We start from the raw sequence: 57103 nt of genomic DNA on the forward strand, positions 1-57103 counted from the left end.
TCCCGTCGCCACCATATTCAGGGGCGAGGACGCGCTGTTTCCGTACTCCGTCGTAATAGGTATATGGCCACCCCATATCCGTGGACGGAGCAATTCGAAACATCTCGTCCGGAATGGCGTTGTCATCCGCTTCGCTGACCAAATCCGGGAATGCTGCATGCGTCGCATCGCGACCGTGCATTGCGCCGTAGAGGGTGTCGCCGTTGCGCCAATCCAGAGCGCTCATCGTGCGAATACCTGTGGCGAAGTGTTCACCGTCGCTGAATTTCTGGTTGAGTTTCGAGTCATCAAACTTCCACACACCAGCTCTTGCTTCCAAGGCTGGACACGGCTTCTGCCCTACAGGCTTTTCGCCCTTGGGCGCTCCGGGAGTCCCGCAGATATTCATACCGGCGTCGAGGGAGACGAAGAGGTTTCCTTTGCCATCAAACGCCAGCGAATGGCCAGAGGGAGCAAGCCCCTCAACGACCGTCTGCGGAGCCGCTGTGGGAACAAGCGCGTTGCCCTCAAACGGGAAGCGATAGACGGCGGTGTTGGAAGAGGCGTAGAGCGCGCCCTTGTAGATGCGGATGCCGGTGCCTTGATCAACCGTGCTGAAGTGTTCGATCTGTGTTGCCTTGTGATCGGGCCCTAGCCGCAGCGCAAGGATGCCGAGTGTCTGCGTCTTGGTGCGGCGTGTGGAGACGTAGATGTCTCCGTTGTCGCGGATTGCCATGTGGCGAATGGAACCCAAATCCTGAGCCACAACGCTCGCGTGAAAGCCACGAGGAAGCGTGAGGCCATCTGGCTCAGAGGCGGAAAGATTTCCGGCAGCAATACCCAACGCCAAAATGGCGAGTGCGAACTTTTTCATGCGAATCAAATTTCTCCGCGCCCGTGCGGAGGCATGGGCAGCAGTATGTGTTGTGTGTGGTGGATAGAAGTGTACGTCGCGACACATACAGTCGTGAAGAAATCGCTTTGCCATATTGCGTACAGGGCAGGAAAGCTCTGTGAACGCCGCAGGGGCGAGCCATATGGCTCGCCCCTGCGGTACTGCTTGTTGTGTTGTTCCGATTTACTTGACGATTTCGGAGATGGCACCGGCGCCTACGGTACGTCCACCCTCACGGATGGCGAAGCGCAGACCCTTTTCCATAGCAACCGGTGTGTGCAGCGTGATCTCGAGAGCCACGTTGTCGCCCGGCATCACCATCTCGGTGCCTTCCGGCAGCTTCGCCGAACCTGTTACGTCCGTCGTACGGAAGTAGAACTGGGGACGGTAGCCGTTGAAGAACGGGGTGTGACGACCGCCTTCTTCCTTCGACAGAACGTACACTTCGCCCTTGAACACGGTGTGCGGCGTGATCGATCCCGGCTTCGCCAGAACCATGCCGCGCTCCACGTCGTCCTTCGCCGTACCACGCAGCAACAGACCTGCGTTGTCACCAGCAAGACCCTCGTCTAGCTGCTTCTTGAACATTTCAACGCCGGTCACGGTCGTCGCCTGCGTATCGCGGAAGCCCACGATCTGTGCCGGCTCGCCAACCTTGATGCGACCACGCTCGATACGGCCCGTCACTACAGTTCCACGGCCCGAGATCGAGAAGATGTCTTCGATCGGCATCAGGAACGGCAGGTCGACCAGACGGTCAGGCTGGGGAACGTTGTCGTCCACGGCCTGCATCAGCTCGTCGATCTTCTGCTCCCACTGAGCTTCGCCGTTCAGCGCGCCCAGAGCCGAGCCACGGATCACAGGAACGTCATCGCCAGGGAACTCATACTTGCTGAGCAGCTCACGAACTTCCATCTCGACCAGGTCGATCAGTTCGGGATCTTCCACGGCATCGCACTTGTTCAGGAACACAACGATGTACGGCACGCCAACCTGGCGAGCGAGCAGAACGTGCTCCTTCGTCTGGGGCATCGGGCCGTCGGTCGCTGCAACCACCAGGATCGCGCCGTCCATCTGCGCTGCGCCCGTGATCATGTTCTTGATGTAGTCGGCGTGGCCCGGGCAGTCAACGTGAGCATAGTGACGGTTCGCCGTCTCGTACTCCACGTGAGAGGTCGAGATCGTGATACCACGCTCGCGCTCTTCCGGTGCGTTATCAATCGTGTCGAACGAACGGAAGCTGTTCTTCGGGTTGTGCTTCGACAGAACCTTCGTGATCGCCGCAGTCAACGTCGTCTTGCCGTGATCGATGTGACCAATCGTGCCTACGTTTACGTGCGGTTTACTACGATCAAATTTTTCCTTCGCCATTGCTCTCTTGCTCCTGAGTTGTAAGCCGTTTGCCAGGCGGCTCCAAAGATGGTTTCAGAACGTGGTGCGGGCTGCCGCACGGTGCGGCTCCAAGCCCAGGGAAACTTTTAAGGGGAGGTCCGTTCGCCTCAGTAGTAGGCGTAGACCTTCAGGTACTTCTGGCGATAGGCCGGATCCACCTTCTCCAGTGTGGAGAGGTAGTGCTCGCGGATCATGCCCTGGTCGCCGTTGTTCAGGCTGTTGTATGCCTGCTCAGAACCGGAACCCAGCTTGCCTGCGCGGAGGACATCTTCGAACTCACGGATGCGCAGCTTCGAGCGATCGAGCGACTTGAGGAAGTCCGATACCTTTGCCGAAGAGAAAGAGTTGTCGATGGCCGATTTGACGGCGTCGAATGCCTGCTGGTTCTCGACTGCGATGGTTGCTTGCTCGTACATGATGTGCCTGCGGAACTCCTACCTTGAAACTCTGGAGCGGGAGACCGGGATCGAACCGGCGACCAACAGCTTGGAAGGCTGTGACTCTACCACTGAGTTACTCCCGCCCTTGAAGCGAATCGGCAGGTCAGCGAGTCAGCAAGCGAACTTGCCTGTCGCGGATCAGCAAACCCGCCTTTGAAACCTGGAGCTGATGGAGGGGATTGAACCCTCGACCTCTCCCTTACCAAGGGAGTGCTCTGCCACTGAGCTACATCAGCCCTGCTTCGTTGAAGGCCGTTCGTTGCGCCCTCTTCGAACCGCGCTTTGCCTGCCCAAGAGCACGCGAAACGCGAAAAACCCTAACAACACCCACGCAAGGCTCCGGTATTTCCCGGGTTCCATGGTGAGACTAACTCCGATGGCGGCTGTTGCGATCAAGACCAGCGCGACGTACATTCGCTGCTGTGATCCCGGTCCGTCCATCTTCATCTTCCGAGGTTCTCATACATCTGAGATCCCCTTAAATCTTATGGTGCACAGGGAAGGATTCGAACCTTCGTAACGCGTTGCGTGGCAGATTTACAGTCTGCTGCCATTAACCACTCGGCCACCTGTGCACTTTTGCCTGTTGTGTTGCCTGGGAATCGGGATGCTGGAGCTGACGAAGGGATTTGAACCCCCGACCCTCTGATTACAAATCAGATGCTCTACCGGCTGAGCTACGCCAGCCCATCTCTGCCGCCAGCCCACTCTAAGTGCACCGGCCCAAAACAAACGCACGCACAACAAACAACGCTGCCATGACCTGCGCAGCGCTGTCTTTGACTTTAGCACAAATTCCCGGGGTGGGGCGAGGGCGCGACTGGAAGGTTTCTGGGAGGCAAAACACGTCAAACGTCAGGCGTCTCGGGGATGATTTTCACCTTGTTGTGAGCGACATTTGTTTCCTTCGCGAAGTATTATTCCGCTGCTTCCCTGAAACCCATTTTGACGAGGATGAACCGCCCAATGAAATCCGTTGCTCTCTTGTCCGTACTAATGTTTGGTGCTACTGCGCTTCACGCCCAGCAGCCGGCCGCCCCTGCGGCACGTCCCGCACCAGCGCCGTTGCAGGTGCCGAATCCACACTATGTTTCCATCCCCATGCATATTGATGTGAATGCACCGGTGGATAAGGTTTGGGCGCGCATTGGCAAGTATTGCGATATTGGCGAATGGGGTATCCCGAACTGCAAGATTTTGTCCGGCGAAGGAGATTTCGGCACGGTACGGTCGATTGGCAACGAGATCCTGGTGGCCAAGACCCAGTACAGCTACACCTATACGCAGCCGGTGCGCGACGGCGTGACGTACAACCTGTACCACGGCACGCTGGAGGCTCGGGCGTTGACCCCAACGACCACACGTATCTTCTACACACTGCTGTTCGACAACAGCATGTTGGCCGACGATGCGGCGCGCGAGAAGGACATTGCGAATCGCACGGCGCGGTTCACCAAGATGTTGGGGAATATGAAGATTCTTTGCGAGGGCGGAACGCTGCCTCCTGGATCATTGGCTGCGCCGCCGGTGATTCCTTCGGCAACCCGGTAATCCATTAAGCAGAACGCAGCGCTCACCGTGAGCGCTGCGTTCTTATTTCTAGCCGAAGATATTGCGATCCAGGTAAGCGTTGCGGAACTTGCCGGTTGGGTCCATCTCTTTGGTGAAAGCGCGGAAGTGGTTGAGTTCCGTGTATTGCTTGTGGAGATACGCGGGGTCAGTGGTGAAGACCTTGCCCCAGTGAGGGCGTGCGCCAAACGGCTCAAGCGCCTTTTGTATGTCGGGCAGTACGTTCAGTACAGCTTCGGGCTCGGGTTTCCAGGTGAAGTGGATCGCGAGCGAATCACGCTGGTAGGCCATGCTCATCGGTAAGTCGTCTGCGGCGATCGAGCGCAGTTCTGTAATGAAAAGATGCGGCGTGATGCGGTCGCGCAGTTTTTCTACGGCGCGGATGGCTTTGTAGCCATCGCTGCGAGCGACGAAGTATTCCGTTTGAATCTCTTCGCCGCTTGAGGGTGTGAATTCCATCTTGAAATGCGGCAGGCGCAGATACCACGGGCCGATGGTGCCCATCTGTTCGGTGCAGGCGTCGGCGGGGTGGTCGTCGATGGGGTGCATCTTGCGCTTCTGCAGCGTGGCTCCGTAGAACATGGGCGGCATCTCTTTTTGCGCCGTTGCCTTGTCTTTGATCCATACCTGGTTCACGCGGTTCTTCTGCCAGTCCGTGAAGAGCGACACGGAGTAGCCGGAAGCCATGATGGTTTCGAGATTGTGCTCCAGTTCATTGAATGACAGGTTCTGGTAAACGACCTGCGACATGTCGTAACGCGGGACGATGTCGAGCGTGACCTTAGTGACGACACCGATGGCTCCGAGGTGGACGACAGCGTTGCGGAACCGGTCGCCGTCGTGGTCGCGGGAGAGATGCACGATGCTGCCGTCGGCTTTGACGATTTCCAATGCACGGACGGCGGAGGAGAGGTTCTTATTGTGCACACCGGAGCCGTGGGTCGCCGTGGCGATGGTGCCTCCGACGGAAATGTGTGGCAGCGAGGCGAGGTTCGCAAGTGCGAATCCTGCCTTGTCGAGTGTGGGGGCGAGTTCTCCGTAGGCGATGCCCGCACCCACGGTGACGGTCTTGGCAGCGGCATCGATGAAGATGCCTTTCACTTCGCGCATGGAAATCTGCGCGGCGGTAGAGTCGGCGATGTTATTGAAACAGTGGCGCGAACCGAGGCCTTTGAGCTTTGCGTTGGCCTTGACGATCTCCGGCACCTGCGCGGCGTCGGTAGGTGCATAGACGCGGTTGGTGCTGTAATGCAGGTTCTTTGCCCAGTTGGTTCGTGGTACGAAAGCGTGATCGTTCATGGGACTCCCCTGTCCAATCATCCACCGTGTGGTGCCACCTGTGGCAAGCACTATGGCTCCTGTCTGCAACAGTTCGCGTCGATTCATGCTCAATGCTCCTTCGCGAAAACTGTATACACGGGTTGTTCACCTTCCGTCGAATTGACGGTAGGCGGCCGTACGCGAATGGTTAGGGCAAAGCGTCTATATCTATGTCATTCTGCTTTGCGGAGCCTTTCATCCCCATGCGTCGCTTTCTGATTTCCGCTTTGTTTGTTGCCACCCCTCTTCTGCATGCGCAGAGCGGCGTTGAGGGCCCGTTGCCGCAGTTGTCTGATAGTGGAAAGGTCGCGGGCAAGCAACATGGCTCTGAACTGAACAATGACGCCATTGTGAAGATGACGAAGGCGGGGCTTGAGGACAGCATCCTGTTGCAGACGGTGCGGTCGCAGCCTGGGGAATACAAGACAGGTCCGGATGATCTGGTTGCGTTGAAGGAAGCCGGTGTTTCACAGGCCGTGATCTCCGCGATGCTTGCGAAGAACAGCGGGCTCGACACGCATCCTGTTGCGCCAGTGGAAGTGACTCCGCTATCAGTGAATAGCGACGACCCAGGGTTGTATTTCAAGAATCAACAGAACCAATGGGAAGCCGTTGGGCCGGAGCTTGTGAAGTATCGCGATGGTGGCGCACTTAAGAGCGTTTTAACGCGCGACATCGTTAAGAAAGATGAGAACGGTGTGGTCAGCGGGCCGAAGTCGCACCTGAAGATCTCACCCGGTACGGAGATGTTGATTCTGGCACCAAGCATTCAGGTGGATGCGGTGGAGTACGTGATCCTGCGCTTTCATGAGAAGAGTGATCGTCGCGAGTTTCGTGTGAAGACTGGAAATGTCTTCCACTCAGAAACAGGTGCGGACCGCGATACGGTGGACATTCCCGTTCACAAGGTGAGTTCGCGGTTGTTTGGATTCACCGTACCGCGCGATCTCCAGAAGGGCGAGTATGGTGTACTCGCTCCCGGTTCTGCGGGTGCTCCCGGTATTGCGCATGCCGGAAAGATTTATACCTTTTCCATTTCAGAGTAAGTTGCAGTATCTATCTTCTGGTTGTGCTCTTACTGAATAGGTAGATCGTCTTATCTTGCGTTGGTGAATGCATGTTAGATAAGACTGAATATGTTCTCCGGTTAGCGGTAGATCATGATGATACTCCCGATCCGCATGAGTGGCTCCCACAGTTAGATCGTCGCGCCGCACTTCGTTTGTTAGGTATGACAGCCGTAGCTGGGCTGGCGGGATGCGGTAGCGGCACTGGCGTCGCCACCGCTGCATCTGATACTTCTTCCACATCGACAGGAAGCTCCTCCTCATGCGCTTCACAAACGCTGGAAGGTGAAGAAGGGCCTTACTTTGTGGATGACAGCGCTTCGGGATATATGCGCAGTAACATCCTCTCCAATCTGGATGGGAGCAATACCCAGAAGGGCGTTGCATTCACACTTACTTTGTACGTGTATGACGCGAAGAATAGCTGCGCTGTCATGCAAGGTGTGCAGGTAGATATCTGGCATTGCAATGCCAGTGGTGTGTATTCCGCCGAGACTTCAGAGGGGACCAGCACGCAGAGCTGGCTGCGTGGATACCAGCTCACGGATTCCTACGGCAAGATACAGTTTGTGACCATCATTCCGGGTTGGTATTCGGGACGCACTACGCATATTCATCTGCGGCTTCGTTCCACCTATGACACGTCCAGCACCGGTGGCACGAATACCATGCAGCTGTTCTTCCCGCAGACACTGGTGGATACGCTGGATACTTCGGTCTCGCCCTACTCGAGCGAAGGAAAGAATCCCACCACGAATGCGTCTGACCGCGTGTACAGCAACCAGGAAGAGGGAACAACACTCATGACGTTGTCAGGCAATACGACCGATGGCTATACCGCGACGGCCAACGTCTATCTTCCAATTGCATAAGCTTTTCGCGCTTTCCACCGGGGAGGAATCGAGAAGGTAATCTATGCCGCGAAGCAGTAGCAGCATAGGCTGAAGTTGCTCTGGCGCTGCTTCGCGGCTGCCTCCACATGACATCGAACGCCTCAATCGTCCGTCTGCATGGACTGGACACGCTGCGCGCTTTTGCGGTGCTGGTGGTGGTGCTGTATCACCTGACCATCTTCGGCGAACTGCCACAAACTCTGTTGCCGGTGACGTACTACGGCTTCATGGGCGTCGATCTGTTCTTTGTGTTGAGCGGGTTCCTCATCGGGCGGCAGTTGTTGAAGCCGTATCTGTGCGGGAAGAGACCATCAATTCGCGAGTTCTATCTACGGCGTGCCTATCGCATTCTGCCTGCATACTTCGTTGTGGTGGCGCTGTACTTTCTGGTGCCTGCGTGGCGTGATTATCCTCAATTGCCGCCACTATGGAAGTTCCTTACGTTCACCATGAACTTTGGATTCACATTCAGCACGCGTGCGTTTTCGCATGCGTGGTCGCTGTGTGTGGAAGAGCATTTTTATCTGGTGCTGCCGTGGCTGGTGTTGTTGATGATGCGCAAGCCGTCCATGGCTAAAACAATTGCGTTGATTGCATGTGTTGTAACCGGTGGCATCGCTCTGCGGTGGTGGCTGGTGTTGCAGTATCCCGACGCGGTCTATGAGCGCGTGTATTACCCAACGTATGCACGGCTGGATGGATTGTTAGTTGGTGTATGTCTCGCATCGGTACATGCGTTTCGGCCTGTGTGGTGGAAGGCGTGGATGCGACGTGGCCACCTGCTGTTTGCTGCCGGTGTGGCGTGTATCGCGGCCGTTGTGTGTATGTTCCGTGGATTGGATCTGGGCAGTGATACCGGACCTGCGAAGTGGGGCGTAATTGTTGGATTCCCGCTGCTGTCACTGGGGTTGGGCATGGTGACTGCATCTGCCATGAGTGACAACGGGTGGCTTGCACGTATACGTGTGCCCGGTGTGGAGATGTTGGCTACGCTGGCGTTTTCGCTGTATCTGACGCATAAACCTGTGGGGCATTTTGTGATGCTGCATGCGCCGCGGATTGCGGAGCCGCACGGGCCCGCATCGTGGTTGATGTACGCAGTGGCTTGCCTGGGGGCGGCATTGGTGTTGCATGTTGCGGTGGAGCGGCCCGCGCTATGGTTGCGTGACCGTGCGCTGCAAAAACAGCCAAGAGAGCTGGATGCGGAGATGCGTGTTGATCCGGCGCTCTAACTGCACTTTTCGGAGAAGACACTCTTGAGATATAGCGATAGCACCGTCTTGAACTCGGCGACAACACGCGAACGATCTACTGCGTTGCTATCGACGTAAAGCGTAACCATTCCCTTGGTGATCTGCAGTACGGTGTTTGCGCAAAGGTAGGCTCGTGCGTCGTCGAGCTGCGGGGCGCAACGTTGCAGAGCTTTTTGCAACACCACGCGGAAGGCATGGCGCGTTGCAGGATCGCGGCGAAAGCGGATGGGCGCGGCTTGCAGTTGCCAATAGGCGGGCTGCTTCGTGGTGAATTCGAGGAAGTTGTCGAGGAAGCTCTCCGCGAATTTCTTTGCGGAAGCACCGTCAAGTTGCTCAAACTCCGGTGTCCAGTAAGCCGCAAGAGCGTCTGCGTATTGCGAGGCTAAAGCCCTAGCCAATGCGACTTTATCGGGAAAGTAGCTGTACAGTGCACCGATGGAAGAACCGGCTCGCTCTGCCACGGCGGTCATGGTGGTGCCTTCGTATCCCTGCTCTACAAAGAGCGATTCGGCAGCGCCAAGAAACGCCTCAACGCGCTTTGTGGCGCGATCTTGCTGCGGGGCGCGGCGTACCGGGATTGACGAAGTTGAGGGCACCCTCATATTCTAGCAATATTGAAATATGAGGGTGTCCTCATATTTCGTGAACAGGAGATGACAGGCATGGCGGATAAGACACTTTCACTGGACGCGAAAAAGACAGCGCTGGTTCTGATTGATTTGCAATACGCCATTGTGGGGCGGGATGTGCAGCCCCATGCGGCGAAGGATGTGGTGGAGCGCTCGCGGCGCATGGCCGATGCACTGCGCGCGAAGGGCGGCGCGGTGGTGTATGTGCATGTGAATCTGCAGGACTTCATGCAGTTGCCGTCCGATGAGCCGACGCAACTCCCGAAGGACATTCCTGCAATGGCAAGCGAGATTGTGCCGGAGGCTGGGAAGCAGGATGGCGACCTGGTGATTGCGAAGCGGCACTGGGGCGCATTTGCGCAGACGAACCTTGAGGCCGAGCTTCGCGCACGCGGCGTGGAGACGATTGTGCTGGCGGGAATTGCAACGAACATCGGCGTGGAATCAACGTTCCGGCAGGGAACTGGTTTGGGCTTTACGTTTGTGGTGGTTGAGGATGCGTGCGCCACGTTCAGCAAGGAGATGCAGGACTTTGCGTTTAAGAACATCTTTCCGCGTGCGGGGCTGGTGCGTTCTACGGATGAGGTGATTGCAGCCATTGTCTAGCGTCGCTACAGAACGCGCGGATACAGCGTTGATCTGGAAGGTGGGAGCGGTCGCCGTTATGGGATCGTTCCTGTCGCAGATGGATGCGACGGTGGTGAATGTTTCGCTGCCTACGCTGGTGCGCGATCTGCATAGCAATCTTTCCGTGATGCAGTGGGTGACCAGCGGCTATCTGTTGGCGTTGGCATTCATGCTGCCGATGAATGGATGGCTGGTGGATCGCATCGGTGCGCGGCGTTTGTACATGATTTGCCTGTCGACGTTCACCGTGTCGTCGGCGTTGTGCGCGGCCGCGTCATCCGCAGAGATGCTGGTGGCGTTTCGCGTGTTGCAGGGATTGAGCGGCGGCCTGTTGGCGCCAATGGCGCAGTTGATGATGGCGCGTGTGGCGGGCAAGAATATGGCCCGGGTGATGGGCTATGCGACGTTGCCGATTTTGTTAGGGCCGTTGGTGGGGCCTGTGATTGCAGGCGCAATCCTGCAACATGCCTCGTGGCATTGGCTGTTTCTTATTAATGTCCCGGTGGGAATTATCGCCGTGTTGTGTGCGATGTTCCTGTTGCCGAACGATGAGGCCGAACGCAATCCGCGATCTTTGGACCTGACGGGATTGGCGATTCTTTCGCCAGGCATGGTTCTGTTTCTGTATGGTGCGGACCATGTGCGCGAGCGCATAGGGATGGTGCTGCTATCAATAGCGGCATTGTGCCTAGTGTTCTTTGTGCGCCATGCGCGGCTTCGTGGTGACGATGCGCTGGTGGATCTTAAGCTATTTCACGGAACGTTTCGTGTGGCTGCGATGACTCAGTTTCTATCGAACGGTGCGGTGTATTCGTTTCAGCTGATGCTGCCGTATCTGTTGGTGCGACAGATGGGTTTCTCGCCCGCGAAGGTGGGATGGTTGTTGATGCCGCTGGGGCTGGGAATGCTGTTGGTGTATCCATCGAACGGCTGGCTGCAGGAGCGGTTCGGGATTCGCAGGCTGGCTGTGGTCGGGGCGTCGATTGTTGCGTTGACAACGGTTCCATTTGTGCTGATGTCGATGCGAGGCTTGAGTCTTCCTGTGCTGGTGATTGCGCTATTTCTGCGCGGCATGGGGCAGGGTGCGATTGGCCTGCCTTCGATTACCTCTGCGTATCTTTCAGTGCCTCGCAGAGAGCTGCCGATGGCGACGACTTCCATGAACATCGTGCAGCGCTTGGGCGGGCCTACTCTTACGACACTGTGCGCGACGCTGCTGGCGTGGGGCATGGAGCAGGGAACGCAGCCTGCCGCGTTTGCCTGGGTCTTCGGATTTCTTTGCTTGATAAATCTCGCGGTGGTGGCGGCCACGTTGCGCCTTCCGTTGCGTGCCTCGCAGGCGCACGCATAGAAAAACGGCGGAAAGCTGCCGGTCGCGCTATTCTGCTGTGGAGTGGAACCGCGACGAAAACGCCGGCTGTATTCCCTGGGTATTCCCATTGCGCTGATTGTGGTGCTGATTGTGGCGCTAGTGCTGCGCTTTCATGCCCCGCCTGAGGTGGCACGTCTGCTGCCGGAATCTGATGCCATTCTCTACATGAGTCTGAAGCCGGTGCGAACCACGACGCACTTTGATGAGAAGCCGGTTAAGCCTTCGCCTGAATACGCGAAGTTTCTGGACGGCACTGGATTCCACTGGGAACGCGATCTGGACCGCATCGCCGTTTCGGTGCATCGCATGCCTGACCCAACTGGGCCGAACGGCGTGGTGGCGTATACGGGCGTGATGGAAGGGCGCTTCGATTCACGCAAGCTGACAGAGTATCTGCAACACAACAGCGTTGCGACCGAAAATTACGCTGGACATACGGTGTATACCGTTCCCGGCAGTGAAGGCCGCGTGATGCGTGTGAGCGCGTTGGGATATGACATGGTTGTGGCGAGCAACATGCCCACGCCAGAACAGATTCATTCCGTAATTGATCGTTACGCGGCGGGGGCTTCGCCGTTTTCGGGATCGTCGTTGTTGTCGTTGCGGTATCGCGAGGTGCCTTACTTCGCGTTGGCGTGGGGCATTGGTCATGTGGGTTTGCCGTTTAGCGATCGCGGCAATATCCAGATGTTCGGTGTGACCTTGCCGATGAGTGAAGATACGGACTTCATCGCGTCGATTGCGTTCCGTGGCAGCCTGCAATTGCGGGTGGAGGAGCTTGCCCCTTCTGAAACGGATGCGATGCAGACGGCCGCGAATCTGGCGACCATTCTCCAAATTGTTCGCGGATTTTCGCAAGGCACAGCAACGCCGCAGGATGCTGCACTGCACCAGGCGTTTGCTTCGCTTTCGGTGGAGCAGAAGAAGAGTCGCGTGGTGATTTCGGGTGATGTTTCGCGTTCGCTGCTGAGTCAAGCGGTGGGCGGGAAGTAACGCTACGGAATTCGATGAGTGCTCGATTTCATATTCGTACTGCGACGTTGGATGACATTCCTCAATTGCATCGGCTGATTGAGGCTTCCGTGCGGCAGTTGCAAACGAACGAGTACACCGCAGAGCAGAGGGATGGTGCGCTGGGGCACGTGTTCGGCGTGGATACGCAACTGATTCAGGATGAAACGTACTTTGTCGCGTGTCCTGCAGAACAACCGGAAGTAATTGTCGGATGTGGTGGATGGAGTTTTCGCAAGACGCTGTTTGGAAGCGATCATGGGCCGGGAAGAGTTCCAGAAGTGCTCGATCCAGCGGTTGATGCCGCGAAGATTCGCGCGATCTTTATCCATCCGGAATGGGCGCGTCAGGGCATCGGGTCGATGATTCTGGAACACTGCGAAATTGCAGCGCAGAGCGCGCGGTTTCGGCGGTTTGAGATGGGATCGACGCTGACTGGCGTGGCGCTCTACGCGCTGAAAGGCTACCGGGAGCGCGAACGTGTGGAGGTGCCTCTGCCGAACGGAAGTCGGCTTCCAATCGTCCACATGGTGAAGTTGGCGGAGGGTGTCGAAACGGCATCCTGAACGGCCGATTCATGGCGTTCGATTGCAGTTGCAAAATGCGTGCGCTGGGCATTTCATTTGGGCATGGACAACTTCCGTCGCACCGCCGTTTTTTGTTCTGCTGTTCTGCTTGCCTCCACGCTTGCCGCCCAGGTGAAGACAGGCCAGGCCGCCTTTGAAGATGCCGTGGATGAAAAGCCGGGCAACCGCATTCACATCACGCTTGCCGATGTGCCACCGCCTCATCCGGACGAAACGGTGGCGAATGGGCCGCAGCTTGTTCCTCGAAACGGCGCGATTCCCATTGCGAAGCCTGGGTATCGGGTGGAACTGTATGCCGAGGGCGGGTTCAAGATTCCCCGCCTGATTCGAACGGCTCCCAACGGCGATTTGTTTCTGGCGGATTCGGGTGCGGGATCGGTGATTGTGCTGCGCGGTGTGGGGGCAAATGGCAGGGCAGCGCAACGTGAGGTGTTTGCGACGGGACTGAACAAGCCTTTTGGCATCAACTTCTGGCCCGCGGACAACCCGCAGTATGTATATGTGGCGAATACGGATTCCGTAGTTCGTTTTCCATATAAGAACGGCGACTTGAAGGCCACCGGTGCGGCGGAGACGATCGTAACCGGTATTCCCGGAGGTGGTGGCCACTGGACGCGTGATCTGGTGTTTTCCAAGGACGGACAGCGAATGTTTGTATCCGTGGGGTCGGGGTCAAATGTGGATGATCCGGACACGCATCCTGCGGAAAATCATCGCGCGGATGTCCTGGAGTACAAACCTAATGGCACTTTTGTGAAGGTGTTTGCCTACGGTATTCGCAACTGCGTGGGCGAGGCCGTTCAGCCAGAAACTGGTGAGTTATGGTGCAGCGTGAATGAGCGTGATCTGCTGGGTAATCACCTGGTGCCCGACTACATCACGCATGTGCAGGACGGTGGATTCTACGGCTGGCCGTGGTGGTACATGGGCGGCAAGCAGGATCCTCGTCACGCAGGAAAGCATCCGGAATTGCAGGCAAAGGTGATCACGCCGGACGTGTTGATGCAGCCGCATAATGGCTCGCTGCAGATGACGTTTTACGAAGGAAAGGGGCTTCCGGGCGTGGCGAAGGGCGACATCTTTGCGGCGGAACATGGTTCCTGGAATCGCAAAGAACGCACTGGCTATGAAGTGGCTCATATCCCGATGAAAAACGGCAAGTCATTCGGCGAATACGAGGACTTTCTTACAGGCTTTACGACGCCGGATGGAAAGGTGTGGGGACGGCCTGTGGGAGTTACCGTGGCGAAAGACAATTCCATCATCGTGGTCGAAGATGGGGCGAACACCGTCTGGCGTGTGACCAAGGGTGAGAAGCAGAACTGATATCTGTCGGAAACCGAACAAATAGAAAGAAATGGGATGGAAGCAAAGTCTTTCGTCCCATTTTCGTTTTTATGGCGTTTACCTGTGAAAAAGAATGCTTCCGTGTGGAACTGAATCGCAACTTCTTGCGTACTGCATTCCATGGGTACGCTGTCCATTGCGATGACGCCGACGATTCCCGGGATGATGGGCTGGAAGATGCCATCTGCGCCCCGTTCGGCAAAGGTTTTGCCACCACGGCCTGCGATGGTTGCGGCTCCGGTGGCTTCCGCTGAGGAGCAGAAAACGCCGCGGCGCGGTAAGAAGGCTGCTGAGCCGAATATTGTCAGCCTTCGTGGGCGTGATCTGCCGGTGATCCGGGATCGCCGTGGCGTGTTAACGGATGTGCCTCTGGAGGCATCGGCAGCGGGCGACGCGCAAGGTACACTGTCGCAACTGGCAGAGGGACAGAGTTTGCAGCGTACACCAGAGGAAAGTCGGAATCTGGAGCCGTGGAACGCGGCAGCGCCATCTGCGCCCATCATGGATGCGGCCAAGGCGCAGGAATTGGAGACGTTGCACCGGCTGGTGTATGCGTGCCTGCGCGGCGATTCGTCCGCATGGCAGCAGTTGGTTGTTGCCCAGCATCGCCGGGTATATGGAATCTGCTATCGCTTTACGGGATCGCCCACGGATGCCGAAGACCTGACGCAGGATGTGTTCCTGAAGGTCTACAAGAATCTGCCGGGATTTGATCCGGAAAAGGGTGCGTTCACCACGTGGCTGACCACGCTGACGCGCAACATGCTGGTGGACCACTTCCGCCGCACGCGTCTGGATCGCGCGACCGATTCGCTGGACGAAAACCTGCACGACGAAGACGGCCCCACCATGGCGGAACGTTTGGCTGACACGAGGCCGAACCAGATGGAGCAGGTGGCGCGGCAGGAGATGCGTGTTCGCATTCAGCATGCGTTGAAACAGCTTTCGCCGGAGTTGCGCGAGGCTGTGATCCTGCGCGATCTGCAGGACATGGATTACCGAGAGATTGCCACGGTTCTGCGTGTGCCGGAAGGCACTGTAAAGAGCCGAATAAGCCGGGGCCGCGCCGAGTTGGCGCGCATGCTCGGACGCACAGAGAGGAAGGTGATGTAGGTGAGTGATGAGACGACCAATTCGACAGAGGGAGGAAAGAAGCGCATGAGCCGGCTCACCTGCACGCAGTGCGAGACGATGCTGCTTGACGCCGCGGACGGCGTTCTGCTGGCTGAAGACGATACGCATTTCCGCCTGCATCTGGCCGAATGCCCGTCGTGCGAAAAGCTCTTCGAAGAGATTCGCAAGGGCGACGCATGGATGGACATGCTGAAGGAGGAAGAGCCTGTTCCGCCAGAGAACCTGGTGGCGCGCATCCTGATGCGGACCAGTGGCAATGAAGGTCTGGCCAGCGCGATGGCGGCGCAGGTGGCGCATTCGGGTTCTTTGTTCGGGAATAGCCAAGGTGCAAAGGTGCTGCCTTTCCGCGCACCGGAACCCAAGAATGCATGGGCGCGCATGGTGCATACGGTGATGCAGCCGCGCTTTGCCATGACAGCGGCGATGGCATTCTTCTCCATTGCGCTGACCCTGAATCTGTTTGGCGTTCACGTTGGTGCATTACGTGCCAGTGACCTGAAGCCTTCCAGCATTCGCCGCAGCTTCTGGAGCATGAACAGCCAGGTGGTGCGGTATTACGACAACCTTCGCGTGGTGTACGAGTTGGAATCGCGTGTGCGTGAGATGCAGCGTGATACCGACAGCGGAACGCAACGCGGTATTACCAACCAACCGGAGAAGAAGGACGATTCGGAACAGCGTCCCGTACCCTCCGGACAGCCTCGCAGCAGTTCGCCCTTTCCCAAACACGAACTGCACGGCGATTGGCACCACCCGCACTTCCAGGAAGTGCAGAGCAGCAGAGAGACTTCCGCAGTGGATCGTCGCGGAAAAGGAGAGCAAGCATGAGCATCCAGGACAACAGCAATCAGCAGGGTTACACTGCGCCGGGTGCTTCCGCGGGTTACGACCCGCAGATGGGTACGCACGGTACGAACTATGACCCGGCAGGGGCAGTTCCTCCGCCTCCGCCACCACCCTATGCTTATCCTCCGCCGCCGGGAACACATATTCCCAACCCCATGCTGGCGGGCTTGCTGGGCTTTATTCCCGGTGTAGGTGCGATGTACAACGGCCAGTTTGCAAAGGGTCTGGCGCACCTTGCTATCTTCGCCATCTTTGTTTCTCTCAGCAGTCATGTTGCCGACATCTTTGGGATTTTTGTGGCGGGCTGGGTGATCTACATGGCGTTTGAGGCTTACCAGACGGCGCTGGCGCGTCGCGATGGTAGCCCACTGCCTGACCCCTTTGGCCTGAACAACATTGGCGAACGCTTTGGCTTTCAGGCGCACGCGCACCCTGATCTGAACCGCACCTGGTCGCAGACCGTGGGCCGCATGCCCGGAGCTGCACCTGCGATGGAAGAGACGCGTTACGACGCGGCGACGGGAGCCAGCTATTACTCGCGTACTGATGCTGCTGGAAACACGAGCAGCTATCAGGTGGATCCCGCGGGCAACGTGTATTCGCAGAGCTCGACGACGACCGTGCCACCTGCTGGCTACGCGCCTCCACCCGCAGGGTATGCGCCGCCATATGATCCGGCAGCATATGGTGTGCCGCCTGTGCCTCCTTCGGCTTATGGCATGCCCCCGGTGCCTCCTGTACCGCCTATGCCTCCCGTGCCTCCGGCAAAGCAGATTCCTGCAGGCGCGTTCTGGCTCATTGGACTTGGAATCTTTGCTCTGCTGGGTTCTTTGCGCCCGTTCTCTGGCCTGGAAGGGGAAGCGACTGGTGGCCTGTTCCTGATGGGACTGGGTGCATTCCTGATCTATCGCCGCCATACGGCACTGCGGTACCTGTATGCCGAAGGATCGCCCGAATTGGAATTCAGCAATGTCCGGGCCTATCGCGGAGCAGCCATTGTGTTGGTCGTCGGATTACTGGTCTTCCTTCAGGGGCTGCACGTGCTGCATGGCGAGATGTTTGGCGCCGTGTTCCTGATTGCCCTGGGTGGACTGCTGCTGGCGGAACGTGTGACGCAGAACCGTGCGATGCCTGGTTATCCCAGTTATCCGAACTATCCCGGATATCCGGGACAGCCGGTTCCTCCCGCAGCGGAGACGCCAGTTGCATCAAAGGATGAGCCTGTTTCGATTGTGCCGAAGTACACGCGGCCAGAGAACGATTTGAGCATCGGCAACGATGAGGAAGGACGGTAAAGAGCCATGAGCACGACACCTCCAAACCAGCCTCCCTATCCTCCAAGTGGAGACACGAACGCACCGTTCGATCCCACCAACGTCAACGATCCACGCTACGACCCCAGCCGTGATCCGCGTTACGATCCGCGCTGGCAGAAGGCGCAACAGCGCTACTATCGCGACCAGCAGCGGATGGCTGATCGTCAGGGCCGGGCGCAGCAGAAAGCAGCCGCTGCGGCATGGAAGATGCAGGCCCGCGTGCAGCGCGACCAGATGAAGATGTACTGGCGTGGCCAACGTCGGACTTCTCTCATTGGACCAATTCTGCTGATTACGATCGGGTTGATCTTCTTCCTGGTTCATTCAGGCAAGATCTCTACGATTGGTTTCTTTAACTGGTACGCGCACTGGTGGCCGCTGCTGTTCATTGCGGTAGGTGTGTTGCGGTTGGCCGAATGGGCCATTGATCGTGCCATGGCTCCTGCGGATGCACCGCCGATGCGTTACAGCATTGGTGGAGGCGTGATCTTCGTGCTGGTGGTGCTGGCCTGCGTCGGCCTGGCATCGCACACATTGCAGTGGCGTGCAGACAACAACGGTATGCAGTTCTTTGGCTTCAAAGGCGAAGGAATGGAACATTTCTTCGGACAGAAGCACGAGGAAGATGCGGCTCCGATGTTGCGCACGATTCAGGCAAACGGATCGTTGTCCATCGTGAACCCGCGTGGCGATATCTCCGTCGCAGGAACGAGTGACGACGGTCAGATTCACCTGTCGGTGCACAAGTCGGTCTACACAAACTCAGACAATGCTGCGTCGGATCGTATGCGTGATCTCACGCCAGTTTTTGAAGGCGCGGATGACAACCTGACACTACGTGTTCCAACGGTGCAGGGTGGCACAGCCGATGTGACGCTGCTGGTACCTCCCGCAACGCATCTGCTGCTGAACAGCACACGTGGTGACGTTCATGTAACGAACATGAAGGCACCGCTGGTGGTCACGGCAGACAACGGTGATGTGGAAGTGGCGGCGATTACAGGACCTGTGCAGGTGCACGGTAACAACCGTCATCACGACATCAGCGTGCGCAGCGTTGCAGGTGATGCGATTGTTGACGGCACAGGCGACGAAGTCACACTGACTGACGTTACAGGTAGCGCCACGATTCATGGCGACTTCTTTGGCGGAGCCAATGTGCAGCGTGTGAGCGGACGTGTTGCCTACAACAGCAGCCGTACCGATCTCAACTTCTCAAAGTTGTACGGAAGCTTCTCCATTGACCGCGACGACATTGAGGCAGACCAGGTGGTTGGCCCTGCACTGGTGCAGACGCGTAGCCGCAACGTGACGCTGAACAAGGTCTCTGGCGAGTTGAAGGTGGTGAACAACCACGGTGACGTGAAGGTGGATGCGGCGATGCCGGTTGGCTCACTGACCATCGACAACCAGAATGGTTCCGTGACGCTGACACTGCCGGATAAGGGCAAGTTCAACCTACAGGCAGAGACAAGCGATGGCGATGTGCACAGCGAGTTCGGCGCTACAAATTCGCCGGGTAAAGGCATCCTGACTGGAACGGTGAACGGTGGTGGGCCGCAGGTGAGAATCAACACCTCACACGGCGACATCTCGGTAAGCCGCAATATGACTGGCGGACTGACACCGCCACCTCCGCCACAGAAGCTGTCGGGTGTGCCGGTTCCTCCCACACCGCCGGACACTCTCAACATCCCAATGCCCGACGTAAATGCGATTACGGCAAATGCGTTGAAGCAGGCGCAAGATGCGTTGGAGGCGAGTCAGAAGTCGCTGGAAGATGCAAAGGACCTGACTCGGGAACAGAAGGAGCAGGCGCGCCGGGAGATTGAGCAGGCCAAGGAAAAAATGAAGGAAGCGCGCGACAAGCAAAGGCAGGCTGATCAGTTGGCGCGTGATGCTGCTCGAAAGGCAAAACAACAACAGGATCAGTAAACCTGGCGCTGATTCAGAAACAGAGAGGCCGCTCCGGATGGGAGCGGCCTCTCTGTTTGTACTTTCGAAGCGAAACTACTTCACTTCATAACCGGCGAAGAAGTAGCCGATCTCGAAGGCTGCGGTGTCCTCGGCATCAGAGCCGTGGATCGCATTCTCTTCGATGGATGCAGCGAACTGCTTACGGATGGTGCCTTCCTCAGCGTTGGCCGGGTTGGTGGCGCCCATCAGCTTGCGCAGGTCAGCAATCGCGTTGTCCTTCTCCAGAACCATGGGAAAGATGGGGCCGGAGGACATGAACTTGGTCAGGTCCTTGAAGAACGGACGCTCGCTGTGAACGTGGTAGAAGCCCTGCGCCTGCTCGTCGGTCAGCGACATCTTCTTGATGGAGACGATCTTGAAGCCAGCCTCTTCAATCTTGGCGAGGATAGCTCCGGTGTGACCCTTGCGGACGGCGTCCGGCTTAACGATGGAAAACGTGCGCTGCGACATGGTGCTCCCTAGGTGAGTTTTGATCTCAACCCTAAGATTGTACCGTTTTTCGCAGATTCAGGCGGCCCGGGCTGTCCGTTCGTCTTCGAAGGATTGCTGCTGTGGAGCGACAGCATCAGGAATAAAGACGGAAAATGTTGTGCCGCCATGCCTTCCGCCGCCTGTGCGCGAACGCACAGAGATGCGGCCACCCATGCGATTCGCCAGCGTATTGGAAATCCATAGGCCCAGACCAGAACCGTTGGCGCCCTTGGTGGTGTAAAAGGGCTCGAAGATGTGAGAGGACGTATGGCGTGGCATGCCGTGACCGGTGTCCGAAACCAGGATGCGGAAGCCGGGCTGTCCGGTACGTCGATCGCGGGCGGGACAGGTTCGAAGTGTCAGGGTGCCGCCCTCTTTGCTCATGGCATCGATCGCGTTCCCTACGAGATTGTTCAAAATCTGACGCACATCGCCCTCCGCGCACCGGAATGCAGATGACGGGCGGTGCCTACGGCGAATCTGGATGCGACGATGGTGCAGACGGCCTTGGTGCAACGAGAGCACAGAGTCAATCAGTGTTTCCGGGACGACTTCCGTGGGGTTGGTGCCGGACCGTTGGAAACGCAGCGTTTGCGACACGATCTGCGAAACGCGCGCTAGTTCAGTCTCTGCCGTGCGCAGGTATTCATTCGCTTCTGCGGAGATGGATGAGTCATTCCGCACGATATAGAGCAGATTTGTGACCGCTTCGAGAGGGTTGTTGATCTCGTGGGAGATGGAAGCTGCCAGACGACCCACCGCGGCAAGCTTCTCCGACTGCAGGAGGCGATCCTCTGCGGCGCGTTGCTGCGCGCGAAGCTGCTGCGTGGCAGCGCGTTCCGTTGCAACAGCCACTTCTCGCTGGCGTAACTCTTTCTCTTTGGCAAGATCGCATTCAATGCGGGCGGCGGCGTCTCGCTGGCGCAGCACTTCCGTCTGCTCGTATTGGACATGCTCTAGGCGCTCCTGCAGATGACGAAGCGTGCTTCCATCCTGAATGGTGACGACCGTACCACCGCTGTTAGGCAATGGCATCGCAGAGCCGAATACGGGAACAGGATCGCCCGACTTGGTCCATAGGACTTCGTTGGCGTTGCGAACTTCTTCGCCCGTTAGCGCCGATTTTAGGAACGGGCATGAGGCACGGTCATAAAAGCTACCGTCCGCGTGACGACTATGCAGAAGAGAATGTATGTCTGCGCCCAACAGTTCGGAGACTTTATAGCCAAACATGGCCGCTGCGGCCGGATTTACATGGGTGCAGATGCCTTCTAAATTCATGGCAAAGATGCCGACGGTGACCTGCTGCAGAAGGTCGTCCGCCGTGGTTTCTTGCGCGTCCCGTCGTCGTTCCGGACTTTCCATGCAGCTTCTCCATGGCAACGAAGCTCCCTCAAGCCACCCTGCTATCCAAGATGGATGCAAAAGATATCAAAACTGTCCCTTTGTTATTTGAAAGGGTTTTCCCGGGTAACACAGTTGTTTGAGGCGGTGAAAGATCACCAGGAAAGACAACAGGGGACGCCGTGTGGCGTCCCCTGTGAGGCAACTGATTGTTAAGCAGGTTTACTTTCCGAGTACCCGCGCCATGGTTTCGCCAATGTCAGCGGGCGATTTCACCACGTGAATGCCTGCGGCAGCCATCGCTTCCATCTTGCTCTCCGCTGTACCTTCGCCACCGCTGATGATTGCGCCAGCGTGGCCCATGCGGCGCCCCGGAGGGGCCGTCTGGCCTGCGATGAAGCCAACAACGGGCTTCTTCACGTGTGCCTTGATGTATTCAGCAGCGATTTCTTCGTTGGTGCCACCGATTTCGCCGATCATGACGATTGCCTCGGTGTCGGGGTCATCGTTGAGCATCTTGATGGCGTCAATGTGCTTGGTGCCAATGATCGGGTCGCCACCAATGCCAATCGCCGTCGACTGGCCGATGCCGCGCTGCGTGAGCTGGTGTACGGCCTCATAGGTCAGCGTTCCCGAACGCGACACGATGCCCACATGACCCTGCTTATGGATGCGGCCGGGCATGATGCCGATCTTTGCCATGCCGGGCGAGATGACACCGGGGCAGTTGGGCCCGATCAGGATCGACTTGGAGTCCTTCACGATGGTCCATGCCTTCACCATGTCCAGCACCGGGATGCCTTCGGTGATGCAGACGACCAGCGGGATTTCCGCGGCAACGGCTTCCATAATGCCGTCGGCTGCGAATGGCGGCGGCACGAAGATCATGGTGGCGTTTGCGCCAGTTTCCTTTACCGCTTCTTCCACGGTGTTGAATACGGGCCAGCCTTCATGGATGGTGCCGCCCTTGCCGGGCGTTACGCCACCAACAACCTTGGTGCCGTACTCCTGGCAGCCCTTTGCGTGATATGTGCCTTCACGGCCAGTGATGCCCTGCACAATGAGGCGAGTTTCGTTGTTTACCAGTACTGCCATTACTTGCCTCCCTTTGCAGCTTCTACTGCGAGCTTTGCGGCTTCCGCCATCGTTGCGCCCACGGCGTACTTCAGGCCGGACTCTGCAAGGATCTTGCGGCCTTCTTCGACGTTGGTGCCTTCCAGACGCAGGATCAGCGGCAGAGTGACGTTCAGGTTCTTCGCTGCGGCGACCACTGCAGTGGCCAGCACATCGACGCGGAGGATACCGCCGAAGATGTTGATGAAGATCGCCTTCACGTTCGGGTCGGCGAGCAGGATAGCGAAAGCAGCTTCAATCTGCTGCTGGTTCGCACCGCCTCCTACGTCGAGGAAGTTGGCAGGCGAACCACCGCTGTACTGGATGATGTCCATCGTTGCCATGGCGAGACCGGCACCGTTCACCATGCAGGCGATTGAGCCGTCGAGGCGGATGTAGTTCAGCGAGTCCTTGCTGGCTTCCACTTCGAGCGGGTCTTCTTCGCTGATGTCGCGGAGTTCCTTCAGGTCCTTGTGGCGGAACATCGCGTTGTCGTCGAAGTTGATCTTGCAATCGAGCGCGAAGAGCTTGCCGTCCTTGGTGGTGACCAGCGGATTGATCTCAAGCAGCGAGCAATCGGTCTCCACATAGGCCTTATAGAGACCCATCATGAAGCTGACGGCCATGTTGATCTGCGGGCCTTCGAGGCCCAGCTTGAATGCCAGGTTGCGTGCCTGCCAGGGCTGGAGGCCGAGAGCAGGTTCAATGGCTTCCTTATAGATCGCGTCGGGGTTGGAGTGGGCGACTTCCTCAATCTCCATGCCGCCTTCACGCGATGCCATGAAGGTGAGCTTGCCGTTGCCACGGTCCAGCGTGATGCCGAGATAGAGTTCGCGCTCGATGGCGGAACCCTGCTCGATGAGCAGGCGCTGCACCTTCTGGCCCTGCGGACCAGTCTGATGCGTGATCAATTGCATGCCGAGGATGGCTTTGGAAGCCTCATTGGCTGCGTCGATGTTCTTGGTGACCTTCACACCGCCGCCCTTGCCACGGCCGCCAGCGTGAATCTGCGCCTTCACCACAACGACGGGATTTCCGGCGGAGAAGAGGCTCTTCGCGGCGCGGTCGGCGTCTTCCAGCGTGGTGACCATTTCGCCTTCGGGGACGGGGACGCCGTACTTCCGCAGGATCTCTTTCGCCTGGTACTCGTGAATCTTCATGAACTTTGAACAGCTCCGGCGCGGCGTTTTGTCTGGGACAAAGCGCTCTGGGTTGCAACACGGCTCATGGTAGCGGAGCGCGATGAACCGAGTAAATGGTTACCGCACGCGTGTTCGGTTATCGTTCAAGAGAGGCCATCTGCGACGATGGGAAGGCATGGACGCGAAGGAATTGCTGGCGGAAGTTGTGGATGGTGGGGATGCGCTGAGTTTTGATGAAGCGCAGGAGCTGATGACGTCGCTGTTGCGCGGCGGTCTGAGCACCGACGAGATGAGTGCGCTGCTGACGACGCTGCATGATCGTGGCGAGACAGCGGCTGAACTTGCGGGATTCAGTGCGGCAATGCGTGCGGCGGCGGTGTTGCTGCCCTTAACCCAGGCCGAACGCGAGCGTGCCGTGGATACATGCGGCACGGGCGGCGATGGCTCGGGGACGTTCAATATTTCCACGGCGGTGGCGTTGGTGGCTGCGGCAGCCGGCGTGACGGTGGCGAAGCATGGCAATCGGGCGATCACCTCGCGAAGCGGATCGGCGGATGTTCTGCATGCCCTGGGTGTGGAGACGGAGCATACTCCGGAGTCGGCGGCGGATTCATTGCGTGCGAACGGGTTTGCGTTTCTGCTGGCTCCGCGGATGCATCCGGCGATGAAGGCAGTGGCGCCGGTGCGGAAGTCGTTGCCGTTTCGCACGGTGTTCAACTTACTTGGCCCCATGTCGAATCCGGCAGGGACGACACGGCAGGTGCTCGGTGTGTACTCACCCGAAGCTGTGGACATGGTGGCGGAGGCGATGGCCTTCAGCGGCCACATGGAGCACGCCCTGATTGTGCATGGCGATGGTGGGCTGGACGAGTTTTCGCTGAGCGGCGAGAGTGTTGTCGCAGAGGTGCGTGGAGACCAGATTCGTCGTTACACCGTGACGCCGGAGGACGCGGGGTTGCAACGTTCGCAGGATGCTCTGTTGGGTGGCGACGCGGTAGAAAATGCGGCGATCCTAAGCAGCATCTTTGCCGGTGAAACAGGGCCGAGGCGCGACATTGTGCTGCTGAACGCGGCGGCAGTGTTGCTGGTGGCAGGCGTGGTGGACGATCTGGCAGAAGGTGTGCGGCGTGCAGCGATTGCCATTGATAGCGACGCGGTAACGACGCTTGTGCATCGATTGAGCGGACGCACGCAATAGTGTCTTGCTTTCCATGCGCACCCTTCGCTTCTCCGTTCCATCTAAGGACGTAAGAGGATCGGCACATGGACTTGGGACTTAAAGGGAAACGCGCACTGGTCACTGGGTCGACAGCGGGCATTGGACTGGCGATTGCGAAGCAGCTTGCAGCAGAAGGCGCGACGGTTTGGATTAACGGTCGCACGCAGGAACGCGTGGATGCGGCGCTGAAGCAGATTGCGGGCGACGTTCATGGCATTGCTGCTGATCTCAGTACGGCGGAAGGCACCCCGAAGCTGTTCGCAGAATTGCCGCAGGTGGATGTGCTGGTGAACAACCTCGGCATCTTTGAGACCAAACCGTTTCTTGAGATTGACGACGCTGAGTGGATGCGTTTTCTGGATACGAATGTGCTCAGTGGCGTACGCATTACTCGGCAGTATCTGCCGGGCATGCTGGAACGTAAGTGGGGCCGCGTACTGTTTGTCTCCAGCGAAAGCGGTGTGCAGATTCCGCCGGAGATGGTGCACTACGGTGTGACGAAGGCAGCGCAGATCGCTCTGGCGCGCGGCATCGCGGAGACGATTCCGGCAAGCGGAGTGACGGTGAACAGCTTGTTGCCGGGTCCGACGGAGAGCGAAGGCGTAACTGCAATGGTGCAGAAGATCGCGAAGGAAAAGTGCATCTCTGCAGAAGAGGTGGAGAAGAGCTTTATTGCGGAAGCCCGGCCCAGCAGCCTGATTAAGCGCTTTGCCACGGTAGAGGAAGTGGCTGCTATGGCTGTTTATCTTTGCAGTGAGCAGGCAAGTGGAACGACTGGCTCGCCGGTGCGCGTAGATGGCGGTGTGGTGAAGAGCGCCTGGTAAATCGAGTGTCTGCGGGGAGATGAAGTCTTGTCTTCTCGCAGAGCCTTTCTAAGATCTATTTGAGATGGGCCTCTACCTTGCTCTGCAACAGGTTCACCAAAGTTTCATCCATGTAGGAATAGCGATCCGGGATTCCAAGCACGATAAGTTGCTTCACCCTTAATTCCCGCGAAAAAAGCGCCGTTAGTCTTCGCTTGTGTACCGTTTCCATCGCGAAAATCACATCAGCCCACTCCACAAGATCAGCAGAAACAACTGTTTCCGCGTCAGGAGCTGTGCCTGCTGAAAGTGCGCTCACGCCAGGTCGCTCCCCGAAGAGGACTTCGGCCGTAAGGCTTCGACGGCGGTTTCGGCTGCAGATGAAAAGTAGGTTCATGGTTTCGAGCTCAGAATTCATTCTCGCGTGATGTTCGCGATTTTCTCCTGATATTCGCCACATGAGAGAATTGAAGTGATGATCTCTGTCTCGAATGTCACGATGCGGTACGGCTCGAAGATTCTCTTTGAGGACGTATCGACGCAGTTTATTGCAGGCCGTCGTTACGGCCTGACCGGTCCCAATGGCGCGGGTAAGTCGACCTTCATGAAGGTCCTTACTGGCGAACTGGAAGCGCAGAAGGGCACGGTTGTGCGTCCGCGCAAGCTTGGCGTACTGAAGCAGGACCAGTATGCGTTTGACGCGTATCGCGTGATCGATACCGTCATCATGGGTAACGCTCCGCTGTGGGCTGCGCTGGAAGAGCGCGAAGTCTTGTACAACAAGGCGGAACTGACTGACGACGACGGCATTCGCCTCGGTGAGTTAGAAGGCGTTGTTGGCGATGAGAACGGCTACGAAGCAGAGGCCGATGCGGCCATCTTGCTACAGGGGCTGGACATTCCCAACGAAGTGCATGAGCGCAAGATGAGCGAGCTGCAGGGCGGCCAGAAGGTCCGCGTACTGCTGGCGCAGGCGCTGTTCGGCGAGCCGGATGCTCTGCTGTTGGACGAACCGACGAACTATCTCGATCTTGAGTCGATCCACTGGCTGCAGGACTTCTTGTTGGCCTATCGTGGAACACTCATCACCATCTCGCATGATCGCCACTTCCTGAACGCGGTCTGCACGCACACGGCTGACATCGATTACCAGACGATCATCACCTACACCGGTGGCTATGACGACATGGTGATGCAGAAGGTCAGCGTTCGCACTCGCATTGAGTCGCAGAATGAAGAACGCGAGAAGAAGATCGCGCAGTTGAATGACTTCATTGCACGATTCAGCGCGGGTACGCGTTCCTCGCAGGTGAACAGCCGTAAGAAGGAAGTGGAGCGTCTTGCCACTACTGAACTCGCGCGTTCGAACATTCAGCGCCCGTTCATCCGCTTCGATATGCTGCGCCCCAGTGGCAAGCATGTGCTGGAAGTTGAGAACGTCACGCACACCTATGACACGCCTGCCCCGGATGGCACGCATGGGCCAGTATTCAAGCCGTTCTCGTCGCAGTTGATGCGTGGTGAAAAGGTCATCCTGATGGGCCGTAATGCTACGGGTAAGACGACGCTACTGAAGTCGTTGCTCTCGGGTATGCCTGATCTTCAGGACAACGATTTCCCACGTTCTGCTGGTGAAGTGAAGTGGGGCCACGAAGCGCAGATTGGTTACTTTGCGCAGGATCACAAGGCTGCAATTCAGCACGGCACCACAGTTTCAGAGTGGCTGCACAGCTTCGATCCGAAGAAGTCCACGGAAGAGATTCGCGGCATTCTCGGTCAGATGTTGTTCCGTGGTGAAGAAGGTTTGAAGAAGACGGAGGCACTCTCCGGTGGAGAGGCTGCACGTTTGCTGTTCTGCAAACTGATGATGCAGAAGCCGAACATCCTCATTCTGGACGAGCCGACGAACCATCTCGATCTGGAAAGCATCAACGCGCTAAACCAGTCGCTGCAGAAGTACGAAGGCACTGTTCTGCTCGTCACGCACGATCAGGATCTGATTGAGGAAGTGGGCACGCGTATCTGGCACTTCGAGCATGGTCAGATTACCGATCACAAGGGACCCTACGAGGAGTATCAGCAGCAGCTCGCGCTGAACGCGAAGTAGTTCTTTCGCGGTAAGAATGAAGCGGCCACGTTTTGTGGCCGCTTTCCCTTTGCGCCTACTTGGCGAATTCTTTATCGGTCGATTGCGGCTGCTACGAGTGCGTCCAGCGCAGAGACTTGTGTGCCTGCGTTGATCTCTGCGGGAGGACCGCTCCACACGACACCGAGTTCATCTTTGTCTGTGCGCGCATGCTCCCAAATGCTGGCTGCGTTTGTAGCAAAGAAGGTTCGATAGCGTGGCTCGTGCAGGTCGTGATCGAGTATGCGCAGGTTACGCACGAAGATGCCCTTGAACTGGTTCGCGTCGGCTCCGCACTTAGGTTCGCAGGTGTCATGCAGAATGCCGTTGTTGTCGGTGAGATGCGTGAGTCCGGCATCGGCGAGAGTGCGAGCTTCGGTGAGTGCTGTTGCATCATGTGTGGCGCGTGAGTATTCGGTTAATGCGCCAAGTACCACGCCCTGGTTATACGTCCACACGTTGCGCTTGTTGTTGCGGCATGTGCCTTCGGACTTATTAATCTCAAGGCCGTCATTTACGAGGTGATCGGCGTTGATCATGCCAGAACCTTGGAACCAAGCCCACTCCTTCTTTGCCCATGACAGAGCTTCTGCGCGATCAGTGTGTGTGCCGCGACGTGCAAGCGATGCACTGACGTCAAAGAAGAGTTCGTTGGCGATGGCATTTTTGTAATGCCGCTTCTTGCTCCACCAGATGCCGCCGCCGCAGGTATCGTCCCATCCGCCCTGCATGTCGCGAAAGATGGATTGTGCCATGGCAAGGTATTCAGGCTTTGATGTGAGGTCATAGGCATCGATCCATGCCATAGCCCACCAACCCTCGTCGTCATAGAACTCGTTTAGGAAGCCAACGTTGCCGCTCATCTTTGTAAGTGGGCCGGTCTGTTCTGACTTGGGCACAATGATCTGCGCTTGTGTGAAGGTGTTGCTCACGATGGCTTCGTTCGAGTGAGGCAGGCCAGCGTGCATCGCATCCACGAGCATGGTGATGGCATTCGCTGAGTTCCACCATCCGGTGGTTTGATACAAGCCGGTGCGTTGCACATACCAACGCTGTAGAGCGGCGACGCCGGCTTCCATGCGGCGCATTGCTTCTTTGTGTGGAACGGATGGTTGCTGAGCCGAAAGCGAAACCGCAGTGAGAACGAGAACGGCAAGAAGAAAGCGTCGCAGAAACATGCTCACAGTTGTACCGGGTGTGCGGCGGCTCTGTCTCGCTCCTATACTGGAGCAAGGAGTGTCGCATGTCTTTTGTAGAACCCGTCAAGGCGGAATCGAAGAACGTATTGGGTCAGCCGATGCAGACATGTGGCTGCGACCCCATGACCGGCTTCTACCGTGATGGATGCTGCGACACCGGGCCCGATGACATTGGCGTGCATACGGTGTGCTGTGTGGTTACCGAGGAGTTCCTCGCCGTGTCCAAGCACCTGGGCAACGATCTGATGACTCCGATGCCACAGTATGGCTTTCCGGGACTGAAGCCGGGCGACCGCTGGTGTGTATGTGCCGCACGTTGGTTGCAGGTTTTTGAGGCCGGCGCGGCGTGCCCTGTAGTGCTGGAAGCGACGCATGAAAATACCCTCAGCATTGTCCCGTTTGAACTACTTTTGCAGCACGCCGTCATCCCGGATAAGTTGCACTAGTCACGACGGCTGAAACTGCCGTAAGTCTATGATTTTTAGGAAATTCGTACATTCTGCCATAGAAGTACCTGTTTTCCTGCGACAACCTGCGTCCGTTTACTTTCTTTTCATCTTTCTTGCTTGACATAGGGTGTAAATCTGCTCGACCGTAGAAATATCACCCTAATTTGCGTTTTCGACTTAATTGAACGGAAGAAAATACTCGATCGAAGCGCAAAAAAACCGATGTACGGCGAAGCTTTTTGAACCCGCAGCCGCCTGAAGTGCCGCGGAGATTTGCAAGAAAGTTTGCAGGAGTCCACCAGTTGAATAATCGTATGTTCACCAACAAGCTTTGGGCGACCGCGGTTCTCGCGTGTAGCCTCACCACCGCTTCTGCGTTTGCTCAGAGTGCCGCTCTGGGCGGCGTGTCCGGCGTGGTTCGTGACAACCAAGGGGCGGTTGTTCCCAATGCCAGCGTGACCGTTATCAATACCGGTACCGGCGCGAAGCGCGAATTGACCACCGATGGAGATGGCCACTATGTGGCGACTTTCCTTCAGCCTGGTCAGTATGAAGTCATCGTGACAGCTGCCGGCTTCGGCAAGCTGGACCAGAAGAATGTGACTGTGACCGTAGGTGTGACGAACACCGTGGACGCAGCTCTTCCTGCAGCTTCTGTCGCTACCGACGTTACCGTCACCACCGATTCAGCGGTTCTCGATGTGGACAAGACGGATGTGTCGCAGACCGTATCTGAGCACGTTGTTGCGAACCTGCCGGTGAACGGCCGCCGTTTCGATAACTTTGTGCTGTTGACGCCGAACGTTGCTCCAGACGGTAACACCGGTCTGTTGAGCTTCCGCGGTATCTCCGGCCTGTACAACACCAACCTGGTGGACGGTGCAAACAACAACCAGGCGTTCTTCTCGGAAGCTCGTGGCCGCGCAATCGGCGCACCGTACGTCTTCCCGATCGACGCGATCAAGGAATTCCAGGCTGCATCGTCGGGCTACTCGGCTGAGTTCGGTCAGGCTGCAGGCGGTGTGATCAACGCCATCACCAAGAGCGGCACCAACAGCTTCCACGGCACCGCGTATGAGTATTACCGTACGCCGGGTTATAACGCTCTGGACGCATTCAGCAAGTCACAGAAGCTCTACACACAGCCTGTGAAGGTGCAGCACCAGTTCGGTGTGTCCGTAGGCGGACCCATCATCAAGGACAAGCTGTTCTTTCATGCAGTGTATGACGGCTATCGTCGTATCAACCCCATCACCTATACCTCCACATACAACACCAGCACGCAGAACATCGGTCAGTTGGTGGCGTTGTGCGACGGACGTACAAGCGGGTATCTGACCCGTGGCAACACCATTTATCCTTCGACGATTCCGAACATCAGCCTGGCGCAGTGCCAACAGGCTGTTACGTTCGCCACCAGCAGCCTCCTGGGTACGTTCGCTCGTAACACCACGCAGGACATTTACCTGCCGCGACTGGATTATCAGCTCTCGTCGAAGACACACCTGTCTGCTTCGTTCCTGTTTGAGAACCTGAAGCAGCCGAATGGCTATAACTCTTCGCCCACTGTCTCCAACGGTTCCATCACTCAGAACGGCGCCATCAACTTCCATGAGCGCTTCCTGTTTGTGAATGCTGAGACGGCGATTAACTCGAACACTGCGAACGTGGTTCACTTCCAGTGGTCGCGTGATCTTGAGACCGCAGGCACGAACACGGGCGGCCCGGCCAACAACCTGACGAACCTGTATGCATACGGCGAAACGTCGGCTCTGCCCCGCGGTGCGTTCCCGGACGAACATCGTTGGCAGATCACGGACATCGTCTCTAAGACCATTGGCAAGCACACGGCTAAGGTCGGTGTGGATGTAAACCTTATCCACGAACAGATCGCAAACCTGTTCGGCGGTAACGGCCAGTTCAACTACTCAAACTCGAGCGCTGAATACAACTTTGCGAGCTGGATCCAGGACGTTTACCAGGTCAACGGCGGACGCCACTACAACTCCTTCTCGCAGACAGCCGATCCCATCACGGGCATTGGCGCGGATGACTTCTGGAACAAGAACCTGGACGTTTTCGCCCAGGATGACTGGAAGATCACGCCGAAGTTGATGCTGTCGATGGGCGTGCGTTACGACGTGCAGTTGGTACCCCAGCCGGATAAGCCGAACACGGCAAACCCGGTTGCTCTTGCTGCAACGCAGACCATCAACACCGATTACCACATGTTCGCTCCCCGCTTCGGCTTCTCCTGGAACCCTCAGGATGGGACCGTTGTTCGCGGCGGCTACGGCATCTTCTACGGCCTGACCTCGAACTCGCTGTGGTATACGCTGCGCCGTGAAAATGGTGTGTATCAGCAGCAGTTCTCCACACCGACAGTTACGGTAAACGCATATGGCAATGCGATCGCCGGTACGCCTGCAGGACAGCCAAATGTGCCGCTGCAGCAGCCGACAGGCTATGCCTCGTATGCTCCCCAGGGCGGTATCCCCGCGTTTCTACCGCCGGGACCTGCTCCTAAGAACCTGGTAACTGGAACGGCAATCACTCCTGTAAACCCCGGCCTGCCTTCCTCGGCAATCGGCGTGCGTGGCGCGAGCCCCAACTTCCTGAACCCCTACACCCACTCGTTTGATCTGGCCGTAGAACAGCAGCTGCCCTTCCATACAACGTTGACCATTGGTTATGTTGGAACGCGTGGTATGCGCCTGCCGATCTATGTTGATTCGAACGTTGATCCGACTTCGGCCATTAACCGCACCTACCAGTTGACGAACGCGACGGGCCAGGTAAGCACCTTCTCGTTCCCGTACTACACGAAGCGTCTGTACACCTCTACCACCTCGGTGCTGACGGGCTATTCAGACGTCAACAGCTGGTACCACTCAGGTGTGTTCTCCGTGCGCAAGCCGTTTGCAAATGGCTTTGAAGTGCTGGCGAACTATACGTGGGCGCGCACCATGGACGCAGGTCAGTCCGGCGCTCCGAACGGTACCTTCAACGGTACTGACTCACCAATCATTCCGTTTGCGCAAGGTCATCGCCAGGGACGCGGCGCAGAGTATGCCCGCTCGGACATCGATCAGCGTGGCCGCTTTGTAGGCACCCTGCTGTACAAGACCAACTTCAAGCTGGGTAACCGTTACGCTGCCTATGCCGCCAACGGCTGGCAGATCGCAGGCACGGTTACAGCGCAGACCGGTTTCCCAATCACTGGCTTCATCAATGGCTCCATCACCTCCCAGTTGAATGGCGACGGTGGTATCAGCGGCGCTCAGGTGACCTCTGGTACGGGCTATCGCGTGCCCGATGTGATTGCTCGTCGCAATGGCTTTACCGGCCCCGGCGTGCACAACACCGACATGCGTATTTCTCGCGAGTTCCCGATCTGGCGCGAAATGCGTCTGGAACTGTCGGCGGAAGCTTTCAACATTGCTAACCACCGCAACATTCTCGCTGTGAATACAAGCGCCTACAGCTACACGGCGCCCACAACGGCAGCTTCACCCACAAGCTGCGCGGCAACGAACACGGGTGGCTGCTTCGCACCGTACTCGTTGTTCTACACGCCGACGTCGACCTCCAGCACGATCTATGGTTCGCGTCAGCTGCAGTTGCTCGGACGCCTGTACTTCTAAGCGCCTGGTTTAACCGAAACATCGAAGGCCCCGGACACGTCCGGGGCCTTCGATGTTTAAAGGTAAGCAGCAGAAATGTTCGGCGGGGCGGGGCTTGTACTTACAGAAAATGTCGAGAAGCCTAAAAGCTAAACGTCTCGCTGTAAACCAAATTCAATGTTGAAAACTAATATCCGTATCTTCACCTAGGGGAGACACCGGCACATCCTATGTCGTATAAATAACGCACTCCCCCTGTTGTGCTTTGTTTTCCTGCCTTAGGCCACATTGAGGAGCAGTGCGCGTTCTGTGTTTAGTTTCAGACGAATCACTCGGTGTTTTGGGATTTTAGCCGTAGTAGTAAGCATCGGTTGTATCGCATTTCTGATTCGCGGTTTCCTCCAGACACCGCGGCCGGTTCATGTCTATCCCTTTGCTGGCGAAGTTGGCGTTGAGCCGACTGCTTCCATCACACTTGCCTTCAATAAGGCGATGTCCCCCACAACGATAAGTATCGCCACACTCACGTTGCGTGATGAACACGGCGCTGCAATCCCAGGCTCAGTCAGTTACGATGACGCCGTTCGTACTGCCGTCTTTCTTCCCGACACTGTACTCCATCAAGGCATCACCTATCAGGTGACTCTTCATGCTGGGCAGCAGGGCATTCTGGATAAGTATGGGCATGAGCTCGCGCAAGAAACGAAATGGAGCTTTACTACTGGCATCGAAGCGCCTGCATCACTCTCCCAAGGACCAGGCGGCCCTCTTCTCCTCATTACAAGTAAGTCAAATGGATTTAGTCAGTACTACTCTGAGATTCTTCGCAACGAAGGTTTGAATGAGTTTGATGAGATAGACATCGAGCAACTGTCTGCGTCGGATCTTGCAAAACATGACGTTGCGATTGTGGGTGAAGTATCGGTCGATGATGGCCATGCCAAATCACTTGCAGATTGGGTGCAAGGCGGCGGGAATCTCATCCTGATGCATCCGTCTAAAAAACTGGCGGCACAGTTCGGATACAAGAACCAGCTGTCAGGGACAAATGAGTCAGTTCAGCATGGCGGTTATCTGAAGATCGATTCGAACAAGTCAGTCGGAGCGGGACTGGTACGTCAGGCGATTCAGTTCCATGGGGATGCCGACTTACTCGTTCCTGACAACGCAAATGTCTTTGCCACTCTGTACAAAGATGCAAAGACGGCGACGCAATTCCCCGCAGTTAGCACTGTTTCGTTGGGAGCAGGCACCGCCACCGTATTCAGCTATGACTTGGCCAAATCTATTGTCTATACACGGCAAGGTAATCCTGACTGGTCAGGCCATGAACGAGATGGCCTGCTGCCTATCCGGTCGAGCGATCTGTTTTATGGAGGGAGTGAAAGAGATCCTCAACCCGATTGGGTGGACCCAAAGAATATTGCGATTCCGCAAGCAGATATCCAGCAGAGGCTACTGGCCAATCTGATCATTACTCTTAATGCGAACAAGAAACCCCTTCCACGTTTCTGGTATCTGCCACGCGGGATGAAAGCAGTCGTCGTCATGACCGGTGACGATCACGGACATGGCGGAACATCTGGTCGTTTTCGCGACTATCAGCGAAAGAGTGCCAAAGACTGTTCGTTGGAGAATTGGGAGTGCATCCGTGCGACGTCACATATCTTCGTCGGCTCCATCTCTTCAGAGCAGGCTTCTGATTTCGTAAAGCAGGGTTTTGAGATTGGCTTACATGTCTACACAGCATGTACGGACTGGCCCACAAAAGTAGTGCGAGGGGAAGACGGCGTGGAAAGACACGAGGTCGATCGTGATTTCGCGAATGCCCTGTATTCCCAGCAGCTTGAGGGCTTCGCGATGAAATACCCTGGGGTTCCCGCGCCGGTCAGCAATCGGACAGACTGCATTACGTGGGGCGATTACGATACGCAACCTCAGATTGAACTGAACCATCACATCCGGCTCGACACCAACTACTACTATTGGCCTGCCAAGTGGGTGAAAGATAAGCCGGGTCTGTTTACGGGCTCCGGTCTGCCCATGCGCTTTGGCCGTCGCGATGGGAGTTTGATTGATGTGTATCAGGCTGCAACGCAAATGACCGATGAATCAGGCCAGAGCTATCCGTTCACTGTCGATACTCTGCTCGACAACGCTTTAGGAAGTTCGGAATACTTCGGCGTATTCATGGCGAACATGCACAACGACGAGAGAAGGTCCCGCAATGCAGATGCCATCATCTCCTCCGCACAAAAACATCATGTTCCGGTGATTAATGCGGAGCAGTTGCTGTCATGGCTAGACGGACGGAATGCTTCACAGTTCCGCGATATGAAGTGGTCGAACAACCAGCTTTCTTTTTCCATCAGTGCAGGCATTGGAGGAAATGGTCTGGAAGCGATGTTGCCAATGCATTCAGGGGCTCGGAATCTATCCTCGATTGCTATCGACGGAAAAGACGCCAAGTGGGAAAAGCGAACAGTAGCCGGTCTCTTGTATGCAGTTGTTCGGGCTGAACCAGGAACGTTTGTCGTCAGCTATCACTAACCGCGATCAAGTGAATGTGTGACGGCTGCTCAACTACCAGGACTGAGTGGCAATGACGTGCGGCGGGCCGGGCACTGTATCTATCACATCAGTTGCGAGAACAAACTCCTGGTTCTGTTCCATGTTCGCGTTGCTTACCTGATGGAGATACGCTGCGTTTGTCACAAACTCTGCAGCAGCAACCGTGCCAGCGCTTCCAAGTCCAGCGACAATGATCACACTTGCACCGGTCATGGCATCTTTTTGGCGGGAGACGATCGCGTAATCCATGTGTTCACGCGAATCTGTCGCTCCAAATGTTGGGCCAATCCAACGTCGACCGGTTTTGGTATCCGTAATGGATGTTTGGGCTGCTTTGCTGTCGTATGCCATCCGGTAACGTGCATTGCCGAGCAGCCGGAGACCCCATCCGTTATTCAAGCCACCGATCAGAACGCTGGGGCGTCCCAGGAGCGACGCATACTGTGTCTCATGTGCCGTATGAATCTCGTAGCTCTCACCATGCGAACCAAGGAACGCGGTAATTCGACTCAGCGCAGAGGCACTATCAACGGATACGGTAGGTGGGCTGGAGAGAGCCGGGTTTGTAAGGTTGCTGTCCTGATCAGGGTCGACCCGCGGAGTACGACGGGTACCAATGACCAGAACCACCGGCGAGCCGGAGTGAAACAACGGTGTCCAAAAGTGATCCAAAACGTTGAGTGCTGAAGCATTGCGTCTGTTACGCCAGACTCGGATCGTAGCGATGGTTGCGACCAAAAGGAGAATGGCTACGCCGGCGACGAGCAGGCCACGATAGTTGGAGATAAGACGACGAGGCTTGTCTGAGTCCGGGGATTCGACTTTTTCCGTTTCGGTTGGGCTGTGGATCTCTTCCGTGGATGGAGCGAGTTCTTGAGCTTGCGCCGGGACATGAAAAATAGGGATATACGACCCTGCAGGCAATTCAATACGTACTTGCTGTCCAGATGTTTGCTGGTAGTACTGGATGAGACGCTTTCGGACTTCCGACGCGATGTTCCTCACTTCAGGATCTGCGGAGTTGTCGTAGTCTCCCGGCTTACCTAGAAGTTCAATTCCAATGACTCGCTCCTTGAGACTGGCGAAATCATTCGCGAGACTTTTCTCGACAATGAAGCTGAGGAATTTGGGATATCGCTTGCTCCGGGTAAACAGAGCGTGCTTCAGAATGGAATCCAGCTCCTGCCGGATCAGATGATGCGCATCGGCACGAAGAGATTGGGAAGGGTGTTCCTCTTCCGGCTCCTTCGCAATGATCTGATGCATATCAGGAAATCATACATCGCACTCAAGACAGAACGATGACGTCCAAGATGCGCCTAAGAGGCCGATTCTTTTAGAATCTTGCGCTTGCGCTTTCGTTAGTGCATGCACTGAGTGGCGTTACTACGTGAATAGGCTTGCATCTGACATCTGCGGAAGGCAGAGTCTTACAAGTTCATGCGATGCCTTTGTAGTTGGTGATCGTATTTGCATTCACCAGTACGCGCTCGGCGTCGCTACCTCCTTTCTCTCACCGATAGACCTCGACACCCTCGGTCATCCAGACGCACACAGGTTCAACCTATCGATCCACTCCCGAGTTTTAACGCTTGTCACACTTCCTCCAGGGTAGCTCTATGAGCTGCCCCCCCTTTGTTTTAGGGCGAGGTGTAGTTGAGGGAGGATTTTCAGATGCGAAAAAAATAATCGCGGGAATCGGCATTGCGCCTGAGTCCCGCGATCATCGTTGCTTCGAAAAGTGGTGCACCCGAGAAGATTCGAACTTCTGACCTACAGCTTCGGAGGCTGCCGCTCTATCCAGCTGAGCTACGGGTGCTCGAGTGCTAGTGTACTATCCCGCAGCCTGAGCGGCTTCTTTCTTCTTGCGGATCTCTTCCATGGACGAGCCAATGAGTTCTTTGGCGTCATTAATGCCGCGCATGACGGCCTGAATATCCAGCGCGGGAACCGTAGGGTTGCGGTTGGAGGTGCAGTAGACCCCGTGCTGGCCGACGAGGGCCAGCGCGTCTGTCAGCACGTCCATTGCAACGGCCAAACGGCCACGCTCGACGCCCATCATGAACTCGTACTTTTCGAGTTCGTCTTTGTGATCCCAGAAGGCGGACATGATTACCACTCCTTAGCGGCTGTGTCGGCCTCCACATCTTCCGGTGGGCCTTGCCAGCGGAGGATGGGCTTGCGGGCTGCGGCGGTTTCATCGAGGCGGCGGATGCGTGTGGTGTGTGGTGCGGTCTTAACCAGCTCGGGATTCTCGGCGGCTTCGCGAGCGATTTGCTGCAGGGCGTCGATGAGCAGGTCGAGTTCCTCGCGCGATTCGCTTTCGGTGGGCTCGATCATCATGGCGCCGCTAACGATCAGCGGGAAGCTGACGGTGTATGCGTGGAAGCCGTAGTCGATGAGCCGCTTGCCCATGTCGCCGGTCTTGACGCCGTTCTTGGCCTGCAGCTTGTCGCTGAAGACGACCTCGTGCATCGACTTGGTCTTGTACGGCAGGTCGAAGACTCCTTCAAGCTTGGCGCGGATGTAGTTCGCGTTGAGTACGGCGTCTTCCGTGGTGAGGCGCAGACCATCAGGGCCATTGGCCAGTGTGTAGGCGAGTGCTCGCACGAACATGCCGAAGTTGCCGTAGAACATACGGACGCGGCCCACGGTGTTGGGACGGTTGTATTCGAAGGTCAGCGTGCCGTCTGCCTTCTCCACCACGATGGGCGTGGGCAGGAAGGGCTCAAGGATGGCCTTGCATGCAACGGGGCCAGAGCCTGGGCCACCGCCACCGTGCGGGGTGGAGAACGTCTTGTGCAGATTCAGATGCATCACGTCCACATCGAAGTCGCCGGGACGGGTCTTGCCGACGAGTGCATTCATGTTCGCGCCGTCCATGTAGAGCAATGCACCCTTCGCGTGCAGGATGTCTGCGATCTCCTTGATCTGCGACTCAAAGACGCCGATGGTGGAGGGGTTTGTGAGCATGAGCGCGGCGGTGTCTTCATCAACGACGCGGCGCAGTTCTTCGAGATCGACGCCACCGTCGGCGTTCGACTTGAGGTTCTGAATCTGGTAGCCAACAACCGCTGCGGTGGCAGGGTTGGTGCCGTGTGCAGAGTCTGGAATCAGCACCTTCTTGCGGGCGTTGCCCTTGCTCTCGTGATACGCACGGATCATCAGGATGCCGGTGAATTCACCGTGTGCACCCGCTGCGGGTTGCAGTGTGATGGCGTCCATGCCGGTGATTTCAATGAGGCAGTCCTGCAACTGCTTCATGATGCCGAGTGTGCCCTGCGACAGCAACTCCGGCTGGTAAGGATGCGCTTCCGCGATACCTTCGAGGCGCGCAACGGTTTCGTTCACGCGACCGTTGTACTTCATGGTGCAGGAGCCAAGCGGGAACATGCCGAGGTCGATGGCGTAGTTCCACGTGGACAGACGCGTGAAGTGGCGAACGATTTCAATCTCGCTCAACTCCGGCATCAGGCCAAGGTTGTCTGTGCGCACAGCGTCGCCGAGAAGAGAAGCTGCGTCGACCGCGGGAACGTCGAGTTCATCGAGACGATAGGCCTTCTTTCCTGGCGAGCTCTTCTCGAAGATGAGGCCTTCGTTCTGGTTGACGTGCATGGTGGCCTTGCGTGGCGTACCAACAAAAGGTGTGTCTGCCATTAGGTGTCCCTCGAATCGTTTGCGGCGTGTGCGGTGGTCGCTTCACACGCAACGGGAAAGTTAACGGAATTGGCGATAAAGCAGAGTTCATGCGCGCGATGATGCAGCGCGTCAGCCTGAGTAAGGTCGTGTCCCGCGGCGATGGTCACCTGCGGATGCAATGTGACGGAGGTGAAGTGACCGGAGCCGTCAGGATTCAATTGCATGGTCCCTTGGGCGTTGTCGCTGTATGCGACGACAGAGATGCCCGCGTCGGCGCAGAGATGCAGATAGCTGAGCATGTGGCATGAGGACAACGAGGCGAGCAACATGTCCTCGGGGTTCCATCTGCTGGCTTCCCCGCGGAAGGTCGCATCGGATGAGCCTTCGATAAGAGGTTTGCCCGGTGCGCTCAGATCGTACGAACGTGCGTAGTCGCGGTACGACGAAGTGCCGGTGCCGCGATTGCCCGTCCAGACGATGCTCGTGTTGTAGTGATGTTCGTTCTTCATAGATTGCTTCTAGAAGTCGAAAACCTCGCCGTTCATATTGCGGAACGAACCTGCGTCGGTTGCGTCCCGGTCCTCGTCCCGCAGGCTTAGCGCCAGCAGGGTGCCATTTTCAAACTCCACGGTAAGTGCCGTGTCGTCGTGGAATTGCGATTCACTGACGCTTTCTCCGATCAGCGAGCACAGCGCATCGCGATAACCCGACTGGCCGTAGCCCACGGAGATACCATCGGCATCGGCAACCTCTGGCCAGATGTACAGCGTCAGTAACGCATCGTCGGCAAAGCGAAGTTGCAGGTGCTTCTCTACGAATTCCACTGCGTACAGCTCTTCACTGTGCAGGCTGCTTAGATCCATGTTTTGTCCCGCTTATGCTTTTGCCAACGCTGTGGCAACTGAGTCGATGTCCTGACGCGTGGTCAATTCGGTGGCGCACCACAGGGATGCGTTTTCACCCAACTCGGGATACCACTTCGAAAGCGGCAAGCCGCCGATGATCTTTTCTTCCAGCAGGGCCGTGTTGGTGGCGTCTGCGGACTTCGGCGTGGTGATAACGAACTCGTTGAAGCGCGGTGCACCTGCGAATAGCAGCTTTGCTCCGTTCTTCTCCAGCGACTGTGCGGTGAAGTGTGCCTTTGCCAGGTTCTGCTCGGCGAGTTCCTGCAGACCCTTGCCATAGACAGTGAGGAAGACAGTAACCATCAGCGCAACGAGCGACTGATTGGTGCAGATGTTGCTGGTGGCCTTCTCACGGCGGATGTGCTGCTCGCGCGTGGAGAGCGTCAGCACGAAGCCGCGATCGCCGTTCTGATCAACGGTCTGGCCGCAGAGGCGTCCGGGCATCTGGCGCAGGAACTTTTCCTTCGCCGCGATCACACCGCAGTACGGACCGCCATAGCCCACGGGAACACCAAAGCTCTGCGCTTCCATAGAAACGATGTCGGCTTCCTTCGGTGGCTTGACGATGCCAAGCGAGACAGCCTCTGCGATGGAGACGATGAGCAGAGCGCCCTTAGCATGTGCAATTTCTGCGATCTTGGCAACGTCTTCGATGGTGCCGAAGAAGTTGGGCGACTGGATGAGTACGCAGGCAGTGTCGCTGGTGATGGCGGCGTCCAGAGCAGCGTAGTCGACGCGACCATCGGCGGTGTAACCCACTTCGGTCTGCGGAATGCCCTGGTGCTGCGCGTACGTGGCGAGCACTTCGCGATATTCCGGATGAACTGTGCGCGCGATCACAGCACCGTTGCGGCCGGTAACACGTACGGCCATCATTACTGCTTCTGCCGCGCCGGTGCTGCCGTCGTACATTGAGGCATTGGCCAGATCCATGCCGGTGAGTTCGCAGATCATCGTCTGGAACTCAAAGAGTGCCTGCAGCGTGCCCTGCGCAATTTCCGGCTGATAGGGCGTGTAGCTGGTGAGGAATTCGCCGCGCGAAACGACTGTGTCAATCATCACGGGGCGATAGTGGCGATAGGCTCCCGCGCCCAGGAACGAGGAGTATCCCGTGGCGTTCTGGTTTGCGAAAACCTTGAACGCTTCAATGACCTCGTGCTCAGAGTGCTGGCGAGGAACGTTCAGGTCGCGTGTCAGGCGAAATTCAGCGGGTACGGAATCAAACAGATCGTCGATGGAAGCCGCGCCAATCTCCTGGAGCATGGCGGCCCGGTCGGCGGGCGACTTAGGAAGGTAACGCATGGGAATGTTGCCTCGTCTGGTGTGTGTGCGGAGGGGCGGTGAGCAGAAAGTTCGCGGGCCGCTGCTAAGAAGCTGCGGCCCCTTTCGAACAGAACTCGTTTAGTGCGTTTCTTCAGCTACGAAAGCTTCGTATGCGGCGGCATCAAGAAGGCCGTCCAACTCGGATGCGTCCTTCAGTGTGAGCTTGATGAGCCAGGTATTGTTCGCGTCTTCGTTAATCTTTTCGGGTGCATTAGCAAGCTCTTCGTTTGCCGCGGTCACGGTGCCGGAAACGGGGGCATATACGTCGCTGACGGCCTTTACGCTTTCCACTGAACCGAAGGACGCCTTCTGGGTCAGTTCCGTCCCTGTTTTGGGCAGGTCTACGAAAACAATGTCGCCAAGCAGGCTTTGCGCGTGTTCGGTGATGCCCACGGTGGCTTCGTTGCCGTTGGCCTCAATCCACTCGTGTTCCTTGGTGTAGCGGTAGTTTGCCGGATAGCTCATGGCTTTGATTTTAAAGCCGCGACTCGGCTCTGAGAGCGAATATCGCCGGGAAATCGCCTGATGCTAGCTTCCAAGTTTGGGCGAACCGGCCTCGTCCGGGTGCGACGCCGTTTCATTCGATGGCTGCGGCTGTATCTTCCAGTCGCCCACGGCGAACGCGGTGGCGGTGCGAGGCAGTTTGGCGCGTCCGCGGGTCAGGAAGTCTGCCGCGATTACGCCCGTGACCTCAGGCTGCAGAATGGCCAGTGGAATGAGGTATTTCTTGCTTTTCACCAGCGATTCCGAAACACCATCAATGTTCGTGCTACGGGGCATATCGCCGGGAACCTGGTGCATTTCGAAGGTTGTTGGGTGCAGTTCAGGGTGTTTTTGTCCGTACTTCACCAGGGATTTGGCCGCGCCCTTGGGAGTGGTCATGCCGAAGTCGCCGAAGACGTTACGATGAATGGCGCCCGGGTAATACGTGTTGAGCACAACGCGCGAGAAGTCAGCACAGTTGTGGAAAAACAGGTTGAAATGCCCCACGTTGCGCTTGTCATTAAAGATGGCGATGAAGCGGTCGTCCTGCTCCTGTGTGGAGTGGACGGCGAAGCCGAAGATGGTGCGATCAAACAATGAGCCAACAAGCTGTGGCCATTCGCCGCCGGGAGCGTTGCCGTTCTTATCCGGGGGAGCCAGTTCCTGCAGATGCGCGCGCCAGTAAGCATCGCGAAGTTGCTTCACCTGTTCTTTGGTGACGCTGGCCGGAATCTCTGATGGACGTTCTACGCCGTAGAGATAAGGGACCAGCGGCATAGCGATCCAGTCCTGATGGTGGATCTTGTGATACCTGCTGATAACCGAGCCATATTCGCCGGGGTTGCAACGACGCAATTGTGTAGGCGTCTCCGCGCAGATGTCGCTGAGGAAGACTGCAGCGTGGCCCGTCGGGTTGTACTTGCCGAATTCTCCGTAAGGCTGTTCCATGAGCAACGCAACGTCGGCGTGCGAAACCACGGAACAGGTGAGCGCAAAGAGAAGAGAAGTGGAGGCAAAGAGACGTCGAATCATCGCAATGAAACGAGAATATCTTGCCGCCAGCAATCTTCATCCCAGAAAAATGTGTGCGTAACTACACGTTTTTCATAGTGCTATCGCAGTGCTTCCTCAGGCAGCGATGGACGCCATGAAGACGCCCACTTTGAGGGTTGTGCACCCATCACCACATGAAGTGTTGAGCCGGACTGAATCTCTTCCCATGTAACGACTGGCCTGTCCAGCGGCTTGCCGTTCAGTGTGGCGGATTGAATGTAGACGTTGCTGTGGCTGTTGTTGTCTGCGATCACGGTGAAGGCTTTGCCGTTGGCGAGTTTCAGACTCATGCGGCCGTACATGGGGCTGCCGATCATGTAATCGCCGCTGGCCGGATTCACCGGATACATGCCGAGTGCAGTGAACAGATACCACGCGGACATCTGGCCGCAATCATCATCACCATCAAGCCCGGCCGGAAGATTTGCGTACTCCTTGTAAGCAATCTCGCGAACCTTGGCCTGCGTCTTCCACGGCTGACCGGTGAAGTCGTACAGATAGCCGTAGTGATGGCTGGGCTCGTTCTTGTGAACGTTGTGATTGCCCGCGAAGTGTTGATCAAGTTGTTTGTTTGCCACTTCGGGTCCGCCCATCAACTTCTCAACGCCTGCAATGTCATGGAAGGGTGACCATGTGTAGACCCACGCGTCGCCCTCTGTCCATCCGGAGACGCTGCGGTTGCCATCGGTGTCGCGGCTGCCGCCGATGGGTGCCCACTTGCCATCGGATGTTTTGCCGCGCATCAGGTTGTTGCTCTTGTCGAACAGGTTGCGGTCGTTCAGTGAGCGCTTCAGGAAGAAGCGATAGTCGTCCATGCGACCAAGTGCCTTTGCCACCTGCGCAACGCACCAGTCGTCGTAGCTGTCTTCCAGCGTGCGACTGGTTGCTTCATCAGTTTTATCGGTGGGAATAAAGCCAAGTTGCTTGTAGTAAGTCAGGCCAGCGCGAGCTTCGTAGGGAGTGTGTTCTTCACGATCCAGCCAGCGACGCGTGGTGTCACCGTCGGGCGGCGTCATGGCGTCCTTATAGACGGCCTTCCACGCCAGCTCACGATCAAAGCCGTGGAAGCCTTTACGGATGGCTTCTGCCACCATGCTGTCGGCATGTGTGCCGATCATGATGTTCGTATAGCTGGGATTGGGCCACTTGGGCATCCAACCGCCTTCTTTGTAGTCCTGCAGAAGTGCGGTGATCATGCCGTCAATGCGTTCTGGTGCAACGAGCGTTAGCAAGCTGTGTTCTGCGCGGAAGGTATCCCATATAGAGTAATCGGTGTACGACGCGCCGTTATGAATGGTGTCATCAAAGGCGCTGTAGTAGCGACCATATTCTGAGAACACGCGCGGATACAGCAGTGCGTGATACAGCGCAGTGTAGGCGGTGATGCGCTCATCCTGAGTAACGCCTGCGATGGTTAGGTTGCTCAGTTTCTGCTGCCAGATGGTGTGAAGTTTCTGGCGTGTGGCGGCGAAGTTCCAAGTGGGGATTTCTTTGCTGATGTTCTCGCGCGCCTGATCGACGCTGAGGAACGATGTGCCTACGCGAACTTCAATCACTGTGGGCGCGGAGGTTTTTGCAAAGGTGACCGATGCGCCATGTGCGGCGGCAGTGTTCAGGCCGTAGGTGTCGCCACCGGTGGTGTGTTGGCGGAACTGCGCAACGAAGTAGCCGCTAAACTTCGGCAGCGCGAATGGTCCAAGGTTGTTGTCGATGCGGTGCGGGTTCTGGCCGGCGATTTCGCCTTTGGCGATGTCCACTGAGGCTTTGCCGTTAATGCCGGGACGTGAAGCTTCGAGCACGATGCGAGGTTCCACGCCAGCAGGGAAGGTAAAGCGCATGTAAGCGCAGCGCTCAGTCGCGGTCATCTCGGCGTGGATGATTTTGCCGTCCTGCGTCTTCATATCCACGCTGTAGAAGTCAGGGTGCGTGGTCTCATGCGCGTGATCGTAGGCAAGCGCGCGAGTTTCGGGCGTGGTCTTCAGTGCGCCGATCTCAGGCATCAACGTGACGTAGCCAAAGTCACCCATCCATATGGCGGGCTGGTGTGTGCCCATGAAGCCCTGGATGGTCTTATCGCTGTACTCGTAGCTGGTGACGCTGAGACGGTTCTGGCGCGTCTGCGCGGTCCAATTCGTCATGCCAAAGGGCACAGTCACGAAGGGCATAGTGCCGCCGTAGCCGATTGGGCCGTTGCCCGTGCCGATGAGTGGATTCACTTCATTGACAGGATCTTTTTGTGCGACCGCAGAGAGGGCGCAGAACAGCGACAGGCAGAAGACGAATCGTTTGCAAAACCAGACCATGGCGGAACGCTATCGTGTTCGCTATTGCGAGGGCAAATGGTCGCAGAGGGGTCGATGAATCTTTTCTTTCGATATCGAATCAATTATTGCGGAGGGTTAAGACAATGGCTACCGAACGGGCGAAGATCCAGGGACTGCATCATGTGACGGCAATTGCTTCCGATCCGCAGCGCAATCTGGATTTCTATACACAGGTGCTGGGTTTGCGGTTGGTGAAGAAGACCGTGAATTTTGACGATCCGGGCACGTATCACTTTTATTTTGGCGACGATGCCGGTACGCCGGGAACGATTTTGACGTTCTTCCCCTGGCCGGGTGCGCGTCGTGGACTTGCAGGTGCAGGTGAGGTGACCCACACGGCGTTCTCTGTGCCGACGGTTTCCATCCCTTACTGGGAGAAGCGGCTTACGGACGAGGGTGTTCTGGTGGAACACACAGGTCTGCGTTTCAACGGTGCGGAGGATGTGCTGACGTTTGCCGACCCCGATGGCATGAAGCTTGAGATTGTGGGCCATGTGGATGCTCCTGCTGCGACGCAGGCGCCCCGGTATGCGGACGTGCCTGCGGAACACAGCATTCGTGGCTTCTTTGGCGTGACCATGCTGCATCGCAGCGAAAAGGCGACAGCGGATACGCTGGCGTGGATGGGCTTTGCAGAGACAGGCCGTGACGGCAACCGCATTCGTTACGCATCTCCGGAAGGCGCGGCACTGGGCAACCACATTGATGTGTTGGTGAACCCAAATGCCGGTTATGGGCGCAGCGGTGCGGGATCGGTGCACCACATCGCGTTTCGTACCCCGAATGATGAATCGCAGCTTGCATGGAGAGAGGAGATCCTGAAGCATCTGCCGGTGACGACGGTGCAGGATCGTGACTACTTCCACTCCATCTACTTCCGTGAACCGGGTGGTGTGCTGTTTGAGATGGCAACAGACGAGCCGGGCTTTGCGATCGACGAGCCGATCGAGACGCTCGGCGAGGCGCTGCGTGTGCCGAAGATGCACCAGGGACTGCTTGATCAGATTGAGCGCCGGTTGATCCCGGTGGAACTGAAGCAGTCGTCGAAGACGGTGGTGACGGCGTAAGGCCGCCATCCCGCGAAGAAAGGAGATTGAGAATGCAAGGACCGCATGATCTGAGTCCGGTTTACACGGCAGGCGAGCCTCTAAAGGAGGCCGCCGGAGTCGTTGTGCTGCTGCATGGCCGCGGCAGCAACGCGGGAGACATCCTTGGGCTGTCACGTGCCTTTATGGATATGAAACTGGCATTCGTTGCGCCGCAAGCCGCGGGAAATGTCTGGTATCCGCAGCGATTCATTGCACCACGCGAGATGAATGAGCCGGATCTTTCTTCGGCTCTGATGAAGGTGAAGCGCATTGTCGATGGCCTTGTGGGCAGCGGTATCCCCACCGAACGCATAGTTATTGCGGGGTTCTCGCAAGGCGCTTGCCTGGCATCTGAGTTTGTTGCATCCAACCCGGCGCGGTATGCCGGCTTGATTGCATTTACGGGTGGCCTGATTGGGCCGCTGGGAAGCGATCTGCATCACGACGGCGATCTGGCAGGCACGCCCGCATTATTTTTATGCGGCGACCCTGATCCGCACATACCTTTTGTGCGTGTGGAAGAGTCTGTAGAAGAGCTGAAGCGTATGGGCGCGGAAGTTTCATTACATCGTTATCCTGGAAAACCGCACAACGTAAGCGCGGAAGAACTGGAGCAGGCGCGTATCCTTCTCCAGAAGGTTTTTTCGCAGAATTCAACGAACTAGCAGAAGATGGAGAGAGCGCATGCAAACGATGCACGAATCCGAAACGAGCGAAACGCATTTCACATCGGCAGCCAGCCTATGGCTGGTGATGATGAAGGCGTATCGTTCCATGGAAGCGTATATCGAAAGCACCGTCGCGGCGCAGGACATTGGTCTGAGTGACTTCATGATCATGGAGGCCCTGCTGCATAAGGGCCCCATGAGCATGTCGCAGATCGGTGACAAGGTGCTGCTGGCGAATCCCTCCATGACTGCCGCGGTCGACCGGCTGGAAAAGCTGGGGTATGTTTCGCGGTGTAGCGGAGCGACGGACAAGCGTGTCCGTACCGTGGACCTGACCAAAGAGGGCCGCAAGGTGATCCGCCGTATCTTTACGCAACATGAACAGGATCTGGAAGAGGTCATGGCTGGCGTCTGCGCCACGATGCGCGGACCCGTCCGTGATGCCTTGAAGAAGATCGGGCTTGCGGCTAAGGCCAAGACCGTAGCACGTACCTTAACAACGGACTGATCGCTTTCCAGCGTGTTCCCTTACGAATACCGGTGTCGCAACATCGGGTGTCCCCTCCGTACAATGTCTGCATGGATCGGGAACGTTTTGGACGTGTGCTTGGACGCGGAGCTCGGATGGCGGCGCGCACTGCCTTTGAGGCCGTCGATGCGGCGACTTCTCCGTCGCCGGCGACGCCATCACGTCCAGCTTCGCCACCTCAACCACAGGTGATTCCGCCGCGCACAGAACCTGTGGTGCAACGGCCAGTTTCGCAGCCTGTTGCTGCGGCTCGGCCGGATTTTGTGCAGGCTGCTGCAGCTGCCAGGCAAGGTGTGGCAGCTGCCAAGCAAGGTGTCGCTGCTCCGCTGAAAAGAGCATCGCGTGCGCTTTGGCATGAACTCACGGGCAGCTTCTTCGCCCTGTTTGCGTTGTCGTTCACTGCGGCCACATGGAAGACTCGACATAACGCGGTGAGCGCCATCCCGGATGATCGCCACCGCTTTTATGCCTTTTGTGTCCTAGCTCTGTTGTTCGGATATTTCAGCGTGAGCAGCTTCGTGCGGGCGCGGCGCGCCTAATGGATACATCACCTTCTACCGTTGTGCATCTCATGGATGAAACCGCCGAAACGGATACGGCGCGTCAAACAGGAGAGACGGGTAAGAAGATGGCGTTGAAGAAATCATTGTGGGTGATTGGTGGGGTATGTGCTGCCGCTGCAGGATGGATTGTGCTGGGACCGAAACGCACTCAGGCGGTTCAGGACCTGGCCCGTCAATTGGAAACTGCCTGGTCCGATCATCACACCCAAACATAAAACGGACGACATTTCCTCACCCGATGTGCGATTGCGATGGGAAGGCTGCCCGCGTAAGGTAGAGAACACCGCATTTGCACGATGCGTCTCCGGATGGTTCGGATCGCAATTGGGGACGGTAACGCAGGAGGAGGCGAGATGAACGGACGCATCAAGGAACTGATCCAGCAATTGGGAGAGGCCATTCACGAATCCGTCTCAGAATCAGAGCAGATATCCGGCGTGGTGCGGGAGATCCGTGAAGAAGGATTTGATGTCCTGCTGATGCTGGAGGCCACCATTGGCCTGAACGAAGTCACTGACGATGAGGATACGGACGACGTCGCAGAGCCCGGTGAAACGTTCACCCGGAACGATGTGTCGTTCCTAAAGTCGCTGCGTATCTCACTGCCGGACGAACCCGCCGACCCCGAAGAAAACGAATCGTAATCTCAACGCGTTATACTCCTGCCGCGGTTGCTGGATTCTGCATCGAAGGGATTATGGGTGACAGCTTTCGGCTTGCGCAGACAGGTTCTGTCTGTCTAATGTTTCGCTGAAGCCTTTCAGGTTCGCCCGGGGATGAGTGAATGAAAGATACGCTTGGAGTACTGCTGGCCGGAGGCGCTGGCGAACGTTTGTTTCCGCTGACCAAGGAACGCGCAAAGCCCGCGGTGCCGTTCGGCGGACAATATCGCATCATCGACATCACGCTCTCAAACTGCATTAACAGTGACCTGCGCAAGGTCTACATCATGACGCAGTACAAAGCGCTGAGCCTGAACCGCCACATCCGTGAAGGCTGGGGTTCGGTTGTGGCCAATGAATTGGGCGAGTTCATTGAGATTTTGCCGCCCATGCAGCGTGTGAATAAGAGCTGGTATCAGGGAACGGCAGATGCGGTGTACCAGAACATCTATTCCATCGGTTCCGAACAGCCAAAGCACGTGATCATCCTCTCAGGCGACCACATCTACAAGATGAACTATGGCCTGATGATGGATCAGCATGTGCAGAGTGGTGCGGCATGCACCATCGCTACGCTGCCAGTCGATCCGAACGAAGTTGCCGGCTTCGGTGTGGTGGAAGTGTCCAGTAGCGGCGAAGTGATCGGGTTTCAGGAAAAGCCCAAGACCACCAACATCCGGTCGCCGTTTAATCCGGAAAAGGTGGATGCCTCCATGGGCATTTACATCTTCAATACGGATGTATTGCTGCCGGAGTTGATGGCGGACGCGGAGAAGACCGATTCCAAGCACGATTTCGGTCACAACATCCTTCCCGGGCTCCTGGGACGCTTCAAGGTTTCCGCTTATAACTTCGTTGATGAAAACCGCAAGGAAGCGCTCTACTGGCGCGACGTGGGTACGCTGGACTCTTACTATGAAGCGAATCTGGATATCGCTTCGGTGAGCCCGGTGTTCAACCTCTACGATCGCGATTGGCCTATGAGAACGCGGCCCACGCAGTATCCTCCGGCGAAGTTTGTCTTCGGCGAGATGGGACGCACGGGCATGGCGGTCAACTCTGTTGTTTCGCCGGGATGCGTTGTGTCAGGATCGGCCGTGCGCCAAAGCGTTCTATCGCAGGACGTGCGTGTGAATTCGTTCTCTGACATCGATTCGTCAGTGATCTTCAACCATGTGAATATCGGCCGTCATTGCCGTATCCGTCGCGCCATCATCGATCGTGACGTGCACATTCCGGATGGCACCGTGATCGGTTACGACAGCAACGAAGACCGCAAGAAGTATCACGTCACACCAAGTGGCATCACGGTTGTCACCCGCGACATCACGCCGTACGAAAATCCGGTAAGCCCGGAATTCATGCAGACCATGTAAGTGTTTTTGAAGACAAGAAAGAGGCCCGGAGCGATCCGGGCCTCTTTGTTTTGGATGGACTGGTTTAGCGATCGCCGAAGCGATAGACTACGCCGCCCGAGATGGAGAAGAACTCGCGCAGCTCTGTGCCGAAGTGCTCAAACACAAGATCCGGCGAAACGCGAATGGCCCAGCGTGCCGAGCGGTTGAAGTCGATGCTGCCGCCCACCACGCCATTGAAGGCGGTGCGGTTGGTGTACAGACCGGTTGTGTTGAAGAAGGTCTGCGACGAAAGGCCAGCTGGGTTGCTGTGGTCAAAGTTGCCGCTGCTGGCGCCAGCCAATGCGTGCAGGTTGATGCCTGCGCGCTGGTTGCCAACCCAGTGGTACTGCGCGCCACCCATGTAGATCATCTGCGAGACGAACGGCAGTGTCTGGATCTTGGGATTCGTGGACTGGGCTGCTGGCAGGGCAGGTGTCGTGCCACCGTCCCAACGAAGATCGGCTGCAGCACCCCACTTTGGCGTGATCCAGTAGGTGCCCATCACTTCGCCACCGCCCATGTTGTAACGCTTGGGGATGTTCTGCCCGGCCTGGCCATTCAGGAAGTTGAGGCCACCAAAAACTTCGTACTTTTCTGTGTAGGTGACTGGAGGTGGTGGACGGAAGGTGTCCTGGGCCCGCGCGGTGGCGGCTGCGGCAAATCCGCAGAGGGCAGCAAGTCCAGCAATGACAACGTTACGGGCAGACACCAGGGACGGCCCGGCAGGACGCCGCCGGGGACGGGAAATAAGCATGTTCCTCCACTGCAGGCAGCCCCCAGGCGGTTCCGCGCGGTCGTGCGGCGGCGGTGTGGGACTGCACCCATTCAGGATATACCGTCAACCGCCGTTCCTGCCTTCGCATCACGCCAGACTCACCGGATTTGTGCGACAATGGGCTGGATCAGGTAACGCCATTGCGCGGCCTGCTTTCGGAGGTTTCTGCCATGCTCAATGACCTGTTCCAGCCCATGCACCTGCTGATCATCGGCCTTATCGTTGTGGTGTTCTTCGGTGGGAAGAAGCTGCCGGAACTGGGTAAGGGACTTGGTGAAGGCCTGAAGGGCTTCAAGGAAGGCCTGAAGGGCGTGACTGACGATGTGAAGACCGACGCGCACATTGTGACGCCGGAGCCGAAGGAGCCTGCGACCAAGTCGTAGTCTGCTCCCATGTTTTGCGAAGAGGCACAGGACATATCCTGTGCCTCTTTCCATTTGTGGCACTTTCACCTTCTGTAGGAAAGCGGTATCGTGCATCGTACTGCTTACGAAAGGTGAATCCGCCCCTTGAAGATTAAGTCGCCCCATCTGGTAGTTCCCGGTAAGAAAGTCAGCCTGCAGAAGATTGATGCAGCACAGACTGGCAAGCTCAAGTCGGAAGCCGACGCACAAACCTACCTACAACACCATCGCAAAGATCTGGATCGGTTGCAGGAGGTGCTGTATGCCGGTGGGGAGCATGGTGTGTTGGTGGTGCTGCAGGGGATGGACACCGCTGGCAAGGATGGGACGATCCGTCACATCTTCTCAGGTATCAACCCGCAGGGATGCGATGTGACGGCGTTCAAGGTGCCGACTCCGCTAGAGGCGAAGCACGACTTCCTTTGGCGATGCCACAATGCCGTGCCGCCGCGCGGCATGATCGGTATCTTCAACCGGTCGCATTACGAGGATGTGCTGTCGCCGCGTGTGCACGGGCTGATGGACAAGAAGACCGCACATGCACACATGGATCAGATCAACCGCTTCGAGGAGATGCTGACAGAGAATGGCATCGCCATCCTGAAGTTCTTCCTGCACATTTCCGAGGCTGAGCAGAAGCGGCGTCTACAAGCGCGCATTGATGACAACAGCAAGCACTGGAAGCTATCTGCTGCGGACTTCGCCGAACGCAAGTTCTGGCCGCAGTATCAGGACTGCTACGAAGACATTCTGGAGCGGACCAGCAAGAAGCATGCTCCTTGGTTCGTTATCCCATCGGACAACAAGTGGTATCGCAACGTGGCAATCTCCGAGATTCTCGTAGAGGCCATGAAGGGCATGAAGCTGCGTTATCCAAAAGCGACGGTCGATGTATCGACGTTGACGCTGTAGTTGCGATCAGCGCTTCTTTTTTCTTGTGTCGAGATTCTGGCCCGGCGCGACCGTGTCACGGGCCGCCCCCTGCCCCCCGTCGACGGTGAAGTCGTAGGCCAGGGTGTTGCCGGGGGTTAGGGTCTTCTGGATAGGGAGCAGTGCGTACTCTCCCGGTGTCAAGGGGGCCTGCGGTGTGACACGGAGCCAGCCGTCGGGCAGGGACTCGGCAGTGGTGCAGATGACCGGGGCAGTGCATACGGTGGCGCTGTTGACGTCGGTGAACTTGGGCCGGGCAACGGTGCGGTGGCTGTCGGTGACCGGGGCAGAGAGCAGAGCCCATCCTGTTGGCGTGCCGCGACCGCTGTCACCGGCGTTCTCCGTGCGGTCACTGGTATGGACGAAGAAGGCAGGCGTGGACGAGTGCAGTGGCGTGTGCGAGGTGGGACCGTCGAGCGTGCCGTTGGTTGCTGTGCCCGCGAGTGGCGTGTGGTGGATTGGGACTAACACCTGCTTGCCGTCGACCGTATCCAGTGCCCAGGGCACGTTGCCGTTGGGGATTCGTAGGCCCGGAGCTACGACCAGTTCACCATTCTGGACGCTATAGACGCCTGTACGTGCAGCGGGAGCCGTTGTTGCCGGGCTGGATGGAGCTGCGGAACGGTCGGCCGTCTGCGCTACCGCGGAGCTAACCAGCATTGGCATCAGGATGGTGAGGGAGAGCCGCATCGCTGACAGCATACGCTGCTCCAGGTATGGGAGTCCGCGCGGAATGATGGTGTGCTTCGGGTGGATGGTGGCGCGGATCGCGGTATCCTCGGAGATGGGTGTGACAGGCATAAGCACTGCCACCTTAGACCACATTTCCACCCCAGAGGATTCATGGCCGACACAACTTCCGCCGCATCGCTTCGCCGTACCGCTCTCTTCGCCACCCACAAAGCCCTCGGGGCCAAGATGGTGGACTTTGGTGGATGGGAGATGCCGGTGGAGTACAGCGGCCTGGTGGCTGAGCACAACGCCGTTCGTACAGCAGTGGGCGTGTTCGACGTGTCGCACATGGGTTGCATCCAGTTGCGTGGACCCGGTTCGCTGGATGCGGTGCAGAAGCTGCTGATGAACGATGCCTCCAAGCTGCAGATTGGCCAGGCGCATTACTCGGCGATGCTGACGCCGGAAGGCACCTTTGTGGATGACGTTGTTCTGCACAAGCTCAGCGACAACGACTATCTGATCGTGATCAATGCGGGTACGCGTGAGAAGGACATCAACTGGGTTCGCCAGACGATCGGCTCCATGCCGAGCGTCCACATCAATGACTACAGCGACCTGTACACGCAGATTGCCATCCAGGGACCGAAGGCGCAGGAGACGCTGCAGAAGCTGACTGATACCGATCTGTCGGTGATCAAGAACTACTGGTTTACGTGGGGCAAGGTTGCGGGGTTCTACAACGTGCTGATCGCGCGCACTGGTTATACGGGCGAAGACGGCTTCGAGATCTATGTGCCCAGCGATGTGGCTACCAGCGAGGCAGCGTGGAAGGCTGTGTTTGAGGCGGGTGCGGAGTTTGGCATTGTTCCGGCTGGTCTGGGCGCGCGCAATACGTTGCGCCTGGAGAGTGCGATGGCGCTGTACGGCCACGAGATCTCTGACGAGATCAACGTGTTTGAGGCTGGCCTGAATCGGTACTGCAAGCTGGAGAAGGAAGCCGACTTCATTGGCAAGTCGACGCTGCAGGCGCTGAGTGCTAGTGCTCCCGCGAAGAAGCTGGTTGGTCTGGAGATGGTGGATCGCGGTATTGCGCGTGATGGTTATCCGGTGCGTTCGCTCGCGGGTGAACCGCTGGGCGTTGTGACCAGCGGATCGCCTTCGCCCACGCTGAAGAAGAACATTGCTCTGGCGTTTGTTCCTCCTGCGGAAGCTGAGCTGGGCAACGAGGTTGCGGTGGAGATTCGCGGCAATCTGGTGAAGGCCAAGGTGATTCCTACGCCGTTCTACAAGCGCGTTCGGACACCGAAGCCGACGGTTTAAGCACTTGGTGGGCGGGTGTGGGGTACCCCCTCCCCCTGTTTTTCTAAAATCGTCTTTCTATTGGGTTTACGGTTTTGGTTTCGCTAAAATCGTCTTCCTATTGGGTTAGAGGCAAAATCGTCTTTCTAAACGAGTTAGGGCCGCGCTTAGCGCGGCCCTTTTCCTGTCTCTTTCTATTTTAGCGGTTCGGTAGAAATACCATGCCAACTCTATTCCTTTTGATTTGTTGGGCTTGAATGGTGCAGGGGCTTGACAGCAAACTCCCGTCCCGTCGAAGGGGATACTTTGAGGCAGTTCAAGCTATTTGAAAAAAGTATTGACGTAGTCTGTTCATTTCTTCTAAATAAGAGAATAAATGAGCGACCTTCTTTTGAATGCTCCGGATCTGATGATTCTCCTTGCGATTCTTCGTTTGGGAGAGGAGGCCTATGGCGTTCCACTGTGCGACGAGATTTCGTCGCTGACGGGGAAGAGCGCGGCGCTGGCCAGCATCTACAAGACGCTGGAACGGCTTGAGGCTGCGGGGTTGATTGCCAGTCGTATGGGGCAGCCGAGCGCAGAACGAGGGGGCCGTGCGAAGCGCTTTGTGCGTGTGACAGATCAGGGTCTGCGTGCGATTGACCACACTCGAACGTCGCTGAATCAGCTTTGGCAGGATGTCCCTTCGTTTGCCAATGGTGCGAAGACAAGAGGTGCGCGATGAAACAGCAGACCATGTTGCGTGTCGCACTTTGGCTGGTGGAAGTGAGTTCTCCTGGTCCAGAGTCGGAGGGCTTTGCAGGCGATCTGGTGGAGTTCTTCGCGGCCGGTCGAAGTGGTTGGTGGTGCCTGACCCAGGCATTGCGCAGAACAGTTTCAACAGGTGAACAGCGTCTGCGGTCATTGCTGGCGCCGTTCTGGTTTGCTGTTGCGTTCGTTGCTTTGTACCCACTGTGGCAAAGGCTCTATGCACCTGCCGTGACTCAGCTACTTACGCAGTATCGCGGAAGCTTTCAGTGGCCAGGTTCAGCGGTGCTTGAGCTTACTGCTGGCTTGCTTCCTGCCATGCTGTTCGTTTGGATGGGTGTGTTCGTTTATGGAGTGCTGCGGCATCGATCACTGAAGATGACTCCTGTTGTGGCGCTGCTATCGCTGAACATAGGCGCGTTCCTGCTTTTCATCTCCATGGTGATGCGTCTACGAGCGATGCATAACGAGCTTCGCTTTCTTTCGCAGGCCGACTTCTTCTATCCGTTCGTACACGCACGCTTCAGTCTTCTTCTGTTGCTCAGTTTGTTTGGTGCCATTGTGGTGCTGCCACATGAACGTCGCAGTAATGGCCGCAGTCGCTGGATAGCGCGGATACTTTCGCAGTGTGGACTGTTGCAGGTTGCGCGAACTTTGGGACTTCTCACTCTGCTGGTGCCGCAGGTCTGTGCGCAGGCTATTCGACCTGAAGCGACTCCAAGACTTATGGGTACGGATGGGAAGCCTATTGAGTTCGATGTCGTCTCTGTCAGGCCCAACCACACAGGGGCCGTGCGAATGGACATTGGCTCGCCTCCGATGAGTGATGCACTGAGCATTACCAACATGCCGCCGGAGAACATCATTCAATGGGCCTTTGGTATTTTTCTGAGCGACCAGATTGATGGATTGCCAGATTGGACTCGACAGGAGCGATATGACGTTGAGGCAAAAGTAAGCGATGCGGATTTAGCTGCATATCGCAAAGTGGTTGATCCCATCCAGCGCGCACCAATGCTGCAGAAGATACTGATCGATCGCTTCGGTTTGAAGTTTCATTACGAGACGAAAGATCTTTCCGTCTACGCGCTTACCGTGGGTAAGAACGGCTCTCGTCTGACTGAGATTCAACCCGCTATTGGTCCCAATGGCATGAAGGAAGGCGGAGGCAGGCAACGAGGGCATGGCCAGTACACGAGCATGGGCCAACCGATGAAGCCGTTCATCAACGAACTCACGGTTCAACTGAAAAGTCCTGTTGTGGACCGTACCGGACTTACCGGCTTCTACAACTACACGCTGCGCTGGACGCCGGATGATGGAACTCCAACAGCAGCGGAGGATGGCCCTTCAATTTTTACAGCGATACAAGAGCAGCTTGGTTTGAAGCTGGAGCGTACAAAAGCTCCTGTGCAAGTGTTGGTGATCGACCATATTGAACGGCCGTCTTCCAATTGAACCTGTATGAGGGAATCACTCATCTTCACTTTTGAAGGTTGAACAGATTTTGAAGAATGTTCCGTACGAGGACGTTTACGAAGTCCCACTGCTGAAGGTTTTTGGAAAGTTGGGATGTGGAGTGAACCGCAGCATTGATGGCTGAGATGGCAACCCATGTTCGTATGGGGTCGAGTTCTGGAACAGATATTGTTCCTTTCGTTTGAATTTCTCGCGTGGCACTCTGCGCTGATCCTAGTAAGTTCAAGCGTTCGAGATTTTGATAGACGATACCTCTGACCTGAGACTCTTCTCGATGGATGGAGATAAGTGCCTCGGTTAGCTCTTCTACGAGAGCGTCTTTTTTCTGTCGGCTGCGCGCGGAGTTTACGAAGATTCGTCCGAAGAGCTCTGCATCCTGCTGCATGAAGTTGAGTGAGAGGTCGGCGAGGATGGAATCTTTGTTTGGGTAGTACTTATAAAGCGTTC

Annotated in this window: 54 protein-coding genes and 5 tRNA genes (1 of these 59 cut by a window edge); 31 read left to right on the forward strand and 28 right to left on the reverse strand. The window is 56.9% G+C overall.

Going from position 1 to position 57103, the window contains the following annotated elements; translation table 11 throughout:
- From BLT38_RS00005 to BLT38_RS00040, 7 genes are all read right to left on the reverse strand, one after another.
- A partial coding sequence (locus BLT38_RS00005) for a PQQ-dependent sugar dehydrogenase (protein ID WP_197674912.1) occupies positions 1–853 on the reverse strand: 853 nt, incomplete at its 3' end.
- A 204-nt stretch (positions 854–1057) separates the two neighbouring features.
- Entirely contained in the window at positions 1058–2245 is a 1188-nt protein-coding gene (tuf, locus tag BLT38_RS00010) for an elongation factor Tu (protein WP_083343353.1), read from the reverse strand.
- A gap of 128 nt (positions 2246–2373) precedes the next feature.
- Complete coding sequence (locus tag BLT38_RS00015) at positions 2374–2682, reverse strand: hypothetical protein (protein ID WP_083343354.1); 309 nt, start codon at positions 2680–2682, stop codon at positions 2374–2376.
- A 32-nt stretch (positions 2683–2714) separates the two neighbouring features.
- Positions 2715–2789, reverse strand: a tRNA-Gly gene (locus tag BLT38_RS00020).
- Between the two features lie 78 nt (positions 2790–2867).
- Positions 2868–2942 (reverse strand) — tRNA-Thr (locus tag BLT38_RS00025).
- Positions 2943–3194: 252 nt separating this feature from the next.
- Positions 3195–3281: transfer RNA gene (locus BLT38_RS00035), tRNA-Tyr, on the reverse strand.
- Positions 3282–3317: 36 nt separating this feature from the next.
- Positions 3318–3393, reverse strand: a tRNA-Thr gene (locus BLT38_RS00040).
- Between the two features lie 279 nt (positions 3394–3672).
- Here BLT38_RS00040 and BLT38_RS00045 point away from each other — a divergent pair.
- The gene (locus BLT38_RS00045) at positions 3673–4257 is read left to right on the forward strand and encodes a hypothetical protein (protein WP_156784960.1); all 585 of its coding nucleotides are present in this window, start codon (positions 3673–3675) and stop codon (positions 4255–4257) included.
- Between the two features lie 48 nt (positions 4258–4305).
- On the opposite strand, the gene BLT38_RS00050 is transcribed toward BLT38_RS00045, so the two are convergent.
- Positions 4306–5661, reverse strand: coding sequence for a D-arabinono-1,4-lactone oxidase (locus BLT38_RS00050; RefSeq protein ID WP_083343356.1), 1356 nt, complete (start codon positions 5659–5661; stop codon positions 4306–4308).
- 137 nt (positions 5662–5798) lie between these two features.
- Here BLT38_RS00050 and BLT38_RS00055 point away from each other — a divergent pair, with 137 nt between their 5' ends.
- The 3 genes from BLT38_RS00055 (at position 5799) to BLT38_RS00065 (ending at position 8787) form a co-directional block, all read left to right on the forward strand.
- Complete coding sequence (locus BLT38_RS00055) at positions 5799–6641, forward strand: hypothetical protein (RefSeq protein WP_156784961.1); 843 nt, start codon at positions 5799–5801, stop codon at positions 6639–6641.
- Between the two features lie 71 nt (positions 6642–6712).
- Positions 6713–7534, forward strand: coding sequence for a hypothetical protein (locus BLT38_RS00060; protein ID WP_083343358.1), 822 nt, complete (start codon positions 6713–6715; stop codon positions 7532–7534).
- A gap of 107 nt (positions 7535–7641) precedes the next feature.
- Positions 7642–8787, forward strand: coding sequence for an acyltransferase family protein (locus BLT38_RS00065; RefSeq protein WP_083343359.1), 1146 nt, complete (start codon positions 7642–7644; stop codon positions 8785–8787).
- On the opposite strand, the gene BLT38_RS00070 is transcribed toward BLT38_RS00065, so the two are convergent.
- On the reverse strand, positions 8784–9404 hold the full coding sequence (locus tag BLT38_RS00070) for a TetR/AcrR family transcriptional regulator (protein WP_172838088.1): 621 nt from the start codon (positions 9402–9404) through the stop codon (positions 8784–8786). The genes BLT38_RS00065 and BLT38_RS00070 overlap by 4 nt on opposite strands.
- A gap of 66 nt (positions 9405–9470) precedes the next feature.
- Here BLT38_RS00070 and BLT38_RS00075 point away from each other — a divergent pair, with 66 nt between their 5' ends.
- The 9 genes from BLT38_RS00075 (at position 9471) to BLT38_RS00115 (ending at position 19612) form a co-directional block, all read left to right on the forward strand.
- Positions 9471–10043, forward strand: coding sequence for an isochorismatase family protein (locus tag BLT38_RS00075; protein WP_083343361.1), 573 nt, complete (start codon positions 9471–9473; stop codon positions 10041–10043).
- Positions 10036–11415: a DHA2 family efflux MFS transporter permease subunit gene (locus BLT38_RS00080; protein WP_231966643.1), complete on the forward strand. Its 1380-nt coding sequence runs from the start codon at positions 10036–10038 to the stop codon at positions 11413–11415. Before BLT38_RS00075 ends, BLT38_RS00080 begins: the two co-directional genes overlap by 8 nt.
- A 42-nt stretch (positions 11416–11457) precedes the next feature.
- The gene (locus BLT38_RS00085) at positions 11458–12429 is read left to right on the forward strand and encodes a hypothetical protein (RefSeq protein ID WP_156784962.1); all 972 of its coding nucleotides are present in this window, start codon (positions 11458–11460) and stop codon (positions 12427–12429) included.
- A 14-nt stretch (positions 12430–12443) separates the two neighbouring features.
- Complete coding sequence (locus BLT38_RS00090) at positions 12444–13013, forward strand: GNAT family N-acetyltransferase (RefSeq protein WP_083343364.1); 570 nt, start codon at positions 12444–12446, stop codon at positions 13011–13013.
- Between the two features lie 39 nt (positions 13014–13052).
- Positions 13053–14360, forward strand: a complete 1308-nt coding sequence (locus BLT38_RS00095) for a PQQ-dependent sugar dehydrogenase (protein ID WP_231966644.1) — start codon at positions 13053–13055, stop codon at positions 14358–14360.
- 141 nt (positions 14361–14501) lie between these two features.
- Positions 14502–15494: an RNA polymerase sigma factor gene (locus BLT38_RS20830; RefSeq protein WP_231966645.1), complete on the forward strand. Its 993-nt coding sequence runs from the start codon at positions 14502–14504 to the stop codon at positions 15492–15494.
- 45 nt (positions 15495–15539) lie between these two features.
- Entirely contained in the window at positions 15540–16343 is an 804-nt protein-coding gene (locus tag BLT38_RS00105) for an anti-sigma factor family protein (protein ID WP_156784963.1), read from the forward strand.
- Positions 16340–17656, forward strand: coding sequence for a hypothetical protein (locus BLT38_RS00110; RefSeq protein ID WP_083343367.1), 1317 nt, complete (start codon positions 16340–16342; stop codon positions 17654–17656). The genes BLT38_RS00105 and BLT38_RS00110 overlap by 4 nt, the downstream gene beginning before the upstream one ends.
- Before the next feature lie 6 nt (positions 17657–17662).
- Complete coding sequence (locus BLT38_RS00115) at positions 17663–19612, forward strand: DUF4097 family beta strand repeat-containing protein (protein ID WP_083343368.1); 1950 nt, start codon at positions 17663–17665, stop codon at positions 19610–19612.
- Between the two features lie 75 nt (positions 19613–19687).
- Here BLT38_RS00115 and ndk read toward each other — a convergent pair whose 3' ends face one another.
- The 4 genes from ndk to sucC all read right to left on the reverse strand — a co-directional run bounded on the left by ndk (position 19688) and on the right by sucC (position 23742).
- Positions 19688–20104: a nucleoside-diphosphate kinase gene (gene ndk / locus BLT38_RS00120; RefSeq protein ID WP_047497502.1), complete on the reverse strand. Its 417-nt coding sequence runs from the start codon at positions 20102–20104 to the stop codon at positions 19688–19690.
- A gap of 57 nt (positions 20105–20161) precedes the next feature.
- A complete protein-coding gene (locus BLT38_RS00125) occupies positions 20162–21490 on the reverse strand; it encodes a two-component system sensor histidine kinase NtrB (RefSeq protein ID WP_083343369.1) in 1329 nt (442 codons plus the stop codon).
- Between the two features lie 201 nt (positions 21491–21691).
- Entirely contained in the window at positions 21692–22564 is an 873-nt protein-coding gene (gene sucD, locus BLT38_RS00130) for a succinate--CoA ligase subunit alpha (RefSeq protein ID WP_083343370.1), read from the reverse strand.
- On the reverse strand, positions 22564–23742 hold the full coding sequence (gene sucC, locus BLT38_RS00135) for an ADP-forming succinate--CoA ligase subunit beta (protein WP_083343371.1): 1179 nt from the start codon (positions 23740–23742) through the stop codon (positions 22564–22566). The genes sucD and sucC overlap by 1 nt, the downstream gene beginning before the upstream one ends.
- Before the next feature lie 82 nt (positions 23743–23824).
- Here sucC and trpD point away from each other — a divergent pair, with 82 nt between their 5' ends.
- Both trpD and BLT38_RS00145 read left to right on the forward strand, forming a co-directional pair.
- Positions 23825–24922, forward strand: coding sequence for an anthranilate phosphoribosyltransferase (trpD, locus tag BLT38_RS00140; protein WP_331711390.1), 1098 nt, complete (start codon positions 23825–23827; stop codon positions 24920–24922).
- Between the two features lie 65 nt (positions 24923–24987).
- A complete protein-coding gene (locus tag BLT38_RS00145; RefSeq protein ID WP_083343373.1) occupies positions 24988–25767 on the forward strand; it encodes an SDR family NAD(P)-dependent oxidoreductase in 780 nt (259 codons plus the stop codon).
- 55 nt (positions 25768–25822) lie between these two features.
- On the opposite strand, the gene BLT38_RS00150 is transcribed toward BLT38_RS00145, so the two are convergent.
- Positions 25823–26164 (reverse strand): low molecular weight protein tyrosine phosphatase family protein, encoded by a 342-nt coding sequence (locus tag BLT38_RS00150; RefSeq protein ID WP_231966646.1) that lies wholly within the window; start codon positions 26162–26164, stop codon positions 25823–25825.
- Between the two features lie 57 nt (positions 26165–26221).
- On the opposite strand from BLT38_RS00150, the gene BLT38_RS00155 reads away from it, so the two are divergent.
- Entirely contained in the window at positions 26222–27853 is a 1632-nt protein-coding gene (locus tag BLT38_RS00155) for an ABC-F family ATP-binding cassette domain-containing protein (protein WP_083343374.1), read from the forward strand.
- 71 nt (positions 27854–27924) lie between these two features.
- Here the strand turns inward: BLT38_RS00155 and BLT38_RS00160 are convergent, their stop codons facing one another.
- Positions 27925–29049: a glycoside hydrolase family 76 protein gene (locus BLT38_RS00160; RefSeq protein ID WP_083346826.1), complete on the reverse strand. Its 1125-nt coding sequence runs from the start codon at positions 29047–29049 to the stop codon at positions 27925–27927.
- A 65-nt stretch (positions 29050–29114) separates the two neighbouring features.
- Here BLT38_RS00160 and BLT38_RS00165 point away from each other — a divergent pair, with 65 nt between their 5' ends.
- The 3 genes from BLT38_RS00165 to BLT38_RS00175 all read left to right on the forward strand — a co-directional run bounded on the left by BLT38_RS00165 (position 29115) and on the right by BLT38_RS00175 (position 35692).
- Entirely contained in the window at positions 29115–29516 is a 402-nt protein-coding gene (locus BLT38_RS00165) for a DUF2237 family protein (RefSeq protein WP_083343375.1), read from the forward strand.
- Between the two features lie 305 nt (positions 29517–29821).
- Complete coding sequence (locus tag BLT38_RS00170; protein ID WP_231966647.1) at positions 29822–33163, forward strand: TonB-dependent receptor; 3342 nt, start codon at positions 29822–29824, stop codon at positions 33161–33163.
- Between the two features lie 288 nt (positions 33164–33451).
- Positions 33452–35692 (forward strand): Ig-like domain-containing protein, encoded by a 2241-nt coding sequence (locus BLT38_RS00175; protein WP_172838089.1) that lies wholly within the window; start codon positions 33452–33454, stop codon positions 35690–35692.
- 33 nt (positions 35693–35725) lie between these two features.
- Here the strand turns inward: BLT38_RS00175 and BLT38_RS00180 are convergent, their stop codons facing one another.
- The 10 genes from BLT38_RS00180 to BLT38_RS00225 form a co-directional block, all read right to left on the reverse strand.
- A complete protein-coding gene (locus BLT38_RS00180; RefSeq protein ID WP_083343378.1) occupies positions 35726–36979 on the reverse strand; it encodes a hypothetical protein in 1254 nt (417 codons plus the stop codon).
- 476 nt (positions 36980–37455) lie between these two features.
- Positions 37456–37532, reverse strand: a tRNA-Arg gene (locus tag BLT38_RS00185).
- A gap of 15 nt (positions 37533–37547) precedes the next feature.
- On the reverse strand, positions 37548–37823 hold the full coding sequence (locus BLT38_RS00190; protein ID WP_083343379.1) for a hypothetical protein: 276 nt from the start codon (positions 37821–37823) through the stop codon (positions 37548–37550).
- A 2-nt stretch (positions 37824–37825) separates the two neighbouring features.
- On the reverse strand, positions 37826–39370 hold the full coding sequence (gene gcvPB, locus BLT38_RS00195) for an aminomethyl-transferring glycine dehydrogenase subunit GcvPB (protein ID WP_083343380.1): 1545 nt from the start codon (positions 39368–39370) through the stop codon (positions 37826–37828).
- Positions 39370–39861, reverse strand: a complete 492-nt coding sequence (locus BLT38_RS00200) for an OsmC family protein (protein ID WP_083343381.1) — start codon at positions 39859–39861, stop codon at positions 39370–39372. The genes gcvPB and BLT38_RS00200 overlap by 1 nt, the downstream gene beginning before the upstream one ends.
- A 9-nt stretch (positions 39862–39870) precedes the next feature.
- Complete coding sequence (locus BLT38_RS00205; RefSeq protein WP_083343382.1) at positions 39871–40215, reverse strand: hypothetical protein; 345 nt, start codon at positions 40213–40215, stop codon at positions 39871–39873.
- A gap of 12 nt (positions 40216–40227) precedes the next feature.
- A complete protein-coding gene (gene gcvPA, locus BLT38_RS00210; protein ID WP_083343383.1) occupies positions 40228–41559 on the reverse strand; it encodes an aminomethyl-transferring glycine dehydrogenase subunit GcvPA in 1332 nt (443 codons plus the stop codon).
- Positions 41560–41658: 99 nt separating this feature from the next.
- Positions 41659–42045: a glycine cleavage system protein GcvH gene (gene gcvH / locus BLT38_RS00215; protein ID WP_047497563.1), complete on the reverse strand. Its 387-nt coding sequence runs from the start codon at positions 42043–42045 to the stop codon at positions 41659–41661.
- Positions 42046–42108: 63 nt separating this feature from the next.
- Complete coding sequence (locus tag BLT38_RS00220) at positions 42109–43095, reverse strand: hypothetical protein (RefSeq protein ID WP_156784964.1); 987 nt, start codon at positions 43093–43095, stop codon at positions 42109–42111.
- A gap of 80 nt (positions 43096–43175) precedes the next feature.
- A complete protein-coding gene (locus BLT38_RS00225) occupies positions 43176–45419 on the reverse strand; it encodes a GH92 family glycosyl hydrolase (RefSeq protein ID WP_083343384.1) in 2244 nt (747 codons plus the stop codon).
- 104 nt (positions 45420–45523) lie between these two features.
- Here BLT38_RS00225 and BLT38_RS00230 point away from each other — a divergent pair, with 104 nt between their 5' ends.
- The 7 genes from BLT38_RS00230 (at position 45524) to glgC (ending at position 50326) form a co-directional block, all read left to right on the forward strand.
- On the forward strand, positions 45524–46507 hold the full coding sequence (locus BLT38_RS00230; protein WP_083343385.1) for a VOC family protein: 984 nt from the start codon (positions 45524–45526) through the stop codon (positions 46505–46507).
- Between the two features lie 32 nt (positions 46508–46539).
- Positions 46540–47193 carry an alpha/beta hydrolase gene (locus BLT38_RS00235; RefSeq protein WP_083343386.1) on the forward strand — a complete coding sequence of 218 codons (654 nt, stop codon included), beginning with the start codon at positions 46540–46542 and terminating at the stop codon, positions 47191–47193.
- Positions 47194–47212: 19 nt separating this feature from the next.
- Complete coding sequence (locus tag BLT38_RS00240; protein WP_083343387.1) at positions 47213–47704, forward strand: MarR family winged helix-turn-helix transcriptional regulator; 492 nt, start codon at positions 47213–47215, stop codon at positions 47702–47704.
- Positions 47705–47820: 116 nt separating this feature from the next.
- Positions 47821–48264 (forward strand): hypothetical protein, encoded by a 444-nt coding sequence (locus tag BLT38_RS00245; protein WP_156784965.1) that lies wholly within the window; start codon positions 47821–47823, stop codon positions 48262–48264.
- Positions 48264–48503: a hypothetical protein gene (locus tag BLT38_RS00250; RefSeq protein WP_083343389.1), complete on the forward strand. Its 240-nt coding sequence runs from the start codon at positions 48264–48266 to the stop codon at positions 48501–48503. The genes BLT38_RS00245 and BLT38_RS00250 overlap by 1 nt, the downstream gene beginning before the upstream one ends.
- Before the next feature lie 138 nt (positions 48504–48641).
- A complete protein-coding gene (locus BLT38_RS00255; RefSeq protein ID WP_083343390.1) occupies positions 48642–48932 on the forward strand; it encodes a hypothetical protein in 291 nt (96 codons plus the stop codon).
- 140 nt (positions 48933–49072) lie between these two features.
- The gene (gene glgC, locus BLT38_RS00260) at positions 49073–50326 is read left to right on the forward strand and encodes a glucose-1-phosphate adenylyltransferase (protein ID WP_083343391.1); all 1254 of its coding nucleotides are present in this window, start codon (positions 49073–49075) and stop codon (positions 50324–50326) included.
- 64 nt (positions 50327–50390) lie between these two features.
- On the opposite strand, the gene BLT38_RS00265 is transcribed toward glgC, so the two are convergent.
- A complete protein-coding gene (locus BLT38_RS00265; RefSeq protein ID WP_083343392.1) occupies positions 50391–51101 on the reverse strand; it encodes a hypothetical protein in 711 nt (236 codons plus the stop codon).
- 191 nt (positions 51102–51292) lie between these two features.
- Between BLT38_RS00265 and tatA the strand changes: the two genes are divergently transcribed.
- Positions 51293–51505 carry a twin-arginine translocase TatA/TatE family subunit gene (tatA, locus tag BLT38_RS00270; RefSeq protein ID WP_083346828.1) on the forward strand — a complete coding sequence of 71 codons (213 nt, stop codon included), beginning with the start codon at positions 51293–51295 and terminating at the stop codon, positions 51503–51505.
- A 126-nt stretch (positions 51506–51631) separates the two neighbouring features.
- Positions 51632–52438: a polyphosphate kinase 2 family protein gene (locus BLT38_RS00275; protein ID WP_083343393.1), complete on the forward strand. Its 807-nt coding sequence runs from the start codon at positions 51632–51634 to the stop codon at positions 52436–52438.
- Between the two features lie 6 nt (positions 52439–52444).
- On the opposite strand, the gene BLT38_RS00280 is transcribed toward BLT38_RS00275, so the two are convergent.
- Positions 52445–53269, reverse strand: a complete 825-nt coding sequence (locus BLT38_RS00280) for a hypothetical protein (protein WP_156784966.1) — start codon at positions 53267–53269, stop codon at positions 52445–52447.
- A 30-nt stretch (positions 53270–53299) separates the two neighbouring features.
- Here BLT38_RS00280 and gcvT point away from each other — a divergent pair, with 30 nt between their 5' ends.
- The 3 genes from gcvT to BLT38_RS00295 all read left to right on the forward strand — a co-directional run bounded on the left by gcvT (position 53300) and on the right by BLT38_RS00295 (position 56635).
- Positions 53300–54451: a glycine cleavage system aminomethyltransferase GcvT gene (gcvT, locus tag BLT38_RS00285; protein ID WP_083343395.1), complete on the forward strand. Its 1152-nt coding sequence runs from the start codon at positions 53300–53302 to the stop codon at positions 54449–54451.
- Positions 54452–54806: 355 nt separating this feature from the next.
- Complete coding sequence (locus tag BLT38_RS00290) at positions 54807–55154, forward strand: PadR family transcriptional regulator (RefSeq protein ID WP_083343396.1); 348 nt, start codon at positions 54807–54809, stop codon at positions 55152–55154.
- Positions 55151–56635: a TIGR03435 family protein gene (locus tag BLT38_RS00295; protein WP_083343397.1), complete on the forward strand. Its 1485-nt coding sequence runs from the start codon at positions 55151–55153 to the stop codon at positions 56633–56635. Before BLT38_RS00290 ends, BLT38_RS00295 begins: the two co-directional genes overlap by 4 nt.
- A gap of 25 nt (positions 56636–56660) precedes the next feature.
- On the opposite strand, the gene BLT38_RS00300 is transcribed toward BLT38_RS00295, so the two are convergent.
- Positions 56661–57103 carry the 3' portion of a TetR/AcrR family transcriptional regulator gene (locus tag BLT38_RS00300; RefSeq protein ID WP_083343398.1) on the reverse strand. 157 nt of this gene lie beyond the right edge of the window, so 443 of the gene's 600 nt are visible here — the last part of the coding sequence; its start codon lies off the right edge, out of view — the gene reads right to left on this strand; the stop codon is at positions 56661–56663.

Origin of the sequence: Terriglobus roseus (genome assembly GCF_900102185.1) — a bacterium.
Lineage (GTDB): Bacteria > Acidobacteriota > Terriglobia > Terriglobales > Acidobacteriaceae > Terriglobus > Terriglobus roseus_A.

Coding starts and splice junctions, on each gene's coding strand:
- tuf (WP_083343353.1), bottom strand. CDS start 2,245: ATGGCGAAGGAAAAATTTGATCGTAGTAAACCGCACGTAAACGTAGGC.
- BLT38_RS00015 (WP_083343354.1), bottom strand. CDS start 2,682: ATGTACGAGCAAGCAACCATCGCAGTCGAGAACCAGCAGGCATTCGAC.
- BLT38_RS00045 (WP_156784960.1), top strand. CDS start 3,673: ATGAAATCCGTTGCTCTCTTGTCCGTACTAATGTTTGGTGCTACTGCG.
- BLT38_RS00050 (WP_083343356.1), bottom strand. CDS start 5,661: ATGAATCGACGCGAACTGTTGCAGACAGGAGCCATAGTGCTTGCCACA.
- BLT38_RS00055 (WP_156784961.1), top strand. CDS start 5,799: ATGCGTCGCTTTCTGATTTCCGCTTTGTTTGTTGCCACCCCTCTTCTG.
- BLT38_RS00060 (WP_083343358.1), top strand. CDS start 6,713: ATGTTAGATAAGACTGAATATGTTCTCCGGTTAGCGGTAGATCATGAT.
- BLT38_RS00065 (WP_083343359.1), top strand. CDS start 7,642: ATGACATCGAACGCCTCAATCGTCCGTCTGCATGGACTGGACACGCTG.
- BLT38_RS00075 (WP_083343361.1), top strand. CDS start 9,471: ATGGCGGATAAGACACTTTCACTGGACGCGAAAAAGACAGCGCTGGTT.
- BLT38_RS00090 (WP_083343364.1), top strand. CDS start 12,444: ATGAGTGCTCGATTTCATATTCGTACTGCGACGTTGGATGACATTCCT.
- BLT38_RS20830 (WP_231966645.1), top strand. CDS start 14,502: ATGGGTACGCTGTCCATTGCGATGACGCCGACGATTCCCGGGATGATG.
- BLT38_RS00105 (WP_156784963.1), top strand. CDS start 15,540: ATGAGCCGGCTCACCTGCACGCAGTGCGAGACGATGCTGCTTGACGCC.
- BLT38_RS00110 (WP_083343367.1), top strand. CDS start 16,340: ATGAGCATCCAGGACAACAGCAATCAGCAGGGTTACACTGCGCCGGGT.
- BLT38_RS00115 (WP_083343368.1), top strand. CDS start 17,663: ATGAGCACGACACCTCCAAACCAGCCTCCCTATCCTCCAAGTGGAGAC.
- ndk (WP_047497502.1), bottom strand. CDS start 20,104: ATGTCGCAGCGCACGTTTTCCATCGTTAAGCCGGACGCCGTCCGCAAG.
- BLT38_RS00125 (WP_083343369.1), bottom strand. CDS start 21,490: ATGGAAAGTCCGGAACGACGACGGGACGCGCAAGAAACCACGGCGGAC.
- sucD (WP_083343370.1), bottom strand. CDS start 22,564: ATGGCAGTACTGGTAAACAACGAAACTCGCCTCATTGTGCAGGGCATC.
- sucC (WP_083343371.1), bottom strand. CDS start 23,742: ATGAAGATTCACGAGTACCAGGCGAAAGAGATCCTGCGGAAGTACGGC.
- trpD (WP_331711390.1), top strand. CDS start 23,825: ATGAACCGAGTAAATGGTTACCGCACGCGTGTTCGGTTATCGTTCAAG.
- BLT38_RS00145 (WP_083343373.1), top strand. CDS start 24,988: ATGGACTTGGGACTTAAAGGGAAACGCGCACTGGTCACTGGGTCGACA.
- BLT38_RS00150 (WP_231966646.1), bottom strand. CDS start 26,164: ATGAATTCTGAGCTCGAAACCATGAACCTACTTTTCATCTGCAGCCGA.
- BLT38_RS00155 (WP_083343374.1), top strand. CDS start 26,222: ATGATCTCTGTCTCGAATGTCACGATGCGGTACGGCTCGAAGATTCTC.
- BLT38_RS00160 (WP_083346826.1), bottom strand. CDS start 29,049: ATGTTTCTGCGACGCTTTCTTCTTGCCGTTCTCGTTCTCACTGCGGTT.
- BLT38_RS00165 (WP_083343375.1), top strand. CDS start 29,115: ATGTCTTTTGTAGAACCCGTCAAGGCGGAATCGAAGAACGTATTGGGT.
- BLT38_RS00180 (WP_083343378.1), bottom strand. CDS start 36,979: ATGCATCAGATCATTGCGAAGGAGCCGGAAGAGGAACACCCTTCCCAA.
- BLT38_RS00190 (WP_083343379.1), bottom strand. CDS start 37,823: ATGTCCGCCTTCTGGGATCACAAAGACGAACTCGAAAAGTACGAGTTC.
- gcvPB (WP_083343380.1), bottom strand. CDS start 39,370: ATGGCAGACACACCTTTTGTTGGTACGCCACGCAAGGCCACCATGCAC.
- BLT38_RS00200 (WP_083343381.1), bottom strand. CDS start 39,861: ATGAAGAACGAACATCACTACAACACGAGCATCGTCTGGACGGGCAAT.
- BLT38_RS00205 (WP_083343382.1), bottom strand. CDS start 40,215: ATGGATCTAAGCAGCCTGCACAGTGAAGAGCTGTACGCAGTGGAATTC.
- gcvPA (WP_083343383.1), bottom strand. CDS start 41,559: ATGCGTTACCTTCCTAAGTCGCCCGCCGACCGGGCCGCCATGCTCCAG.
- gcvH (WP_047497563.1), bottom strand. CDS start 42,045: ATGAGCTATCCGGCAAACTACCGCTACACCAAGGAACACGAGTGGATT.
- BLT38_RS00220 (WP_156784964.1), bottom strand. CDS start 43,095: ATGATTCGACGTCTCTTTGCCTCCACTTCTCTTCTCTTTGCGCTCACC.
- BLT38_RS00225 (WP_083343384.1), bottom strand. CDS start 45,419: ATGGTCTGGTTTTGCAAACGATTCGTCTTCTGCCTGTCGCTGTTCTGC.
- BLT38_RS00230 (WP_083343385.1), top strand. CDS start 45,524: ATGGCTACCGAACGGGCGAAGATCCAGGGACTGCATCATGTGACGGCA.
- BLT38_RS00235 (WP_083343386.1), top strand. CDS start 46,540: ATGCAAGGACCGCATGATCTGAGTCCGGTTTACACGGCAGGCGAGCCT.
- BLT38_RS00240 (WP_083343387.1), top strand. CDS start 47,213: ATGCAAACGATGCACGAATCCGAAACGAGCGAAACGCATTTCACATCG.
- BLT38_RS00245 (WP_156784965.1), top strand. CDS start 47,821: ATGGCGGCGCGCACTGCCTTTGAGGCCGTCGATGCGGCGACTTCTCCG.
- BLT38_RS00250 (WP_083343389.1), top strand. CDS start 48,264: ATGGATACATCACCTTCTACCGTTGTGCATCTCATGGATGAAACCGCC.
- BLT38_RS00255 (WP_083343390.1), top strand. CDS start 48,642: ATGAACGGACGCATCAAGGAACTGATCCAGCAATTGGGAGAGGCCATT.
- glgC (WP_083343391.1), top strand. CDS start 49,073: ATGAAAGATACGCTTGGAGTACTGCTGGCCGGAGGCGCTGGCGAACGT.
- BLT38_RS00265 (WP_083343392.1), bottom strand. CDS start 51,101: ATGCTTATTTCCCGTCCCCGGCGGCGTCCTGCCGGGCCGTCCCTGGTG.
- tatA (WP_083346828.1), top strand. CDS start 51,293: ATGCTCAATGACCTGTTCCAGCCCATGCACCTGCTGATCATCGGCCTT.
- gcvT (WP_083343395.1), top strand. CDS start 53,300: ATGGCCGACACAACTTCCGCCGCATCGCTTCGCCGTACCGCTCTCTTC.
- BLT38_RS00290 (WP_083343396.1), top strand. CDS start 54,807: ATGAGCGACCTTCTTTTGAATGCTCCGGATCTGATGATTCTCCTTGCG.
- BLT38_RS00295 (WP_083343397.1), top strand. CDS start 55,151: ATGAAACAGCAGACCATGTTGCGTGTCGCACTTTGGCTGGTGGAAGTG.